Here is a 57,671-nt window from a genome sequence, read left to right on the forward strand (position 1 = left end):
TTTCGGCTTTCCGGGACGGGGCGGTCGGTCAAGGGTGGAGCGAAGCTCCATCGCGAAGCGACGCGACCGAAGGGAGCGCCCTTGACGGACCGACCCGGCGCGGAAGGACGATGGGACTGACGGGAAACCCCCAGACCCTTCCAGGCTGCTGAGTCCTAGAATCCCGCCCCCCGAAGCCGCCGCCGGCATTTGGTCCACTCGCGCCGTCTCCGCCCGGCCGAAGCCCCCGCCCCCGCTGCCCCGCCCCCTGCCCCGCTCCGCCCCCCCGCACCCCCGAACTCCCCCCGCGGGGGCGGTAGTCGGGGGCCGGGGGCAGGACACGCCTCGGAAACAATTCTGCAATCTCTTGCGCAAAGTCTTGCAGGGCTTCTACCTGGCACCTACGGTCGCTCCAATCCCCACCTCTCCCGCCAGGAGGACCCCGCATGCCTGCCAGAGCTGTCAGAGCTGCAACTCTTTTCAGTACCGCCGCCGCACTCGCCGCCGCCGGGCTCTCCGCCGTCGCCCCGCAGGCGGCCGCCACCCCGCCCGGTGAGAAGGACGTGACGGCCGTCCTCTTCGAGTGGCGCTTCGACTCGGTGGCCAAGGCCTGCACCCAGAGCCTGGGCCCCGCCGGATACGGGTACGTCCAGGTGTCGCCCCCGCAGGAGCACGTGCAGGGCAGCCAGTGGTGGACCTCGTACCAGCCCGTCAGCTACAAGATCGCCGGGCGGCTGGGCGACCGTACGGCCTTCAAGGCCATGGTCGACACCTGCCACGCCGCGGGCGTCAAAGTCGTCGTCGACTCGGTCATCAACCACATGGCGGGCCCGGCGGATCCGGGGGCCACCCTCACCGGGACCGGCGGGAGTTCGTACACGAAGTACAACTACCCCGGCACCTACTCCGGTTCCGACATGGACGACTGCCGGGCGACGATCTCCACCTACCAGGACCGCGCCAACGTCCAGAACTGCGAGCTCGTGCAGCTCGCCGACCTGGACACCGGTGAGGACTACGTGCGGGGCCGGATCGCCGGCTACCTCAACGACCTGCTGTCGCTGGGCGTCGACGGCTTCCGCATCGACGCCGCCAAGCACATGCCCGCCGCCGACCTCGCCAACATCAAGTCCCGGCTGACCAACCCCGGCGTCTACTGGAAGCACGAGGCGATCTACGGGGCGGGTGAGGCCGTCCAGCCGAGCGAGTACCTCGGCAGCGGCGACGTGCAGGAGTTCCGGTACGCGCGGGACCTCAAGCGCGTCTTCCAGAGCGAGAACCTGGCCTACCTGAAGAACTTCGGTGAGGCGTGGGGCTACATGCCCTCCGCCCAGAGCGGCGTGTTCGTCGACAACCACGACACCGAGCGCGTCGGGGACACGCTGACGTACAAGGACGGCTCCGCCTACACCCTCGCCAGCGTGTTCGCTCTGGCGTGGCCGTACGGGTCGCCCGACGTGCATTCCGGCTACGAGTGGAGCGACAAGGACGCCGGCCCGCCGAACGGCGGCACCGTCAACGCCTGCTACACGGACGGCTGGAAGTGCCAGCACGCCTGGCGGGAGATCTCCTCGATGGTCGGCTTCCGCAACGCGGCCCGCGGCCAGGGCGTCGTGAACTGGTGGGACAACGGCGGCGACCGGATCGCCTTCGGCCGCGGCTCCAAGGCCTACGTCGCGATCAACCACGAGACCTCGGCCCTCACCCGGACGTTCCAGACCTCGCTCCCGGCCGGCGACTACTGCGACGTGCAGAGCGGGCGCACCGTGACCGTCGGCTCCGGCGGCCAGTTCACCGCCACGCTCGGCGCCGGGACCGCCCTCGCCCTGCACGCGAACGCCCGTACCTGCTCGGGCACCCCGGCGGGCCCCGGCGGCGCCGCCTTCGCCGTCAACGCGACCACCGTGACCGGCCAGAACATCTACGTCACCGGTGACCGCGCCGAGCTCGGCGGGTGGAACACCGGGGCCGCGCTCAAGCTGGACCCGGCCGCCTACCCGGTGTGGAAGCTCGACGTCACGCTTCCGGCCGGCACGTCCTTCGCGTACAAGTACGTCCGCAAGGACGCCTCCGGGAACATCACCTGGGAGAGCGGCGCCAACCGCACGGCCACCGTCCCCGCCAACGGCAAGGTCACGCTGAGCGACACCTGGCGCAACTGAGCCGCCCGCCCCACCGACCAGGGCCGCCCGGCACCCCCTGCCCCGCCCCGCCGGGCGGCCCTCATCCATGCGACACGTACACAAGGAGACCCGCCTTGATACGCCCTGCCGCAGGAGTGCTCGCCGCCGCGCTGGCCGTGACGCTCCTGCCCGCCCTCCCCGCCGCGGCCGCCGAGGCCAAGGCGCCCGCCCCGCCCTCGGACGCGAAACTGGCCGCCGAACCGGCCCGCAACGACCTGACCCGCGAGCAGTTCTACTTCGTGCTCCCGGACCGGTTCGCGAACGGTGATCCGCGCAACGACCGCGGGGGGCTGACCGGTTCCCGTCTGGAGACCGGCCTGGACCCCACCGACAAGGGCTTCTACCAGGGCGGCGACCTCAAGGGGCTCACCGACCGGCTGGACTACATCAAGGGCCTCGGCACCACGGCCATCTGGATGGCGCCGATCTTCAAGAACCAGCCGGTGCAGGGCAAGGGCAACGACGTCTCCGCCGGCTACCACGGCTACTGGATCACCGACTTCACCCAGGTGGACCCGCACTTCGGCACCAACGCCGACCTGGAGCGGCTGATCGACAAGGCGCACGCGAAGGGGATGAAGGTCTTCTTCGACGTCATCACCAACCACACCGCCGACGTCGTGGACTACCGCGAGGCCTCCTACTCGTACCTGTCGAAGGGCGCGTTCCCCTACCTGACGAAGGACGGCGTGCCCTTCGACGACAAGGACTATGCCGACGGGAAGGGGAAGTTCCCCAAGGTCGACGGCGAGTCCTTCCCGCGGACCCCGTTCGTGCCGGACGCCAAGAAGAACGTGAAGGTGCCGGCCTGGCTCAACGACCCTACGATGTACCACAACCGGGGTGACTCCACCTTCGCCGGGGAGTCCTCCGAGCAGGGCGACTTCTTCGGCCTCGATGACCTGTGGACCGAGCGTCCCGAGGTCGTCAGCGGGATGGAGAAGATCTACCAGAAGTGGGTCAAGGACTTCCAGATCGACGGCTTCCGCATCGACACGGTCAAGCACGTCAACACGGAGTTCTGGACGCAGTGGGCGACCGCCCTCGACGAGTACGCGGCGAAGCGCGGACGCGACGACTTCTTCATGTTCGGTGAGGTCTACTCCGCCGACACCGCCGTCACCTCCCCGTACGTGACCCGCGGCCGCCTGGACGCCACCTTGGACTTCCCGCTCCAGGACGCGATCCGTGCGTACGCCTCCCAGGGCGCGCCGGCCCCGCGGCTGGGCGCGGTCCTCGCCGACGACTACCGCTACACCTCGGGCAGGGCCAACGCCTACGAGCAGGTGACCTTCCTCGGCAACCACGACATGGGCCGTTTCGGCTCCTTCCTGAAGCAGGACCGGCCGGATGCCGCCGAGGCGGAGCTGCTGGGCCGCTACCGGCTCGCCAACGAGCTGATGTTCTTCTCCCGCGGCAACCCGGTGGTCTACTCCGGTGACGAGCAGGGCTACACCGGCGCGGGCGGCGACAAGGACGCCCGCCAGCCGCTGTTCGCCTCCCGGGTCGCCGACTACCTGGACGACGACCAGCTGGGAACGGCGCGCACGCACGCGAGCGACGCCTACGACACCGAGCACCCCCTCTACAAGGAGATCAGTGCTCTCTCGAAGCTGACCAAGGCCCACCCGGCCCTGCGCGACGGCATCCAGAGCGAGCGCCTCGCCGACGGCAGCGTCTACGCCTTCGCCCGCACCGACGCCCGCACCCGCACCGAGTACCTGGTCGCCGCCAACAACGCCGCCGAGTCCCGCACCGTGGAGATCGACGCCCCGGCCGGCACCCAGTACCGCACCCTGTACGGCGGCACCGCGCTGATCCGCGCCTCGGCCGCGGGCAGGCTCACCGTCGTCGTGCCCGCCCTCGGGTCGGTGGTCCTCCAGGCCGTGACCCCCCTCGCCGCACCGAACGCCAAGCCCGCCCTGACCCTCAAGGCCCCGGCCCCCGGCGCCGCCGGCACCGTCGAACTGTCGGCCGACGTGAGCGGCGGCGGCCTGAACCGGGTCGTCTTCGCCGCGCAGACCGGCAACGAGAAGTGGCAGGTCCTCGGCTCCGCCGACCACGCCCCCTACAAGGTCACCCAGCACGTCACCGCCCCCGCCGGGACCCCGCTGCGCTACAAGGCCGTCGTCGTCGACTCCGCCAGCCGCACCGCGAGCGCCCTCGCCGCGTCCGTCGCCGGCCAGGCACCGCCCGTCGAGGCGCCCACCGCCACCCAGCGCGACTACGCGGTCGTCCACTACAACCGGCCCGACGGCGACTACACCGACTGGCGGCTGTACGCCTGGGGCGACATCGCCGACGGGGAGGCCACGCCGTGGCCCGCCGGCCACGCCTTCACCGGCCGCGACGCCTACGGCGCCTTCGCCCACGTCAAGCTCAAGCCCGGCGCCTCCTCGGTCGGCTACCTCGTCATCGACAAGGACGGCAACAAGGACGTCGCCGCCGACCGCACCATCGACGTGACCAAGACCGGCGAGATCTGGCTGGAGCAGGGCAAGGAGCCCGCCCGCACCGACCGCCCGCCCTACCCGCCGCAGGACCAGGGCAAGGCCGTCCTGCACTACCAGCGCCCCGACGGCGCCTACGACGGCTGGGGCCTGCACGTCTGGACCGGGGCCGCGACCCCGACCGACTGGTCCAAGCCGCTGCTCCCGGCCCGTACCGACTCCTACGGCGCGGTCTACGAGGTCCCCCTCGCCGCCGGCGCCACCAGCCTCAGCTACATCCTGCACAAGGGCGACGAGAAGGACCTGCCCACCGACCAGTCCCTGGACCTGAAGGCCACCGGCCACGAGGTGTGGATGCTGGGCGGCCAGGAGAAGTACCTCCTGCCCCAGCCCGCCGGCTCCGCCGCCGCCCTCGACCTCACCAAGTCCCAGGCGGTCTGGATCGACCGGGACACCGTCGCCTGGAACGCCCCCGCGGCCGCCGCGTCCGTCCAGCTCCTCGCCTCCCGCGACGGCGCTGTCAAGGCCGAGAACGGCGCCCTGACCGGCCCGGCCCAGTGGCTCCGGCTCGGCCGCACCGAGCTGACCGCCGCGCAGAAGCAGAAGTTCCCGCACCTCGCCGCGTACACGGCCTTCACGGTGGACCCGCGCGACCGCGACCGGGTACGCGACGCCCTGCGCGGGCAGCTCGTCGCCTCCGCCCGCGCCGCGAACGGCGCCGTCCTCGCCGCCACCGGTGTCCAGCTCGCCGGCGTCCTCGACGACCTGTACGCGACGAACGCCGCCCTGGGCCCCGTCTTCAAGGACGGCCGTCCCACCCTGTCCGTGTGGGCTCCCACCGCCCAGCAGGTGTCCCTCGAACTCGACGGCCGCACCGTCGCCATGCGCCGCGACGACGCCACCGGCGTCTGGTCGGTGCGCGGCGAGCGCTCCTGGACCGGGAAGCCCTACCGCTACGCCGTGACCGTATGGGCGCCGAGCACCCGCCAGGTGGTCCGCAACCTCGTCACCGACCCCTACTCCACCGCCCTGACCGCCGACTCCACCCACAGCCTGGCCGTGGACCTCGCCGACCCGAAGCTCGCCCCGCCCGGCTGGAAGCAGCTGCGCAAGCCGGCGGCCGCGCCCTTCACCTCCGCGCAGATCCAGGAGCTGCACATCCGGGACTTCTCCGTCGCGGACCGCACCAGCGGACACCCCGGCCAGTACCTGGCCTTCACCGACACCGGTTCGGCGGGCATGCGCCACCTGCGCGACCTGGCCGCCGCCGGCACCTCCTACGTCCACCTCCTGCCCGCCTTCGACATCGGCACCATCCCGGAGAAGGCCGCGGACCGCACCGAGCCCGCCTGCGACCTCACGGTGTACGCGCCGGACTCGCAGGAGCAGCAGGCGTGCGTGGCGGCCGCCGCCGCGAAGGACTCCTACAACTGGGGTTACGACCCGCTGCACTACACCGTTCCCGAGGGCAGCTACGCCAGCGACCCGAACGGCACGGCCCGTACCGTCGAGTTCCGCAGGATGGTCCAGTCCCTCAACGGGGCCGGACTGCGCACCGTGATGGACGTCGTCTACAACCACACCGTGGCCGCCGGACAGTCGGACAAGTCGGTCCTCGACCGCATCGTCCCCGGCTACTACCAGCGGCTGCTGGCCGACGGCAGCGTCGCCACCTCCACCTGCTGCGCCAACACCGCCCCCGAGAACGCGATGATGGGCCGCCTGGTCGTCGACTCGATCGTGACCTGGGCGAAGGAGTACAAGGTCGACGGCTTCCGCTTCGACCTGATGGGCCACCACCCGAAGGCCAACATCCTGGCGGTGCGCGCCGCCCTGGACGCGCTGACGCCCGCCAAGGACGGCGTCGACGGGAAGAAGATCATCCTCTACGGGGAGGGCTGGAACTTCGGCGAGATCGCCGACGACGCCCGCTTCGTGCAGGCCACGCAGAAGAACATGGCCGGGACCGGCATCGCCACCTTCTCCGACAGGGCGCGCGACGCGGTGCGTGGCGGGGGCCCCTTCGACGAGGACCCGCGCGTCCAGGGCTTCGCCTCGGGCCTGTTCACCACGCCGAACGGCTCGCCCGCCAACGGCACCACCGAGCAGCAGCGGGCGCGCCTGCTGCACGCCCAGGACCTGATCAAGGTGGGCCTCTCCGGCAACCTCGCCTCCTACGCCTTCACCGACACCTCCGGGCGCCGCGTCAAGGGCTCCGAGGTCGACTACAACGGTGCGCCGGCAGGCTATGCGGCCGCGCCCGGCGACGCCCTCGCCTACGCCGACGCCCACGACAACGAGACCCTCGCGGACGCCCTGACCTACAAGCTCCCGCCCACCACCGGCACCGCCGACAAGGCCCGCATGCAGGTCCTGGCCATGGCGACGGCGACCCTCTCGCAGGGTCCGGCGCTCTCCCAGGCCGGCACGGACCTGCTGCGCTCGAAGTCCCTGGACCGCAACTCCTACGACAGCGGCGACTGGTTCAACGCCATCCACTGGGACTGCCGGGCCGGCAACGGCTTCGGCCGCGGCCTGCCCCCGGCCGCCGACAACGCCCCGAAGTGGCCCTTCGCGAAGCCCCTCCTGACGGGGCCGGCACCCACCTGCGCCGACATCGGCGCCACCGCGGCGGCCCACCGCGACCTGCTGAGGATCCGCACCACCGAGCCGGACTTCGCGCTCACCACGGCGGAGGCCGTCCAGTCCCGCCTGGCCTTCCCGCTCTCGGGCCGGGAGGAGACCCCGGGCGTGATCACGATGACCCTGGGCGGTCTGGTGGTGGTCTTCAACGCCACCCCGACCGCCCAGCAGCAGCGCGTCCCCGCCCTCGCGGGCACCGCCCACCGCCTGCACCCGGTGCAGGCGGCCGGCGCCGACGCCACCGTCAAGCAGTCCGCCTACGACGTACGGACGGGGGAGTTCACCGTGCCGGCGCGCACCGTGGCCGTCTTCACACGACGGTGAGCCGGTCGAGCCGCTTCTCCAGCAGGATCACCCCGTAGGTCCTGCCGTCCTCGCCCCGCTTGTCGGGGAGCTCCCCGACCACCCGGTAGCCCGCGTCCCGGTAGTACGCGAGCAACCGGGGGTTGGTGGAGACGCAGTCCAGCCGCGCCCGCTCCCGCCCGGTCCTGGCCGTCCGCCGCTCGGCATGTTCGAGCAGTCGGCGGCCCGCCCCGGCGGGAGCGGTCTCGCGCGACACCATCAGCCGGTGCACGTAGCCCGCCACGGGCGGCTGGATGCCCCAGGCCTCCTCGTCGGACCACCACAACTCGTAGGCGCCGCAGATCCGCCCGTCGGCGTCACCGGCGAGCCACACCTCTCCGTCGAGCATCTTCGACCGGAAGTGCGCGGCGTCCTTGCCGCCGGGCTTCCACTGCTCGATCCCGTGCTTCACCATCCAGCGGGCGGCCTCGTCGTACAGCCGCACCAGGGTGCCGGCGTCCTTCTCGACGGCCGGCCGGAACAAGATCCCGTCGTCAATGATCACGCGGGCATTATCGGTGATCACCACCGGTCGTGATCAAGCGAGTGCGCAGGATGCGCGCCCTGTCACACCGCGGGAGCCGCGCCGCTCGGGACGAGTGCGACCAGACGGCCGACCAGTACTCCGAACGGCCCGTCGGCCGGCTCGTCCGCGAGGATCCGTACGAGGAACCCCGCCATCTCCGCGTCGTACGCGGCGCTCACGGCGGCCAGCGCCGCGAAGTCGTGCACGAGCTGCAGCTCCAGCTCGCCCCGCGGGATCCGGCGGCCGTCCAGCCAGATCAGCGCCGTGGACTCGGCGAGCGACACCCAGGAGCGCACCACGAGCTCCAGTCGGGGCGGCACTTCGTCGACTGCGATCTCCAAGTGGGTGAGGATCTGCTCGTACGCCGCCTGCCGCACCTCGTCGATCATCGCGCTGGCGCGGCTGCTGCCGGCCGCGGGGCCGCCCCGCATCAGCGCCGAGAAGCCCGGCCCGTGGTCCTCGACGAACGCGAAGAACCGTCCCATCACCCGCAGCAGGCGCGCCCCGACCGGACCTTCCCGGGGCTCCACGAACCGCTGCGCCAGGTCGTCCGCGGCCCGCCGGAGCGCCGCCTCGTACAGGCTGAGCTTGCCGGGGAAGTAGTGGTAGACCAGCGGCCGCGATATGCCCGCGGCCGCCGCGATCTCGTCGATCGACACATCGTCGGGCGACCGGTGGCTGAACAGCTCCAGGGCAACCCCGATCAGCTGCTGCCGCCGCTCCTCGACACCCATCCTGCGCCGTACTCCGGTGGTCATGCGGACACCCTACTGGGGAGCCCTCACAGGTCCAGGGCGAGGCGGTCCCCCTTCGCGCGCGAGACGCACAGCAGCATCGACTCCCCGCGCTCCTGGTCGGTGAGCAGGTCGTCGCGGTGGTCCACCTCGCCCGCGAGGACCCGGTGTTGGCAGGTTCCGCAGAATCCCTGTCCGCACGAGTACGGGGTGTCCGGCAGCTCCCTGCGCACCGCGGCGAGCGTGCTCTCCTGCGCGCCCACCGCCACGACCCTTCCGGAGCGGCGCAGTTCGACCGTGAAGGCCCGCGCCGGGCCGGGCGCGGCCGAGGGCGCGAAGCGCTCCAGGTGGACGGCCGCCGGGTCCCGGACCGCCGCGGTGACGGCCTGCATCAGGGGTTCCGGGCCGCAGCAGTAGACGAGGGTGCCGGGTGCGACGGCGGAGAGCGGGGTCAGGTCCGGCAGGCCCACTTCGTCCTCGGGGTGGACCGTGACGCGTTCGCCGTAGGGCGCGAGGTCGTCCAGGAAGGGCATCGAGTCGAGGGAGCGGCCCCCGTACAGGAGGGTCCAGTCGGCGCCCGCCGCGGTGGCCGTGCGGAGCATCGGCAGGATCGGGGTGATGCCGATGCCGCCCGCGACGAACGCGTACGACGGCGCCGGGAGCAGTTCGAAGCGGTTGCGCGGCGGACGCAGCTCCAGCTCGACGCCCTCGACGAGCCGGGTGTGCGCCTCCCGGGAGCCGCCGCGGCCGTCCTCGACCAGCCGGATCGCGATCCGGTAGCGGCCCGCGTCGGCCGGGTCGCCGCACAGCGAGTACTGGCGGACCCGTCCCGAGGGCAGGGTGACGTCCACGTGCGCGCCCGGTGTCCACGCGGGCAGTTCCGGGGATTCCAGGGTCAGTTCCAGCACGTGCTGCGCCGGTTGCGTACGGGAGACGACCAGAGCGCGCAGCGCGCGGCGCGGGGAGTGGCCCGAGACCGGTACGTCCAGGGCCGGCAACGGCCACAGCGGGGAGTTGGCGATGCGTCGGTTCAGGGCGCGCCGCGCGGCCCAGGCCGCACCTGCGACCGCCGTGGCCGTCGTGACCGCGAGGGCGCGCCTCATGCCCGCACCCCGCCGTTCGCGCCGGGGGAGGAGGCCAGGTAGGCCACGGCCTGTGCGGTGGAGCACTCCTGCGAGGGGTGGTAGGTCCGGGAGAGGTACTTGGGGACGGACTTCAGCATGGCGCCCGTCGAGGGGAGCACGCCCTGCTGCCCGGCCAGGAAGAACTGCCCGAAGGAGGCTTTCGCGCCCGAGAGGTGGGGGTCGTTGTCCATGAAGAAGCGGACCCCGCGCTGCCAGAGGAAGACCAGGGCGGAGAAGGCGGTCGCCCAGGTGCGGACCCGGCGGCGGTAGCCGCCGTCGACGTGCATGAAGAGGTCGAAGGCCACCGAGCGGTGCTCGACCTCCTCCGCGCCGTGCCAGCGCAGCAGGTCCAGCATGGTGGGGTCGGCGCCCCGTCGGTCGAGTTCGTCGGCGCCCAGTACCCAGTCGCCGAGGAACGCCGTGTAGTGCTCTATGGCCGCGATCATCGCGACCCGTTCCATCAGCCACCAGTGCCGGGCCCGGCCCGGCGGGAGGGTCCGGTCGCCGAGCAGCTTCTCGAACAGCCAGTCCACCTGCGCGGTGTAGGGCGTCGGGTCCAGGCCCAGCCGCTTCAGGTGGGGGAGGACGTCGTCGTGGGCGGCGGCGTGCATGGCCTCCTGGCCGATGAAGCCGACGACGTCCTCCCGCAGCCGCTCGTCCTCGATGTACGGGAGCACCTGCTTGTAGACGTGCACGAACCACCGCTCGCCGGCGGGCAGCAGCAGGTGCAGCACGTTGATCATGTGCCCGGCGAAGGGTTCGCCGGGCAGCCAGTGCAGCGGGGTGTCCTCCCAGCCGAAGGACACGTTCCGCGGCCCGAGGTCGACGTGTTCCGACGCCACGGGGGCGGGCGCGAGCGGCGTATTAGACATGGCGTCAATGTACTGACGGGTACAGGGGGTGAGAAGACCCCTGCGCCGACTTCTCGCGCCCGCCGTTGTCCGATGGCCGGACCGGTCCGGCTAGCGGCCGGTGCTGCCGCTCGCGAGGGCCCACTCGCGGTTCAGGGTGCCCAGCGGGATCCTGCGCTCGAAGAGCGGCGTGCCGAACAGGGACAGCTGGAGCTGGAGGTGTCCGCTCAGGTCGAACCCGCCGTACAGCGCCCAGGCCCCACTGGCGGAGGCCTTGCCGTCGGTGGACGCGCTCGCCTTCACGTCGGCCTCGCCGCGCAGGTAGGGGGCGAAGTCGCCGGTGACGCCCACGGCGCCGTAGAGGCCGACGGACGCCTCGGCGCCGAGTGCGCCCTTGACCTGCCCGGCGGCGGTGACGGTCGCCCGGACCGGCGTGCTCTGCACGTTCGAGGAGCTGACCGGGGTCCAGCCCTTGCCGAGGGCGTAACTGCCGCCGACCTTGAAGTCGCCCTTGACGTCCTGCTGGACGTCGACGGTGACCTTGCCGTCCGCCTCCACCTGGATGTAGCAGGTCAGGCCGAGGTTGACGACGACCGGCACCGGGCCGACCTGGATGACGGGGGAGGTGTGCAGCTTGGCGAACGGGATCCGCTTGGGCGCTCCGGTACTGGCGGCGGCGCGGCCCTGGAGCTTCCACTGCGAGGACCAGTCGCCGCTCATCCCGAGGAAGGCGCCGCGCGGCCCGGAGCCGCCGCGCCCGGTGCCGTCGTACTGGAACTCGACCTGCGGGGCGAGCTGGACGAAGCCGGAGACGGACGCGCCGGCGGAGGCGGGGGCGTCCGGGGCGGTGTCGACGGCGGCGTTCACATCGAGGCGCAGGTTGCCGAGGGGCAGCTTCCCGCCCTCGGGGCCGAACTTCAGGCCGTCGCCCTTGGCCCAGGAGAAGGTGACGCCCTTCATCAGGGGCTCGACGACGACCGTCGAGGGGTCGACCGGCACCTTGCCGTCTGCCTTGTCGTCGTCGAGGACTGCGGCCAGGGTGGTCGACGCGGTCTTGACCTCGGTGCCGCGGTCGGTCGTGCCGACGACCTCGGTGACCTTGGCGAGCAGGCCGTTCGGGGCGCCGGGTGCCGGGGCGCTGGCGATGACGTCGCCGGCCGCGACGGGCTTGTCGGCCTCGGGCGACGCGCCCTTCGAGGGTGCTGCGGAGGGCCCCTTCGCAGGGGCCTTGGCTATGACGGCCCGCCCGCTGGCGGCGTCGTAGGAGGCCACCTTCAGCGCGGACTTCTCCGTCTTCCCCTGCGCGCCGCCGCGGGCGACGGCCGCGGGCGTGGGCCCGCCCTGGGGTGCGGCGGCCACGTCCAGCTGCTGGGACGTGCCGGCGGCGGACGGGGTGAGGGGGGCGGGGGCGGCCGGTTCGGCGGCGCCGGTGTGGGAGGTGGAGGCGCAGCCGGTGGCGGTGAGCGCGAGGGCGGTCAGACCGGGCAGGAGGAGGCTGCGGGCAAGCGTGCGCACGTGGTGGACCTTCAAAAGGGGCAGGGGTGTGGGGGATTACCGAGCGGTAACCGGAACCCGATCATGCCATGTGTGCGCAGTGACCGTCATGCCCGAATCCCGCCAACTCCCTTCGGCCGCCTGGTCGTTGAATCTTCACCCGACTCTGCGGCGGCCACCCTGCCCCACCCCTGCCGTCAGCGCAGCACGCCCGCCTTCGTCCCGTCCGTCAGCTTCCCGGACAGGTCGACCTGCGCACCCGCCGGCGCCTTGACCGCCAGCCGGTTGCCGTTCGCCGAACCGCTCACGCCGCCGCCGGACACCGACAGCGACGCGAACTGCGCACTGCCCGCCGCCACCACGTACCACTGGCCCGCACGCGACTTCCACAGCACGCCCGCCAGCACCCGCGGCTCCCGGGGCCCGCACGCCGCCGCCCCTTCCGCGGTCGCCGCCTGAGCCGCCGTACCGGAGCCCGGCGCCAGGAACTGCGCCTGCACCCGGTCCGCCGCACCCTGCCAGGTCTCGGCCCGGGTGCAGAGCCAGGTCGCCGTCCCGTCGCCCTCCGGCAGCGGCTGCTTCGCGTACGTCCAGGCGTTCACCGTGCGCACCCCGTGCGAGCGGACCGACGGCAGCAGGCAGGCGATCCTCGACCAGTCGGCGAGTTCCGCGGCCTCCGTCACGTTCCGTTCGGCCCCCGGCGCTCCCGACGTGAGCCGGACCGGGGTCAGCTCGCCCAGGTCGGTGATCAGTCGGGTGGCTCCGTCCCCGGTCAGGGCCAGGGCGTTCCAGCTCGTGCAGTCACCCGTCGGAGCCGGTCCCGCCACCGGCGGGGTCACCCCCTCCGGGGTCCGCTTCAGCACCGTCGCCGGATCACCGGGCCTGAGCAGGTCCCGCTGGGCAGCCCCGGTCACCCAGGGCGCGGTCAGGTAGCGGACGTTGCCGTCGACCCGGCTCACGACCAACGCGGTCGCGGTGTCCGCCGAGGCGCCGTCGGTCCGGGCGAAGTCCAGGGCCGCGCCCGTGGACCCGGAGCGCGGTTCGGCGTACCGGACCACGCGCAGCCCGTCGTACAGCAGGACCACCACGGCCTGGTCGACGGCGCCCGCGAAGAGCAGCTGCGCCGGCCCCATCGGCGGTCCCGTCGGGGTGCCGGGGGTGGCCGAGACGACCACCGACGCACTGGGCCGCGCCCAGACGGCCAGCGCCCGGCGCAGCAGCGCGGCGTCGTCCGTGCGGTCGCCGCGGGCCGGCCAGGTGGAGAAGTCCGTACGGGAGGACGTGTGCCACAGCGAGGGCGCGGCCCGCACCAGATTCGCCGGATCCAGGGCCAGTTCGGCCGCGGCGTTGCGCGCGTACGGCGGGGCGGCCGCCCCGTCCGCGCCCCAGCCGCCGCCGGGCAGCGCGAGCAGCGCCCCGCACACGGCGAGGGCGGCCCCGGCGGCGAGCGCCGCCCGCGTCAGACGGCGGCGCCGCAGCAGGTCGGTGGGCCGGGCCTGGAGCACGCACGGATCGAACTCGGGGGAGGCGAACAGGGCGTCGTTCGCCGGATCCCCGGACTCGGCGACCGCGGCGGCCGGGTCCGGGACGCCGGCCTCGTCGAGCACCCGGAGCACCTCCGGCTCGGGCAGCCGCTCCAGCGCCCGCAGGACGCAGGCGGCCCGTCCGGGGCCGTCGAGGGTGGCCAGCCACTGGTCGAGGGCGAGCTCCTCGGCCCCGCCCGCACGGGGGAACAGTCGCAGGCCCCACACCTGCGGCAGCGCCGGCGGGAGCTGCGCGCGCCGGGGCAGTGCCCGGAACGTCAGCGGGAGCCCCGCCTCCAGGGCCGCGCGGAGCACCCGCAGCCGGACGTAGCCGTACCCGGAGTCCTCCGGGCCGCCCCGCTGCCCGGGAACCCCGCCCTGCACCGCGGCGACGCCGGCGGCCGCGTTCCGGCGCCCGCGCGGAAGTGCCCGCTGGACCAGCGAGTGCGCGGTGAGGACCCGCCGGTTGCGGCCCAGGGTGGGAGGCAGCACCAGATAGGCCAGTCGCACCAGCCGCGGGTAGTGCTCGACGATGGCGGCCTCGGCCTGCTCGACGTCCGGCGGCACGGGAGCCACGGGGGGCAGGGGGCGGGTGGCGGTATCCGGCGCAGTCACGGTCAGCAGAACGAGCGAATCGTCGGATGGTCACCCGTCCGCTCGCCCGCGTCGTGGTCAGGACACCAGGCGGGACCGGAGCGCCTCGACGGTCTCGTCCGGGACGCCGAGTCCCTCGCGCACGTACTTCTCCATGGAGCCGTAGCGCGTCTCGACCTCGTCGAGGGCGGCCTCCAGGTAGGAGGGGAAGACCCCGATCAGCGCGAGTGCGATGTCCGGGTTGCCGCCGGCCGCCGTGAAGCCCTCGACCATCGGGGCGAAGGCATGCTTGACCGCCGGGTTCACGGAGAGGTATTCGGCCATCAGGGTGTCGTCGTCCGCACCGAGCAGCGCCAGGACGACGGTGGCGCCCCAGCCGGTGCGGTCCTTGCCGGCGGTGCAGTGGAAGAGGAGCGGGCCCGCCTGCGGGTCGGCGGCCTCGGTGAGCAGCACGCGGTAGGCGGCCTGGGCGGAGCCGGAGTGCACGAAGGACCGGTAGGTGTCGGCGAAGAGTGCCTGCGCCTTGCCGCCGCCCAGGTGCTCCTCGGCCACCACCGGGTCGGAGAGCAGGTCCTTGAGCTGCGCGGCCGCCGGCTTCCTGCCCGCCTCCCGCAACTTGTCGGCGAGTACGTCCGCAACCAGCAGCCGGGCCCCGGTCGGTATGCGGTCGGGGTGGTCGGCGCGCTCCGCCGCGGTGCGGAAGTCGATGACGGTGCGCACGCCCAGCGCCGCCACCACCGGGTCGGCGTCGAGGTCGAGCCGGTCGAGCTGGCCGGAGCGCAGGAGCAGGCCGGGGCGGACGGTGCGGCCGCCGGGGAGCGCAGTGCCGCCGAGGTCGCGGAGGTTGGCGACGGTGGTGGAGGGGGTGGCGGTCATCGTGGCTGCTCCAGCGGTGTTCGAGTTGCTCGTGTCATGCGGTGGTGCGGTGGGGCGGTGCTGCGTTCGTAGGTGCATGCGGTGATGCGGTCGGGCGGTCCTGCGAGGGCACTGCGGTGGGGCGATTCAGGCCATTTTCTGCCGCTTTGCAAAGGAAAGACAATCGACGGCCAGGGAGACCCCTATGCCGATGCCGAGCGCCGCGAGGTGCCCCGCGTCCGTGAAGGTCCGGCTCCGCTTGAGGACCGGCGCGGCGGCGAGCGCCAGCAGGCCGGCCCGGGCCGCTGTCCGGACGGCCCCGCGGGGCAGGGCCGAGGTGAGCGTGCCGAGGACGGCGTTGAACCCGTAGCTCGTGCCCACGTCCAGGGCGCTCCGGGTCGCGCAGTCGGTCGTCCTGCGCAGGGCGCCGTACACCAGGAGGGTCGCCGAAGCGTGCCCGAACAGGAACACCGCGGCCGTCCACCAGGCCCCGTACGCGTACTCGGCGTAGCCGAGCACCGCGACCAGCAGCAGCGCGTACGGCAGGGGCATCGGCTCCTCGACCACGAGGGCGCTGCTGAGCAGCGTCTCCCAGCGGCCGGCGGCGAGGTTGTCGACGTTCGTCGAGCAGTCCCGCAGCAGCCGCTCCCGGGCGGCCGGCCCGGTGCGCTCCAGCGCGTACGCCCCGAGCTGGACCCCGCCGGCGTACACCGCGCCCCATGGAATCGGATTCACATGCTCATGATCGGATAAGCCTCTGGCGGAAGCCAAGGGGCCTCGTGCGACCATGTCCCGGCCATGTTCGAATCCTTCGCGCCACTGCGCGCCACCCGGGCCGCGATGTTCGCGGCGATGTGCGTCGCCCTCGGCGCCGTGGGGCATTCGTCCATGTCCGGTACCGACATCCCCTTCTTCGGCCTTCTGGGTGCTTTCGCGGTGACCTTCGGCCTCGCCTGGCTGCTCGCCGGCCGGCGGCGGGGGCCCGTCGGGATCGCCGCGGCGGTACTCGCCGTACAGGGAACCCTGCACCTGGTCTTCTCCGGCAGCCAGGCGGCGCGCAGCGCCACCGGGCCCGCACCGGTGCAGGCGCACCACCACCACATGTCCGCGGCCGAGGCGGGCCGCACCGCCGGCGAGGCATCCGCCGCGGCCGACGCGGCCGGGACCGCCGACCTGGCGGGGGCGGCCGACCTGGCCGCGACGGCCACCCACGGCGGCGCCGGGATGATCGCCGCGCACGTCCTCGCCGGACTGCTGTGCGCCGCCTGGCTCGCCCGGGGCGAGGCAGCCGTCTTCCGCCTGGCCCGTGCGCTGGGCGCCGCCGCCGTGCACGCCGCCCGGCCGCTCGCCCGCGCTCTCCGCCTGGTGGCGGCCCGGCCGACGGCCGCATCCGAACCGCCCGCCTTCCCCGCCCCGTACCCGGACCGGCGCCCGCGCCGGCTGCGCGGAGCGGTGCACGCCCACGCCGTGGTGCGCCGCGGGCCGCCCCGGAGCGGCCGCACCCTCCGCTTCACGGCCCCCGGCCGTCCTGCCCGCGCCTGATCCGGCGCACCTCCACGGCGCACCGTCCGTGCGGGGGAGGCGAGGCCCGGGGCCGCAGTCCCCATGCCCTTCGCCAACCCCGAGGACCACCATGTCCCTTGACGAGGTCCAGGACGTCCGCACCCCGGACTCCGACCCGCCCGCCCCCGCCCCGACCCGCGCCGGCACCTGGGCGGCACTCCGCCCGCTGCTGCTGCGCATGCACTTCTACGCGGGCCTGCTCATCGCCCCGCTGCTGTTCCTCGCCGCCGCCACCGGGCTGCTCTACGCCGCCTCCTGGCAGGCGGAGAAGATCCTCTACGCCGATGAGCTGACCGTCGCCCGCGTCGGCGACGGCGCCCTCCCGCTCAGCGCCCAGGTCGAGGCGGCCAAGGGCGCCGCACCGCAGGGCGAGGTCGTGTCCGTGTGGCCCGGCCCCGACGCCGAGGCGACCACCCGGGTGGTCATGGAGAGCTCGGGCCTCGCGGAGGGCGAGACCCTCACCGTGTTCGTCGACCCGTACACCGCCGAGGTGCGCGGGCAGTTGACCACCGTCGGTGACGCGCTGCCGCTGCGGGCGTGGCTGAGCACGTTCCACTCCAACCTCCAGTTGGGGGAGTTCGGCCGCAACTACAGCGAGATGGCCGCCAGCTGGATGTGGGTGGTCGCGCTCGGCGGCCTCGCCCTGTGGGCGGGCCGCCGCCGCAGGCGCAGGGCGCAGCTCGTCCTGCCGGAGCGCGGTGCCACCGGGCGGCGCCGGACCCTGTCCTGGCACGGGGTCGTCGGCCTCTGGTCCGTCGTCGGACTCGTGGTGCTCTCCGCCACCGGCCTGACCTGGTCGAAGTACGCCGGTGAGAACATAGGCCGGCTCCAGGACAGCCTCGGCGGTGCCACCCCCGCCGTCTCCGCGAAGCTGAACCCGGGTGCGGAGGCCGGCGGCGCCGACGAGCACGCGGGCCACCACATGCCCGAGGGCACCGAGATGCCGCCGCCCGCGCCCACCGCCGACGTCGGCCTCGACCGGGCCGTGGCCGCGGCCCGCGACGCCGGCGTCAGCGAGGCGATCCGCGTGACCCTGCCCGCCGAGGGCAAGGGGTACGTGATCAAGGAGCAGGACAAGCAGGTCCCGGTGCACTTCGACGCGGTCGCCGTCGATCCCGCCGACGCACGGATCGTGGACGAACTGCGCTTCGCCGACTACCCGCTCCTCGCCAAGGCGACCCGTTTCGGCATCGACCTCCACATGGGCCAGACCTTCGGGCTCGCCAACCAGATCGTGCTGGCCGCGCTGGCGGTCGCCCTGATGCTCCTCATCTTCTGGGGCTACCGCATGTGGTGGCTGCGCCGCCCGACGAAGGACCGCGCGCTGTCGGTGGGCCGCGCGCAGCCGCGCGGCGCCTGGCGGAAGCTGCCGGTGGCGGTGCTGCTGCCGCTGGCGGCGGCCACCGCGCTGGTGGGCTGGTTCATCCCGCTGCTCGGGATCAGCCTGGTCGCCTTCCTGGCGGTGGACCTGCTGCTGGGCCTGATGGCGCGCCGCCGGGCGGCGGCGGCCCAGTAGCACGGGCCGGGTGACACACGGTGGGCCCGTACTCCCCCCGGGGGAGTGCGGGCCCACTGCCGTGCTTCGGGCCGGTCAGGGGGCGTACTTGTAGCCCACCCGGCGCACCGTCTGGATCACACCGCGGTGGGACCCGCCGAGCTTGCGCCGCAGCCGGGCGATGTGGACGTCCACGGTCCGGCCGTCGCCGACGTGGCCGTAGCCCCAGACGGTAGTGACCAGCTGGTCCCGGCTGTGCACGCGGTGCGGGTGCTGCACGAGGTGGGCCAGCAGCTCGAACTCCAGGTAGGTGAGGTCCAGTTCGCGGCCGTCGACCGCGGCCGTGCGCTGCGCGGGGTCGATCCGGATCAGGTCGTCGCCCCGGCCGGGAGCCTCGGCCGGGGCGGGGGGCTGCACCGGGGAGGCGACGGCCTGCGGTGCGAAGGCGATCGGGGGCTGCTGGTCCGCCGGTACGAGGACCAGGTAGCCGACCATGGGCGGCCGGCCCGGCAGCGCCGGAAGGGTGTGCTGCGGCGCGGGCAGCCAGGTGGCACCCGGCGGGAGGAGGTCCACGACCCGGGCCGCCTCGTCCTGGTCCACGGCGCGCAGCCGATGCCGGGGACTGGGCGGATGGGCCGGGGAGGCGGCGCTCGCGGCGGAGGTCAGGGAGCGGGTGTTCGCCATGAGTGGTCAGCTCTTTCACGCGGAGGGGACGGCAGGAGACGTGCGTGCGTCATCGATGTCGTACCGCGCAGACCGAAGGCCTCGGGGAAAACCGGAGGAGAGGTCCCGGAGGCTTTAGAGGGCCGGCGCGTTCTTCGCGCGGCGACACTCACGATCGAAGTCGTGGTCCTGACGGGACGGCCAGAACGGCTCCAGGTCGCTGCGACCTGACGAGGTGTGCGAGTGGCTGGCCATGGCCCCATTCAAGCAGAAGGCCCGCCCTCGGAGCAGGCTGTGTCCCGCATGCTGGATCGATGTCTCACCATCCGGTCCGAACGGCCGGCATAACGGGACAATCCGTCAACCGGTCAGCCGCTTGCGCCAGTCCAGTCCCGTCACGCGTATCGCCTCCCGGGGCGAGCCGCCCCACGCGCACACCAACCCCTCGGCCTCCAGTGCCGCGACCACCTCCCGGCCCACCGAGACCGTCAGGCTCTCGTCGGCCTCGAACCCGCCGTACATCAGGTACAGGTCGCCGCCGGCCGCCACGCCCTCGGTGGCCTGCGCGTGGAAGAACACGAACCCGCGCGCGTCCTCGGCGCCCTCGGCCCCGATCTCGCCGAGACCGCAGCCGCGGCAGCACGTGAAGTTCTCCCGCGCCGTGATGCCCGACGCCTCCAGCACGGCGAAGGCGCGGGTGACGCGCTCCGGGTCGGTCGTGCCCGTCCAGCCGGCCTGCTCGGCCACCCGCTCCCGCCACAGCCGGTCCACGAGCCGCGCGGCCCGGCGACGCGAGACCGGGCGGACGCCGCCGTCGACGAGGTAGTCCTCCGCCGCCTCGGCCAGCTCGTCCCGCCCGTCGTAGCCGCACCGCAGCCGCCCCCGGACGACGTCCGCCAACTCCCGCTCCACCGAGGGGTCGAGCGCCGGGACACCGGCTGCGGCCGGCGCCGGCGGAAAGTCGAGGCGCTCCCAGGCCGGCCCGGCGTCCCAGCCCTCCTCCCGGCGGGCCCACCGCACCATGACGGCCACCACCTCGGCCGCCGAGGAGAGGAACACCTGGAAGTGCCGGTCGGGGGAGCCGTCCCGGTACTCCACCTGGTAGTCGGCGCCCCGGTCGTGCCACACCTGCATGAAGTGGCCGTCCGGATCCGCCGTGAGCGGTTCGGCGATGACGAAGTGGTCCCCGTCCGCGCCGATGCGCCCCACGAGTTCGGACAGGGTGGCGAGCGCGGGCCGGTCGTAGGCCTCGCCGCGCTCCGTGTGGATTCTGATCGCCGGCATGGGGACACCGTCCCACCCCGCACCGACAACGCCCGCCGGGCCTCGGAAGGCGCGGCGGGCGGCGGTGTCCGGGGAGGGCGGGCGTCAGGCCAGGCCGTCCTTCTCCAGGCCGGTGCAGCAGGTGTCCGTGATGAGGCGCGTCACCACGTAGGGGTCCACGTTCGCGTTCGGGCGGCGGTCCTCGATGTAGCCCTTGCCGTCCTTCTCCACCTGCCACGGGATGCGGACCGAGGCACCGCGGTCCGAGACGCCGTAGCTGAACTCGTTCCAGGGGGCGGTCTCGTGCAGACCCGTCAGGCGCTCGTCGATGCCGGCGCCGTAGTTCTTCACGTGGTCGAGCGGCTTGCTGCCCTCGCCCAGCGCCTCGCACGCCGAGATGATCGCCCGGTAGTCCTCGCGCATCGACTTCGTCGAGAAGTTGGTGTGCGCGCCCGCGCCGTTCCAGTCGCCCTTGACCGGCTTCGGGTTCAGCGTCGCCGAGACGTTGAAGTCCTCGGCGGTGCGGTAGAGCAGCCAGCGCGCGATCCACAGCTGGTCGGAGACCTCCAGCGGGCCCACGGGGCCGACCTGGAACTCCCACTGTCCGGGCATGACCTCGGCGTTGATGCCGGAGATGCTCAGGCCCGCGGCGAGGCAGTGGTCGAGGTGCTTCTCGACGATCTCGCGGCCGAAGATCTCGTCCGAGCCGACACCGCAGTAGTAGCCGCCCTGCGCGGCCGGGAAGCCGCCGACCGGGAAGCCGAGCGGACGGGCGCCGTCGAAGAAGGTGTACTCCTGCTCGATGCCGAAGACGGGCTCCTGGCCGGCGAACTTCTCCGCGACCGGACGCAGCAGCGCGCGGGTGTTCGACTCGTGCGGGGTCATGTCGATGTTCAGGACCTCGCACAGCACCAGCACGTCGTCCCCGCCGCGGATCGGGTCCGGGCAGGAGAAAACCGGCTGCAGGACCCGGTCGGACGCGTGGCCCTCCGCCTGGTTGGTGCTCGATCCGTCGAAGCCCCAGATCGGCAGCTCGGCGCCGTCGGCCAGGATCTTCGTCTTGGAGCGAAGCTTTGCCGTCGGCTCGGTGCCGTCGATCCAGATGTACTCAGCCTTGTAGCTCACGGGCCCCATCCTCAGACTCTGCGGGTGCTGCTGGACGCTGCTTCATCGCTGCGGTGTCGACCGCAGCGTGCCCGCCCGCGATTTCTCTTCCGTTGCCCGTGTGTGAACCGCGTGTTACCGAGGTTTACGCCGCTGGTCGGGCGCCGTGTGCGGGTTGCCGGTCGAGCACCCGTCCGGGTGGGGCAGACTGGCCGCGTGAGCATTTCGTCTGATGTGAGCCCCGCCGGAGACCGCGCCGGCGATCCCGCCGGAGCCGCCGCCGGGTCGGCGGCCGGGTCCGCCGCCGACACCACCACCGCGACCGCGCCGACCACCGGTCGGGCGCCCGCAGGCCCCCGTCCCCGGGTCGGGCTGCTGGGCACGGGCCCCTGGGCGCACCGCACCCATGCCCCCGCCCTCGCCGCCCACACCGGTTCGGAGTTCGCCGGTGTGTGGGGCCGCCGGCCGGAAGCCGCGGCGGAACTGGCCCGTGCCTACGGCGTGAAGGTGTACGAAGACCCCGACGCGCTGTTCGCCGACTGTGACGTCGTCGCCTTCGCCCTGCCGCCGGACGTCCAGGCGCCGCTCGCGGTGCGCGCGGCCGCCGCCGGATGCCATCTGCTCCTCGACAAGCCCGTCGCGACGACACCGCAGGACGCCCGCGCCGTCGCCGACGCCGCCGCCCGCCACCAGGTCGCCTCCGTCGTCTTCCTCACCCTGCGCTTCGCCGAGCCCACCGCGGGCTGGGTCGCCGAGCAGGCCGCACGCACCGGCTGGTTCACGGCCGCCGCGCACTGGCTCGGCGCCGTCTTCCCGCCCGACGGCACGCCCAGCGCCTACGCCGACTCGCCCTGGCGCAAGGCCAAGGGCGGGCTGTGGGACGTGGGCCCGCACGCCCTGTCCGTCCTGATCCCCGTCCTCGGGGACGTCACCGGGGTCAGCGCCACCCGCGGCCCCTCCGACGTCGTCCAGCTCGCGCTGCGGCACGCCTCCGGGGCGGCCAGCACCGCGGTGCTCAGCCTGGGCGCGCCGCAGGCGGCCGCCGGGGTGGGCCTGGAACTGCGCGGCACCGAGGGCGTGCACGAACTGCCCGGCTGGAGCGACGTACCGGGCGCCTACGGCCGGGCCCTGGACGCGCTGCTCACCGCCGCCCGGACGGGCGTGCCCGATCCGCGCGGGGCGGAGTTCGGGGCGCGGCTGACGGAGATCCTGGCGCAGGCCGAGGCGCAGCTGCCTACTTGATGAGGGCGTTGGCGACGATGATGGCGAGGCCGATGGCGGCATCGGCCACGCCGATCAGAAGCGCCGAACCGGGCCGGTGGCCCACGCGGAGCGCCACGACCGAGCCCCAGGCGAACAGCAGCGCGGTGTTCAGGCCGAGCCCGACGGCCGTCACGGCGTACGGGTCCCAGCCGAAGACACCCGAGGCGACCAGCAGGAGGACCGTGGGCAGGGCCGCCACGATCAGCGGCCACTCGTTCCACAGGGCCGCGGCCAGCAGCCGCCACCGGTGTCCGGCCGGGCCCTGCTCGTGGGACGCCATGTGGTGCGCGTAGCCGTGCGCGAGGCCTGCGGTGGCCGCCGTCACCAGCACCCAGCTGGCGTCGTAGTAAGGGGTGAAGTTCCCGCCCTTCTGGTGGAGCGCGGCCAGCAGGCCGCTGGCGAGGACCGTCCCGTACACCCCGCCGAACATCCAGTCGACCCCCCGCCGGGACGGGGGGAACGGGCGTGCGGTGAGGGCGGCTTCCTGCGGCTGCTGCTCGGTCACGACGAGTCCTTTGGTGCGGTACGTCCCACTTTGGTGCTCCGGTCACCCTACGAGGTGCGGGGTGGGGACGAGATGAAGGAGACCGGTCGGCGTCCCGGGCGAGGCCGTCCGGCTACCGGCCCGCCGCCGCCCGGCGGGCCACCTCCGCCAGGGCGTCCAGCGCGCGGTCGAAGGCCGAGTCCGGGGGTGCTGCGTAGCCGACGACCAGGCCCTCGCGGGGCGGGGTCCGGTCGGCGGGGTGCTGGTAGGAGGAGAGCCCGTCCAGGGCCAGCCCCGCCGCTCCGGCCGCCGCGAGCGCCCGGGCCTCGCGGCCCGGCGGGAGCTCCACCACGGCGTGCAGCCCGGCCGAGACGCCCGTGACCCGGACCTGCGGGGCGCGTGCGGCCAGTACGCGGACCAGCCCGTCGCGGCGGCTGCGGTAGCGAAGGCGCATCCGCCGCACGTGCCGGTCGTACGCCCCGCACTCGATGAAGTCGGCGAGCGCCAGCTGGTCCAGCGCGCTCGCCCAGGACTCCCGCAGCCCCTTCGCCGCCAGGACCCGCTCGACCAGGTGGTCCGGGAGGACCAGCCAGCCCAGGCGGAGCGCGGGGGAGAGGCTCTTGCTCACCGATCCCGCATACACCACGTGCTCGGGGGCCAGACCCTGCACCGCGCCGACCGGCCTGCGGTCGTAGCGGAACTCCCCGTCGTAGTCGTCCTCCACGATCACGCCGCCGGTGGCCCGTGCCCACTCCACCGCGGCGGCACGCCGCGCGGGCAGCAGGGCGCCGCCGGTCGGGAACTGGTGCGCCGGGGTGAGGAGCACCGTACGCGCGCGGGAGGGGAGCTCCCCGGTCCGGGCCCCGCCGTCGTCGACCGCCACCGGGTGCGGGCGGACCCCGGCGGCGTCGAGCACGCCGTGGTGGAAGGGGAGCCCGTACGACTCCACGGCCCAGTCACGGGGCCGCAGCGACGCCAGCAGCCGCAGTCCGTTGGCGAAGCCGGAGCAGACCACGACGTTCTCGGGGCCGGTGCGCACGCCCCGCGTCCGGGACAGGTAGCCGGCCAGGGCCCGCCGCAGCTCGGGGCGGCCCCGCGGATCGCCGGGCCCGAAGGCCTCGGTGGGTGCGGCGGTCAGGGCCCTCCGGGCACTTGCGCCCCAGGCTCCGCGGGGAAACAACGCCGGGTCGGGCGTGCCCTGGAGCAGGTCGTAACGCGCGGTTCGGGCGGCGGCGGCCCGGCCCCGGCGGTCGGCGCGGGCGCGCCCGCCACGGCCTCCGCGACCCGGGTGCCGGAGCCCTGCCGGGCCGTGAGCCAGCCCTCGGCGACCAGCTCGGCGTAGGCGTCGGCGGCGACGTTGCGGGCCAGCCCCAGGTCGGCGGCCAGACTCCGGTAGGACGGCAGCCGCGTCCCGCCGGCCAGCCGGCCGCTGCGCACGGCGCTGCGCAGAGCCTGGGCCAGGGCGGTGCGCCGGGCGCCGCCGGCGGGCAGGTCCAGGTGCAGGTCGGCCCCCGAGCCGGGTCCGGTCATGGGTTCGGTCCCGGGCGGGGCTCCGCCGCGAAGACGGCATGGGTGGCCGTCAGAAAGCGCTGCACGACGTCCCGTTCCGCCGGATCGAAGGATTCCAGCACGCGCAGCACCCCGTCGATGAGCGGTCCGAAGAACTCGCGGCCCAGGCGGACCGCCGCCGGCTCCACCCGCAGCAGGATGCGGCGCCGGTCCTGTGCGTCACGCACGCGGGCCACGTGGCCGAGCCGCTCCAGCCGGTCGATCACCGCGGTGGTCCCCGCCGAGTTGAGGCCGAGCCGGGCGCCGAGCAGGCCGGCGGTGGCCGGCTCGGCCGCCCGGGCGGCGTCCAGCAGGCAGATCAGGGCCCGTACGTCGGTGGGGTGCATGCCGTTGCGGGCGGCGAAGTCCGCCTGGCGCAGGCCGAAGTCCACGGACACGGCCCGCAGGAGGTGCACCAGCCGCAGGTTGTCCGGCTCGCCGCCGCCCGGCTCGCCGTCGTGCGGAGCGAGGGCAGCGGCCGCTTCGTGGTTGTCGGGCACATCGTCTCCTGCCTACTATCTCGTTCAGCGAGATTATCGCCCGGCGAGACATTGGAGAAGCCCGTGTCCTCACCCTCCACCCCCACCCCCTCCTTCCGTGCCGCCTACGACGCGGTGCTCGCCGGATGGCCGGGCTCCGTCGACACCGTCGATCTGCCCACCCCCTACGGGCTCACCCGCGTCAACAGTTGCGGCCCGGCCGACGCTCCGCCGCTGGTCCTGCTGCCCGGCGGGGGATCGACCGCCGCCGTGTGGGGCGCCTGCGCCGCCGCCGGGGCGGCCCGCACCCACCGTCTGCACGCCGTGGACCCGGTGGGCGAACCGGGTCTCAGCGTCCCGGCGCCCGGGCGGACACCGCGGACCGTCGCGGACCTGACCGACTGGCTCGACGCGGTCCTCGACGGGCTCGACCCGCGCGGACCGCTGACCCTCGGCGGGCACTCGTACGGCGCGTGGATCGCCGCCCACCACGCCGTCCGGCGCCCCGCCCGGCTCGGGCGACTCCTCCTGCTCGATCCGACCCAGGTCTTCGCGGGACTGCGCCCCGGATACGTCCTGCGCGCCCTGCCCATGCTGGTGCGGCCCACTCCCCAGCGGATCCGCTCCTTCCTGGCCTGGGAGACCCGCGGCGCCGACCTGGACCCGGCCTGGCTCCGGCTGCAGGAGGAGACCGCGCGCTTCCCCGCCGCCCGCCCCGTCACCGGCCCGCGCCCGGACCTCTCCCGGCTCGCGCAGCCGCCCGGTGGGCTGCCGCCGATCCGGACGGACGTCCTGTTCGCCGGGCGGGCCCGCTGCCACGATGCCGCCCGGGCGGCCCGCGCCGCGCGCGAGGCGCTGCCGGACGCGCGGATCGACGTGCTGCCCGCGCGCCCGCACCAGGCGCTCCCCCTGACCGCCGCCCCCGACATCGCCCGCCTGCTCGCCGACTGAGCCCCCGCGCCGGCGCCGCATCGACCGCGACCTCGGCCGCCGCCTGTACGGCCCGCGGCCCGCGACGCACCACCGCGCCCGCACGGCGGCCACCGTCCGTCGCGGCTACGGCGTACGGGAGAGGGCGTCGCGGACGGCCTCCTCGGAGCGGGCCACCACGGCCGTGCCGTCCTCGGCGGTGATGATCGGGCGCTGGATGAGCTTCGGGTGCGCGGCCAGGTGGGCGATCCACCGGGCCCGCGCCGCGTCGGTCTCCTCGCGCGGCAGGTCCCGTACGCCGGTCTCCTTCGCCAGCGGGTCCGAGGTCCGCGTGATGTCCCACGGCTCCAGCCCCAGACGGCCCAGCACTGCGCGGATCTCGTCCTCGGACGGCACGTCCTCCAGATAGCGCCGCACGGTGTAGTCGGCGCCCTCCGCGTCCAGGAGGGTGAGCGCGCTGCGGCACTTGGAACAGGCGGGATTGATCCAGATCTCCATGCCCCCAACCCTATCCAGGGCCCGTCTGGCCAGGGACTTCTGTCAGTGGTCCCCGATAAAATCGAGGGAGAACGACAGGAAGCCAACTACCGTTTGGGAGGCTGTAGATGGCCACTGCCAGTACCGTCCGGCCCGTCCAGAAGAAGCCGCTGCCGGCGGGCCTGCCCCGCGAGTGGTACGAGAGCCACAACCGCCGCCTGAAGGCGATGCGGCTGGCGATATCCCTGCTCGACTCGGGGACGTATGACGCCAGGCGCGCCACCAACCGGAAGATCCGGACGATGGCCGTCCGGACGGGTATCCACCGGCCGTCCAACACCACCTGCAAGATGGTGCGCGCGTTCATCAAGGAGTCGTGACGGTTCACCGGTTCGCCGGTTCACCACTGCCCGCGCCGGACCCGCCCCCCACGTGACGGGCGGGGCCGGTCCGGCAGCCGGGCCGGTCGTCAGGGGCGGCCGTCCGGGGAGAGCAGCAGCAGGGCCACGTCGTCGCCCGGACCGCCGTGGGTGAAGGCGGTCAGGTCCCGCCACACCGCCCCGACCAGACCCGCCGGGTCCCGTGCGAGGACGGGCACCCGGGCCGCCAGGGGGTAGAAGTGCCCCGTGGCGTCCCGGGCCTCGGTCGCGCCGTCGGTGTGCAGGAGGAACTGATCCCCCGGCAGCACCGGCAGCTCCACCACCTCCGGAGGATCCGGCCCCGCGAGCCCCAGGCCCAGCGGAGGCCCCGGCTCCACCGCCACCTCGTCCACCACCGCCCCGCGCAGCCTCAGCGCCGGCGGATGACCGCACGACACGATCCGTACGAGGTCCAGCCCGGGCGGGAACTCCACCAGCATCGCCGTCGCGAACAGCTCCGGATGGTCCTCGTGGGCGTCCGCCGCGTCCGCCAGCAGCCGACGGTCCAGCCGCACCGCCACCGACGCCAGTTCCTTGTCATCGAGCACGGCCTCGCGGAAGGCCCCGAGCAGTGCCGCGACCGTGGCCACCGCCGCCAGGCCGTGCCCCTGCACGTCCGCGACCAGCGCCCGTACCCCGAACGGCCCCACCCGTACGTCGTACAGGTCGCCCCCGACCAGCGTCCCGCGCTGCGCCGCCCGGTACAGGCCCGAGCAGCGCACCGCGCCCACCCGGTCGGGCACCGGCGGCAGCACCGCCAGCTGGGCCGCCTCCGCGACGGTCCGTACGCTGACCAGCTGTTTGTCCCGGCGCTGGCGCACCCAGGCGATGACCACGCCCAGCAGCCCTACGACGGCCACCGTCGCCAGGTCCGAGCCGCGCGCCTGGGCGACCCCGATGTCGTGCACCCCGAGCAGCAGCAGGACGATGCCCGCGAAGACCGCGGTCCCGGCCGCCCCGTAGGCGAACGCCGCCACCGGAGGCAGTCCCGCCAGGAAGAACCCCAGCTCGACGTCGGGGGTGAGCGCCTGCGCCAGGACGAGCGCCACCAGGGCCGCCACGGGCGCGATCCGCGCCCAGCGCGGCGGTGGCTCGCCGCGCAGCCCGCCCGGGTCCTCGCGTCCGCGTCTCACCCCTCCACCCTGGTACGCGGGCCGGGCCCGCGCACCCCGGACGGCCCGCCGGGTGGCTCCGGACGGCCGGGGCCGCGACAGTGGTGGCGTGACGGGAGACGAAGGCCCGGGGCGGGCGCCGAGCCCTGCCCACGTCGAGGCGCACGGCACGGACGGCGGTACGGCCGGCGCGGGCATCAGTACGCGGCTCAACTGGCTGCGCGCGGGTGTGCTCGGGGCCAACGACGGGATCATCTCCACCGCGGGTCTCGTGGTGGGTGTGGCCGGGTCCACCACCTCCCGCGCGACGATCCTGGCGGCGGGCGTCGCCGGGCTGCTGGCGGGCTCGCTGTCCATGGCGGCGGGGGAGTACGTCTCGGTCAGCTCCCAGCGGGACTCCGAACGGGCCGCGCTCGACACGGAGCGGCGGGAGCTGGCGCTGGAACCGGAGGCGGAGCTGGACGAGCTCACCGACCTGCTGGCGGAGCGGGGCCTGAGCCGGGACGTCGCCCGGGAGGCCGCCGAGCAGCTCACGCAACGGGACGCGCTGCGGGCGCACGCCCGGGTGGAGCTCGGGATCGATCCGGACGAGCTGGTGAACCCCTGGCACGCGGCCTTCGCCAGCCTCCTCGCCTTCACGGTGGGAGCACTGCTCCCGCTGCTTGCGATCCTCCTGCCGGGGCCGACGGCGCGGGTGCCGGTGACGGTGGCGGCGGTGCTGGTGGCGCTGACGCTGTGCGGGGTGCTCAGCGCACGGCTGGGCGGGGCTCCGCTTCCGCGGGCCGTCGCCCGCAACGTGCTGGGCGGTGCCCTCGCCATGGCCGTCACCTACTCGGTGGGCACCTGGCTCGGCACCGCCACGCCCTGACCGCCGCCTCCCGTGGCCGGGCCGGGGTGGCGGGGTCGCGCGGCATGCAACAGCCCCGCCGGCGTTCGAGGCGCGGGCGCGGAGCGCCCGGTGGTGACGGTCGCGGGGCAGGCGCGTCCGGCGACGGGCGGCGACGCGCACCCCCGATCCGCCCGAGCGAGCGCAGCGACCGGCAGGATGGGGGGCATGCGCATCGCAGTCACCGGGTCGACCGGGCTCATCGGCAGTGCACTCGTACGGTCCCTGCGGGCCGACGGCCACGAGGTGGTCCGGTTCGTGCGGCGGGAGCCGGCCGGGGCGGACGAGGCGCGGTGGGATCCGGAGCGCGGCCACGTCGACCGGGCCGCGCTGGCCGGCTGCGGCGCCGTCGTGCACCTCGCCGGGGCCGGGATCGGCGACCGCCGGTGGACCGCCGCGTACAAGCGGAAGATCCGCGACAGCCGGGTGCTCGGAACGGCCGCGCTCACGCACGCGCTCGCCGGCCTCGACGAGCCGCCCGGCGTCCTCGTCAGCGGCTCCGCCGTCGGCTACTACGGGGACACCGGCGACCGGGTCGTGGACGAGGACTCGCCCGCCGGCCACGGCTTCCTGCCCTCCGTCTGCCTGGAGTGGGAGGCCGCCGCGGCCCCCGCCCAGGAGGCCGGGATCCGCACCGCGTTCGCCCGTACCGGGCTGGTCGTGGCCAAGGACGGCGGGGCCTGGGGCCGGATGTTCCCGCTCTTCCGCGCGGGCGTCGGCGGCCGGCTCGGCGACGGCCGCCAGTACTGGCCGTTCATCTCCCTGCGGGACGAGGTCGCGGCCCTGCGCCACATCATCGACACCCCGGCCCTGAGCGGCCCGGTCAACCTCACCGCCCCCGAGCCGCTGACCAACCGCCAGGTCACCGCCGCCATGGCCCGGGTGCTGCGCCGGCCGGCGGTGCTGCCCGTACCGGCGGTGGCGCTGCGCGTCGTGCTCGGGGAGTTCTCCGAGGACGTGCTGGGCGGTCAGCGGGCCCGTCCCACGCGCCTCCTGGAGTCCGGTTTCGTCTTCCAGGACCCCGGCATCGAGCAGGCCGTCCGCGCCGCGCTCCAATGACCCATGTGCGACCGTGTGCGACCGTTCGTGACCCGGATGCGACCGTCGTGCGACCGGAGTTGACCGGAATACCCGGCCGAACTCGGGTTCCCCCAGAGCTGGTTGAGGGAAGGAGGATCCCCACACAGCCGCGCCGACCTCGGGGAGGGGCACGTGCTCAGCAGCGCACCCAATGCCGCACACCATGCGGACGTCGTCATCGTAGGAGCCGGAGTCTCAGGACTCGCGGCCGCGCACCACCTGATCGCAGCCGGGGTCACGGTCACCGTCCTGGAGGCCGCGGACGACCCCGGCGGGCGGATGGCCACCGAAACGGCCGACGGATTCCGGCTCGACCGGACGGCCCCGTTGCTCAACACCGCGTACACCGAACTCGAACACACCCGCGCCCTGCGCGCGTTGGTCCTGCGCCCCTTCACGCCCGGGGTGCTGGTCCACACCGACGGCAAGCAGGTCAGGGCCGCGTCCCGCACCCCGGCCCGCGCCCTGGCCAGCGGCTCCCTCGACCAGGCCCGGCTCAGCGCCGCCCTGGCCCGGCTCGCCGCGCTGCCCGAGGACAAACTGCTCGCGCGGCCCGAGCGCACCGCCTCCGCCGCCCTGCGCACCCGCGGGCTGCCGCCGCGCACCCTCAACGGCGTGCTCAGGCCGCTGCTCGCCGCCCTGCTCCGGGACCCCGAACTCACCACCTCCAGCCGGGTCGCCGACCTCGCCCTGCGCACCTTCGCCCGCGGCCGGCTCGCCGTCCCCGAAGGCGGCGCGGCGGCCCTGCCCGACCTGCTCGCCTCCGGTCTGCCGCCCGGCACCGTACGGACCGGCATCCGGGTCCGGTCCGTGGCCACCAACCTGGTCACCACCGCCGAGCACGGCGACTTCCGCTGCCGCTCGGTCCTGCTCGCCACCGGTGCCCGCGCCGCCGCCGAGCTGCTGCCCGGCCTGCGCGTCCCCGCGTTCCACGAGGTCACCGTCCTGCACCACGCCACCGCCACCCCGCTGCCGCGGGACGGTTCGCTGATCCTCGACGGGGATCCCGGCTGGCCGGTCTCCCACACCGCCGTCATGAGCGCGGTCGACCCGACGCGGGCGCCGGCCGGCCGCAGCCTGGTCACCACGACCGTGCTCGGTCCGCCACCGCCCGTGCGCACCGTCGCCTCGCGCCTCGCCCGCCTCTACGACACCCCGACCCGCGAGTGGGAGCTGCTGGCCGTCCACCACACCCCGGAGGCCGTCCCCGCCATGCCGGCGCCCCACGACCGGCGCCGTCCGGTCCGCGTCCTCGCCGGGCTCTACGTCTGCGGCGACCACCGCGACACCAACACCGTCCAGGGCGCGCTGCACTCGGCCCGCCGCGCCTGCGGCGCCGTCCTGCGCGACTTCGGCATCCCGCTCCCGGTGGCCCCGGAGCCCGCACTCCCGGTGGCGGCCTGAGAACCACAAAGACTCAGGGGCCCGGTCCACCGCCTCGGGACCGGGCCCCTGGCATTCCCCGCTCAGGACAGCGCCGCCACCCGGTCCCGGTAGGTCCGCACGGCCGCCGCGTCCCGGTAGGGCTCCAGCCGCCGCTCGAAGTCCCGTACGTACTCCACCGCCCGCACCGACCGCATCTCCATCGCCTGCTGCGCCGCCTCCGCGCCCAGCGCGCACGCCTGGTCCAGCTCGCCCAGCCCCAGCCGGGCCGTGGCCAGCACCACCCGGCAGAACAGCCGCGACCGGGCGAAGCCCGGCGTCCTCAGCTGCAGCGACCGCTCCGCGTGCTGCGCCGAGGCCCGGTACTGCTGCAGGTCCCGGTGGCAGTGCCCGAACTCGTCCGCCAGCTGCGCCTCGTCGTACTGCCGCGCCCAGTGCGGTACGTCGTCCCCCGGCCGGGCGGCCCCCAGCGCGCGCTCCGCCCGCACCAGGGAGGCGGTGGCCGCCCGGACCTCGCCCAGGACCGCATGGCCCCGCGCCTCGGCCGCGTGCAGCATCGCCTGCACCACCGGCGGCGGGCCGGATCCCACGCCCTGCTGCGCCACGCGGGCCAGCTGCACCGCCTCCCGGCCGTGCCCGAGGTAGACCGCCTGCCGGCTCATCGTGACCAGCACGTACGAGCCGTAGGGGCGGTCACCCGCCGCCTGCGCGAGCCGCAGGGCCTGCACGAAGTAGCGCTGGGCGAGCCCGTGCGCGGCGATGTCGTACGAGGTCCAGCCCGCGAGCCGGGTCAGGTCGGCGGCGGCCGCGAACAGCCGCCGCCCCGTCGTCTCGCCGTAGGTGCCCCGCAGCATCGGCTCGGCCTCGTGCTCCAGGTAGCGCACGAGCGCCTGGCGGGCGTGCCCGCCGCCGTAGGCGTGGTCCAGGGTCCGGAAGAGCTCGCCCACCGATCTCAGCGCGGCGATGTCGCCGGTCGTGACGCGCTGCCCGGGCCCCCGGTCGATCTGCCGCTGCCGCGGCACCGAGGTCCGGCCCTGGAGCGGCACCCGGGCGGCCGCCGGTTCCGCGCCACGGGCCACCCGCTCGTCGGGACGCCCGATCAGCCAGTCGCGGCTGGGTACGACCAGCCCGGCCGGGGTGAAAGCGATCTTCCGGAGTTCGGCGTGGGAGCCGGAGTCCTTGCGCCACAGGCCGCTCGCGATGTCCACGGCCTCCTCGGGGGTGGCCGCGAACTCCAGTCCGGCGTAGACCGGGGCGCAGGCGTCGAGGCCGAGGTCCTGCGCGGAGAGCCGGCGGCCCAGGCGCCGGGTGAAGACCTCGGCGATCAGCGCCGGGGTGGTCCCGCGGGGCTGCTGGCCGCGCAGCCACCGGGTCACGGACGTCTTGTCGTACCGCAGGTCGAGACCGTGTTCCAGACCGAGCTGGTCGACGCGGCGGGCGAGTCCGGCGTTGGAGAACCCGGCTTCCGCGATCAGCGCCGCGAGCTGCCGGTTGGGGACACGCTGGGCAGGTCGTTCCGTCATCGGCTCCACGGTTTCCTGACGTGACGGACCGGAGTCCCGGCCCTTGAACGGCGTGAATGTAGCGGCGAACTTCGCTCATGCCGCCCTCTCTGCCCTACATTCATCCGATCGTGTGCAGAATCGGTAGGGCGCTTTACGGACTCGCCCCCTCCGTCCGCGTACGCTGCGGCCCATGAACCGCCGGCACCACCGGCCGCACCTCCCCGAGGAGCGGCCCGAATCTCCCGCTCCGCTGCCTCCGCCCGAGCTGACCGAGGCCGAGTGCCGGCGCTGCGGCACCTACATCGCGGGACTCGACGGGCGCTACGCGTGTGGCGTGTGCGGCTGGGTGAACGACCACTCGGAGGGCCACCGGCGGCTGCCGCGCGCGGACGAGGACCCGGACCGCCCGCCGAGGGGACGCCGCCGGCCGAAGCAGCTGCCGGGGCCGGACGCGGGGTCCTGAGGAGGCCCGTACGGGCGGCCGTACCCTTGCTCAGTGGAGTACGTGCACACAGCAGGTTCGACGAGGAGGCGCTGCGGTGGCTGAGCTTGGGTTTGTCCGTATGGGCTTCGGAGCGGAATCCGTCGAGTACACCCGGGCGTGGGAAGAGCAGCGCAGGGTGCACGCGGCCCGCTTCGCGGACGAGATCGAGGACACCTGCCTGCTGCTGGAGCACCCGCCGGTCTACACGGCGGGCCGGCGCACCGACCCCAGCGAGCGCCCGCTGGACGGCACCCCCGTGGTGGACGTCGACCGCGGCGGCAAGATCACCTGGCACGGACCGGGCCAGCTGGTCGGCTACCCGATCATGAAGCTCCCCCGCCCGGTGGACGTCGTGGCCCACGTCCGACGTCTGGAGGAGGCGCTCATCCGCACCGCCGCCGACTTCGGCCTGGAGACCACCCGCATCGAGGGCCGCTCCGGTGTCTGGGTGCTCGGCGACGCGGTGGAGGACCGCCCGAGGATCGGCGGGCTCTCCCTGGAGCTGGACCCGCGGCTGCACGACGACGAGTTCGACCCCCGCCTCAACGGCCCCGACTACGCCCCGTCCAACGCGGGCCAGCGCCGCGAGGACCGCAAGCTCGCCGCCATCGGCATCCGGGTCGCCAAGGGCGTCACGATGCACGGCTTCGCCCTCAACGTGAACCCGGACCGCACCTGGTTCGACCGGATCATCCCTTGTGGGATCCGGGACGCCGGTGTGACCTCGCTCTCGTACGAACTGGGTCGAGAGGTCACCATCGCCGAAGTGCTCCCGGTCGTCGAGGGCCACCTGAAGGACGTGCTGGAGCACGCCGAGTTGCGGCCCCGGGAGATCGAGACCGCCTAGCCGTCCGGGAAGCCCCGCGAGGCCCCGGGAATGAGTGCGGCCGCTCGCAGGTTGGCCGACGTAAGAGCGTACGAAATTACGGGCGTACCCTGGTGGGCGCCCGAACAATCGAAGTCACAGGGAGCCGGTCGTGTCCGCAGTCGCACCCGACGGACGCAAGATGCTGCGCCTGGAGGTCCGGAATGCCCAGACCCCCATCGAGCGCAAGCCCGAGTGGATCAAGACGCGGGCGAAGATGGGTCCCGAGTACACCAAGATGCAGGCCCTGGTGAAGGGCGAAGGACTGCACACGGTGTGCCAGGAGGCCGGCTGTCCCAACATCTACGAATGCTGGGAGGACCGGGAGGCCACCTTCCTCATCGGCGGTGACCAGTGCACCCGGCGCTGTGACTTCTGCCAGATCGACACGGGCAAGCCCGAGGCGCTGGACCGCGACGAACCGCGCCGCGTCGGCGAGTCCGTCGTCACGATGGATTTGAACTACGCCACCATCACCGGCGTCGCCCGCGACGACCTCCCGGACGGCGGCGCCTGGCTGTACGCGGAGACCGTCCGCCAGATCCACCAGCAGACGGCGGGCCGCGAAGCCGGCCACACCAAGGTGGAGCTGCTGGCCCCCGACTTCAACGCGGTGCCGGAGCTGCTGGAGGAGGTCTTCGCCTCCCGCCCCGAGGTCTTCGCGCACAACGTCGAGACGGTCCCGCGGATCTTCAAGCGCATCCGCCCGGGCTTCCGCTACGAGCGCTCCCTGGAAGTGATCACCAAGGCGCGCGCGTACGGCCTGGTCACCAAGTCGAACCTGATCCTCGGCATGGGCGAGGAGCGCGAGGAGGTCTCGCAGGCCCTGAAGGACCTGCACGAGGCCGGCTGCGAGCTCATCACCATCACCCAGTACCTGCGCCCCTCGCCGCGGCACCACCCCGTCGAGCGCTGGGTGAAACCGGCCGAGTTCGTGGAGCTGGCGAAGGAGGCCGAGGAGATCGGCTACTCCGGCGTGATGTCCGGTCCCCTCGTCCGTTCGTCCTACCGGGCGGGCCGCCTCTACCAGCAGGCCATGGAGAAGCGCGCCACCGTCTGACCGGGGGCGCGACCCTGCGTGTGAAGTCGCGCACAAAGTGCTACCAACGGGTAATTCCGCACCGACGCGGCCCCTAGGCTCTTTCCTGAGGAAAGATTCCGGCGGGCCGCGTCGGCGTGTGCAACGTGTCCATCACATTTGACCGAGCGGTCACGCCCTGGTAACACCAGTCAGTGACGCTTGGTCCACGCACCGTACACACCGCCCACCTCGTCCAGACGTGAGCATCGTGAAAGGGATCGACATCATGCAGGCCGCGCCCGTACGCGCCATCGCCATCCCGACGCTCTCCGACGCCTTCCGCGGCATCGAGTCCCTCCTCATGAGCGGGGCCCGCCGCAACGCGTGGACGGCCGTCCTGGAGGACCGCAAGCGGGCCAAGGACCGGGTCGAGACCGAACACGTACTTGAGGCCGCGGCGACCCGGACCCCGCAGGCCACGTAAACTTCGCTGTATGGCGAGGAAGTCAAACGCAGAGACTGCTGCGAACCCCGGGCGACTGAAGCAGATCGCCCTGACGTACAAGATGACGCGGAAGGCCGACCCGAAGGTCGGTCTGATCGTCGCGGGCGTGGGAATCGTCACCTTCGGTGTCTTCCTTGCGATCGGCTTCCTGATCGACCACCCGGTCTACCTGGGCATCCTGGGCTTCCTGGTGGCTTTCCTCGCGATGGCGATCGTCTTCGGGCGACGGGCCGAGCGGGCTGCCTTCGGGCAGATGGAGGGACAGCCGGGAGCGGCCGCGGCCGTGCTGGACAACGTGGGACGGGGCTGGACGACCACTCCGGCCGTCGCGATGACCCGGCAGCAGGACATCGTCCACCGCGCCGTGGGCAAGGCCGGCGTCGTGCTGATCGCCGAGGGCAACCCGAACCGCGTGAAGCCGCTGCTCGCGAACGAGAAGAAGAAGATGGCCCGGATCATGCCGGACGTGCCGGTGCACGACTTCATCGTGGGCACGGGCGAGGGCGAGGTGCCGCTCAAGAAGGTCCGCACCACCCTGCTGAAGCTGCCGCGTGTCCTGACCGGCCCGCAGATCACCCAGGTCAACGACAAGTTGCGGGCCATGGGCGACCTCATGAGCAACATGCCGCTGCCGAAGGGCCCCATGCCCAAGGGCATGAAGATGCCGCGCGGCGGAAAGATGCGCTGACGCGCGCAGGCCGGATCCCGTATACGACACAGGGGTGCCCCCGAGCCGACCGGCTCGGGGGCACCCCTGTGTCCGCCCGTCTGTGTCCGCCTGTCCGGATCGTCGCGCGTCAGATGCGGACCTGGACGGCGCGTGCGAGACGGTCGTGCAGACCGCGGCCGTCGCGGTCCCAGATCAGTGCGGGGATGAAGAGCGCCAGCAGCAGCGTGCGCACGACCACCCGGCCGATGCCGAGGCGGCCGCCGTCCTCCGAGACCACCCGCAGGCCCAGGGCGCGCTTGCCGGGCGTGAAGCCCACGGTGCCCACCGTCAGGACGGTCAGGGCCAGGAAGAGCGCGAGGGTCCAGTTGCCGGCGGCGCCGACGTTCCCACCGGTGATCAGCCCGTACGCGATGAGCTGGCAGCCGATCCAGTCGATGGCCACGGCTCCGATCCGCCGCCCGAACCGTGCCACCGAGCCGGGCCCGTGCTGGGGCAGGCCGAGCCGCTGGCCCGGATAGCCGAAGTCGACGCCCATCTCCTCGGCGGCCGCCTTGGGGCCGGAGAGCCAGGATCCGATTGCCTGTCTGTTGTCCACCCGACCACGGTACCGGTGGCGCTCCCGGGCGCTCCGGCCGGACCCTGGTTAACTTGTGCGAAACAAATGGGTCATGCTTGGGAAATCCCGTCTGCTTATGGTCGGGTCAGCGTGCGGCACCGCACTGACGCGCCACGAGCTATAAAGCCCGTCCCTCCCCCGGGGTCGGGAGTAGGAGGAGTTGGATGTTCCAGAACGCCGACGAAGTCAAGCAGTACATCGAGGAGAACGACGTCAAGTTCGTCGACGTCCGCTTCTGCGACCTGCCTGGTGTGATGCAGCACTTCACGATCCCGGCGCGGGCATTCGACCCGGCGGAGGAGCTCGCCTTCGACGGATCCTCGATCCGCGGTTTCCAGGCGATCCACGAGTCCGACATGGCCCTGCGTGCCGACATCACCACCGCGCGCCTGGACCCCTTCCGTCGCGACAAGACGCTGAACATCAACTTCTTCATCCACGACCCGATCACGGGTGAGGCCTACAGCCGCGACCCGCGCAACATCGCGAAGAAGGCCGAGGCCTACCTCGCCTCCACCGGCATCGCCGACACCGCGTTCTTCGGCCCCGAGGCCGAGTTCTACATCTTCGACAGCGTGCGCTTCGCGACGACTGCGAACGAGGGCTTCTACCACATCGACTCCGAGGCCGGCGCCTGGAACACCGGTTCCGAGGAGAACAACCGCGGCTACAAGGTCCGCTACAAGGGCGGCTACTTCCCGGTCGCCCCGGTCGACCACTTCGCGGACCTGCGCGCCGAGATCTCCCTGGAGCTCGACGCCCAGGGCCTCCAGGTCGAGCGCCAGCACCACGAGGTCGGCACCGGCGGCCAGGCCGAGATCAACTACAAGTTCAACACGCTGCTGGCCGCGGCCGACGACCTGATGCTCTTCAAGTACATCGTGAAGAACGTCGCCTGGAAGAACGGCAAGACCGCGACCTTCATGCCGAAGCCGATCTTCGGTGACAACGGCTCGGGCATGCACGTCCACCAGTCGCTGTGGGCCGGCGGCGAGCCGCTGTTCTACGACGAGGCCGGCTACGCGGGCCTGTCGGACACCGCCCGCTACTACATCGGCGGCATCCTCAAGCACGCCCCGTCGCTGCTCGCGTTCACCAACCCGACGGTGAACTCGTACCACCGCCTGGTACCGGGCTTCGAGGCGCCGGTCAACATGGTGTACTCGCAGCGCAACCGCTCCGCCGCCATGCGCATCCCGATCACGGGCTCGAACCCGAAGGCCAAGCGCGTCGAGTTCCGCGCGCCGGACCCGTCCTCGAACCCGTACCTGGCCTTCTCGGCCCTGCTCCTCGCGGGCCTCGACGGCATCAAGAACAAGATCGAGCCGATGGAGCCGATCGACAAGGACCTCTACGAGCTCTCCCCGGACGAGCACGCGAACGTCCCGCAGGTCCCGACCAGCCTGGAGGACGTCCTCAAGGCCCTGGAGGAGGACCACGAGTACCTCCTGGCCGGCGGTGTCTTCACCCCCGACCTGATCGAGACCTGGATCGACTACAAGCGCACGCACGAGATCGCCCCGATCGCGCAGCGGCCGCACCCGCACGAGTTCGAGCTGTACTTCGACCTCTAAAACGCCTGATGAGAGGCCCCTCGCCACGCTCCACGGAGTGCGGCGGGGGGCCTTTCCGCTTTGACAGGCCGCCCGGGTGGAGTGAGGGTGGAAATGACCTAAAGGCCTGATAAGCGAGACATGTTCGGAGGTGCATGAGGATGCGCCGTAGGATCGTTGCAGCAGCCATGACCGGAGCCGCGGGCATAGCCATCGGTCTGCTGCCCGTCGCCGCCTCGGCCGCGGCCGTCACCGGTAGCGGTGGCGGTGGCGGTGGGAACGGCGGCTACGACTGCTACCGGTACCCCTCGAACCGCTCCGACGCCCGGTGGGACCACTGCTGCAACCGCGACTGGCGCGACCGGCCGAACTGGTGCTGGGACAACGCCGGCGTCGGCGGTGACCGCGGGTACTGGCGCGACAGCAACTGGAACCACTGGCACGACGACGCCAACTGGAACCGCGGCGGCAACGGGCACCACAACGACTGGGGCAACGGCCGCGGCGGCGACGGGGGCAACTGGAACAACGACTGGGGCAACGGCCGCGGCGGCGACGGGGGTAACTGGAACAACGACTGGGGCAACGGTCGCGGCGGCGACGGCGGCGGTGACTGGGGCGGCGGCGGTGGCGGCGGCAACGGTGACTGGGGCAACGGCCGCGGCGGCAACGGCGGCGGTGACTGGGGCGGCGGCGGTGGCGGCGGCAACGGTGATTGGGGCGGCGGCAACGGAGGCAACGGCGGCGGTTGGGGTGGTGGCGGCCGCTGACGCCTCAGCCTGACGCCGATCAGACCACGGTAGGGCCGTGGGACCGGGGCGATGCCCCTGCAGCGCCGGTTCGGCGCAGCAGGGGCATCGCTCCTGTCAGGTCCCGCAGGCACAGCACCGCCAGCTCGACGGGGGAGCCGGGCCCCGAGACCGGGGCGTCCGTCGCCGCCCACAGCTCCAGCGCCACCCGGATCGCGTCCGTGGCCGCGGCGGCCAGCAGCCGCACCTCCCGAGGCTCGGCGTCCGGGCCGGCGAGCCTCCCGACCACCGGCACCAGGTCCTCCTCGGACTCCTGGTTCACGCGGTACCAAACGGCCCGCAGCGCCGCGTCGCCCGCTGCCGCCCGCAGGAGGCCGCGGGTCACCTCCAGGCCCTCCTCGACCGCCTGCGGGCCGCTCAGCGACCGGGTGACGGCACGTTCCAGCGCCTCGGCGAGCGGGGTCCCCGGGGCCTCCTCCGCGAGCAGCGCACGCCAGGCGTCGCCGCCGCCGGCCAGCAGCGGGGCCACGGCCTCCTGCTTGTTGCGGAAGTAGCGGTAGAAGGTGCGCAGCGCCACGCCCGCGCGGTGGGCGATGTCCTCGGCGGTGGTGCCGTCGGGGCCGTGCTCCGCGAACAGCTCGCAGGCGGCGCGGGCGATGTCGAGCTGCGTGGCCGCCTTGCGGCGCTCCGTCAGCGTCTGGGGTCCGGAGCCGGCCGGCAGGGCGTAGGGGCGAGGGGACTTCACGGGGGAAGCCTACCGCCCGCCCTCCTGACGGCAGTCAATTCTTGTCAGAATGACAAAACGTGCCACCGCTTCGGTACGCTCACGCCATGAACCGATACGAAGGACGACGCGTCCTCATCACCGGCGGCGGCTCCGGCATCGGCCGCGCCACCGTCCACCGCATCCTCGCCGAGGGCGGGCGGGTCCACGCGGTGGACATCAGCGACGCCGGGCTCGCGGCCACCGCCGAGCACGCCGCCGCGTCGGGCGGGGCCGGCCGGCTCAGCACCGCGGTCCTCGACATATCCGACGAGGACGCCGTCCGGGAGGGAGTCGCCGCAGCGGCCCGCGCCCTCGGCGGGATCGACGTACTCGTCAACGCCGCCGGCATCCTGCGCTCCGCGCACACCCACCGGACCACGCTCGATCTGTGGAACCAGGTCATCGCGGTCAACCTGACCGGCACCTTCCTGGTGATCCGAGAGTCCCTCCCGGCGCTGCTCGAAGGCGACCGGCCGGTCGTGGTGAACTTCAGCTCCACCTCGGCGTCCTTCGCCCACCCCTACATGTCCGCCTACGCGGCCAGCAAGGGCGGCATCCAGTCCATGACCCACGCGCTGGCCGCCGAATACAGCAAGCAGGGCCTGCGCTTCGTCAGCGTTGCGCCCGGCTCCATCGAGAGCGGCATGACCACCGGAAACGGCCCCGGCCTGCCCGAGGACACCGACTGGTCCCTCTTCGCCAAGCTCGCCCCCGCCATCGGCCAGGGCTTCGCGGGCCCCGAGACCGTCGCCGGCGTCGTCGCCATGCTCGGCTCCGACGACGGCGCCTTCATCACGGGCACCGAGATCCGCATCGACGGCGGCACCCACTACTGACCGGGCGGCCGGGCGCGCCCCTCAGGCGCGGAACCGGTCCCACAGCCGGGGGAAGCGCTCCGCGAGCACGGCTTCGTCCTCGAAGTCGAGCGGGGCGCCCTCCGGCTCCGCCGCCTGCAGCGGAATGCCCAGGTCCGGCGCGACCGACCCGGTCAGCTGCTCGTACGCCTCGTCCGCCGCGTACCCGAGCTCCTCGCCGTCCCCGTCGATCTCCTCGTCGAAGTCGCCCAGCAGCTCCGCGAGATGGTCCGGATCGTGCACCGCGCCCTCGAAGACCTCCCGCCCCTGCCCGATGAGCCAGCAGCGGAAGTAGTCGAAGGCGTCGTCGCTCGCCCCGTCCAGCAGTACCCAGGCCGCGCCCCACAGGTCCCAGGTGTACGCCCGGTTGTACCGGGACTCGAAGTGCCGGGCGAAGTCCAGGACGGAGTCCGGATCGAGCTGGAGCAACCGCTCCACGAGCAGCTCGGCATGCTCCTCGGCGTCCCCGTCGGCGGCCTCGCGCGTACGGTCGACGATCTCCCAGAACTCCGTCTCGTCCATCACGGGATCCAGCATCACGGCTGCGTCCCCGCGCCGCCACCGCTCATACGGCCAAAGCCCGAGGCCGTGCCCCGCACTGCGGCGCATACTCGCCTCCGGGACGCCCCCACACGGGGCGTACAACGCCGTGAGGCGGCCCGTCCCCTCCTGGGCGGGCCGCCTCACGGGCGGGGGGCACGGCACTAGAGGCCGTAGCGCTCCCGGGCCTCCTTCACCGCGGAGGCCGGCACCTCGCCGCGGCGGGCGAGCTGGGCCAGCGCGGCCACCACGATCGACGGGGCGTCGACACCGAAGTGGCGGCGGGCGCCCTCACGGGTGTCGGACAGACCGAAGCCGTCCGTGCCCAGCGAGGTGTAGTCCTGCTCCACCCACTGGCTGATCTGGTCCGGGACCTGGCGCATCCAGTCGGACACGGCGAGGACCGGGCCCTGGGCGCCCTCCAGCGCGCGGGTGACGTACGGGGTGCGGACCTCGCCGCGCAGCAGCGCCTCGTCGCACTCCAGCGCGTCGCGGCGCAACTCGCCCCACGAGGTGGCGGACCAGACGTCCGCCGCCACGTTCCAGTCGGCCGCGAGCAGGTGCTGCGCCTCCAGGATCCAGTGGATCGCGGTGCCGGAAGCCATCAGCTGGAGCTTCGGGGCGTCCGCGGCCGGGGCGTTCTCCAGGTCGGAGGCCCGGTTGAAGCGGTAGAGGCCCTTGAGGATGCCCTCCTCCACGCCCTCCGGCATGGCAGGCTGCACCTTCGGCTCGTTGTAGACCGTGAGGTAGTAGAAGACGTCCTCCGGCTGCTCGCCGTACATCCGCCGCAGACCGTCCTTGACGATCACCGCGATCTCGTACGCGAAGGCCGGGTCGTAGTTGAGCGACGCCGGGTTCGTGGACGCGATCAGGTGCGAGTGGCCGTCCGCGTGCTGCAGGCCCTCGCCGGTCAGCGTGGTGCGGCCGGCAGTGGCGCCGACGATGAAGCCCTTGCCGAGCTGGTCGGCGAGCTGCCACATCTGGTCGGCCGTGCGCTGCCAGCCGAACATCGAGTAGAAGATGTAGAACGGGATCATCGGCTCGCCGTGCGTCGCGTACGACGTGCAGGCGGCGATGAAGTCGGCCATGGCGCCGGCCTCGGTGATCCCCTCGTTGAGGATCTGGCCGTCCTTGGCCTCCTTGTAGTACATCAGCTGGTCGCGGTCGACCGGCTCGTACGTCTGGCCCAGCGGCGAGTAGATGCCGGCCGACGGGAAGAGGGACTCCATACCGAAGGTACGGGCCTCGTCGGGGACGATCGGCACCCAGCGCCTGCCGGTCTCCTTGTCCCGCATCAGGTCCTTGACCAGGCGGACGAAGGCCATGGTGGTGGCCATCTCCTGCTTGCCGGAGCCCTTGATCAGCGGGGCGAAGGAGCGGTCGGCGGGGGCGGGCAGGGCCACGTGGTGGACCTTGCGGGCCGGGGCCGGGCCGCCGAGGGCCGCGCGGCGCTCGTTCAGGTACCGCACCTCGGGGCTGTTCGCGCCCGGGTGGCCGTAGGGGACCTGGCCGCCCTCGAAGGCGCTGTCCGGGATCGGGAGTCCGAGCTTGTCGCGCATGCTCTTGAACTCGTCGATCGTCAGCTTCTTCATCTGGTGGTTCGCGTTCTTCGACTCGAACCCGGCACCCAGCGTGTAGCCCTTGACGGTCTGCGCGAGGATGACCGTCGGCGCGCCCTTGTGCTCCAGGGCGGCCTTGTACGCGGCGTAGACCTTGCGGGGCTCGTGGCCGCCGCGCGAGGTGTGGAAGCACTCGGCGATCTTCGCGTCGGAGAGCACACCGGCCAGCTGCACCAGCTCGGCGTTGACGCCGAAGAAGTGCCGGCGGATGTAGGCCACGTCGCGGGTCGCGTAGGTCTGGAACTGCGCGTCCGGTACCTCGCGCAGGCGGCGCACCAGGGCGCCCGTGGTGTCGAGCTGGAACAGCTCGTCCCAGGCCGAGCCCCACAGGGTCTTGACGACGTTCCAGCCGGCGCCGCGGAACTGGGCCTCCAGCTCCTGGACCACGCGGAAGTTGGCGCGGACCGGACCGTCGAGGCGCTGCAGGTTGCAGTTGATGACGAAGGTCAGGTTGTCGAGCTGCTCGCGGGAGGCGAGGGCCAGGGCGGCGGTCGACTCGGGCTCGTCCATCTCGCCGTCGCCGAGGAAGGCCCAGACGTGCGAGTTGGCGGTGTCCTTGATGTTCCGGTTCTGCAGGTAGCGGTTGAAGCGCGCCTGGTAGATCGCGGAGAGCGGGCCGAGGCCCATGGAGACCGTGGGGAACTCCCACAGCCACGGCAGGCGCCGCGGGTGCGGGTAGGACGGCAGGCCGTTGCCGCCGGACTCCTGGCGGAAGTTGTCGAGCTGCTGCTCGGAGATGCGCCCGTCGAGGAAGGCGCGGGCGTAGATGCCGGGGGAGGCGTGGCCCTGGATGTAGAGCTGGTCGCCCGACCCGTCGGCCTCCTTCCCGCGGAAGAAGTGCTGGAAGCCGGTCTCGTAGAGCCAGGCGGCGGAGGCGAAGGTGGCGATGTGGCCGCCGACGCCGTACTTCGAGCCGCGGCTCACCATGGCCGCCGCGTTCCAGCGGTTCCAGGCGGTGATCCGGGCCTCCATCGCCTCGTCGCCCGGGAACTCGGGCTCGGCGGCGGTGGGGATGGTGTTGACGTAGTCCGTCTCCAGCAGCTTCGGCAGGGCGAGGCCGGCGGCCTCGGCGTGCTGCAGCGTGCGGCGGAGCAGGTATTCGGCGCGGCGCGTACCGGCGGCCTGTGCGACGGCGTCGAGGGAGGCCGCCCATTCGGCGGTCTCTTCGGTGTCGCGGTCCGGGAGCTGGTCGAGCTCGCTCGGAAGCTTTCCTACGGGGTCGGACATCGCTGTGCGCCGCCTTCCGGACAAAGGAGAGGTGGTGAAGAAATCCCTGACGGGCAGGACAGGGTCGGCGGACCTGGTTGAGGTCCGCGACGACTGTAAATCCCTGATCGATGATCGATCAAATAAAAGTGACAAAGAAACGTCGATCTGCCAAAAGTCGGCACCGCGTGCCAGCAAAACGGGCACGCGGTGCCGGTCAAAACGGGCGGAAACGCCCGTCAGGCGCGGGGTGCGCACCCCAGGACGTGCCGCTTCACCAGCACGCCGATGTCCGGATCCCGCGTGCGGAAGGCCTCCACGAGCGCCTCGTGCTCCTCCGCGTAGGACTTCTGGACGGTTCCCAGCCAACGGATGGACAGGGCCGTGAACACCTCGATGCCCAGGCTCTCCCAGGTGTGCAGCAGCACGCTGTTGCCCGCGGCCCGCACCATCTCCCGGTGGAAACCCACCGTGTGCCGCACCTGGGCCGTGCCGTCCGAGCTGCGGTCGGCCTCCCACAGGGCCGCCACATGCGGCTCCAGCGCCGAGCAGTCGGCCGCCAGCCGCGGCGCCGCGAGCTCGGCGGCGATCTGCTCCAGACCGGCCCGGACCGGGTAGATCTCCTCCAGGTCGGCGGCGGAGAGGTTCCGTACGCGCACGCCCTTGTTCGGCGCGGACTCGATCAGCCGCAGCGTCTCCAGCTCGCGCAGCGCCTCCCGTACGGGGGTCTGGCTGACCTCCAGCTCGACGGCGATGCGCCGCTCCACGATCCGCTCGCCGGGCTTCCAGCGCCCGCTGACGATCCCCTCCACGATGTGCTCGCGGATCTGCTCGCGCAGCGAGTGCACGACGGGTGGGGTGATCATCGGGGCTTCAACTCCTGGTGGGTGTGCAGGGTCACGGCAGGGCCTGATGCCTAGACAATACGGCGGCGCCCCCGCCCGGGAGTATCCCGGACGGGGGCGCCGACCGTGAGGCTGGTTACAAGCCGTTCGGCTCAGAGGCCGAGCTCGACCTCGAACTCGCCGGCCTCCAGGATCGCCTTGACCGCGGTGAGGTACCGGGCCGCGTCCGCGCCGTCCACCAGGCGGTGGTCGTAGGACAGGGTCAGGTACGTCATGTCGCGGATGCCGATGTTGGTGCCCTCGGCGGTCTCGATGACCACCGGGCGCTTCACCGTGGCGCCGATGCCCAGGATGGCGACCTGGTTCGGCGGCACGATGACCGTGTCGAACAGCGCACCGCGCGAACCGGTGTTGCTGATGGTGAAGGTCGCGCCCGACAGCTCGTCCGGCGTGATCTTGTTGCCGCGGACCTTGGCGGCCAGGTCGGCGGTCGCCTTGGAGATGCCCGCCAGGTTGAGGTCGCCCGCACCCTTGATGACCGGGGTCATCAGGCCCTTCTCGGAGTCCACGGCGATGCCGATGTTCTCCGAGTCGAAGTAGGTGATGGTGCCCTCGTCCTCGTTGATCCGGGCGTTGACGACCGCGTGGGCCTTCAGCGCCTGGGCCGCGGCCTTGACGAAGAACGGCATCGGGGACAGCTTGACGCCCTCGCGGGCGAGGAAGCCGGCCTTGGCCTTCTCGCGAAGCTTCATGATCTTGGTGATGTCCACCTCGACCACGGAGCTGAGCTGGGCCTGCGAGTGCAGGGCCTTCATCATGTTGTCGCCGATGACCTTGCGCATGCGGGTCATCTTGACGGTCTGACCGCGCAGCTCGGACACCGCGGCGGCCGGAGCCTTGGCGGCGGGAGCGGCGGTGCCCCCGGCAGTCGCAGCCGCCGGAGCGGCCGCAGCGGCCTTGGCGGCCTCGGCGGCTGCCAGGACGTCCTGCTTGCGGATGCGACCACCGACGCCGGTGCCCGAGACCGCGGACAGGTCCACGCCGGACTCCGAGGCCAGCTTGCGCACCAGCGGGGTCACGTACGCGCCCTCGTCGCCGGCGGCGGCCGGAGCCGGGGTCACCGGGGCCGGGGCGGCGGCGGGGGCCGGGGCGGCCGGGGCAGCCTGGGCGGGGGCCGGAGCCGGAGCGGCCTGGGCGGGAGCCGGGGCAGCGGCCGGAGCCGGAGCGGCCTGGGCGGGAGCCGGGGCAGCGGCCGGAGCCGGAGCGGCCTCGGCCGGAGCCGGGGCAGCGGCCGGGGCGGCGGCGGCCGGGGCGGCACCGGCGACGCCGATGACGGCCAGACGGGCGCCGACCTCGGCGGTCTCGTCCTCGCCGACCACGATCTCCAGGAGCGTGCCGGAGACCGGCGCGGGGATCTCGGTGTCGACCTTGTCCGTCGAGACCTCCAGCAGCGGCTCGTCGGCCTCGACCGACTCGCCGACGGCCTTCAGCCAGCGGGTGACGGTGCCCTCGGTGACGGACTCGCCCAGGGCCGGCAGCACGACGTCGGTGCCCTCGGCGGAACCGCCGCCGGCGGCCGCGTCGGCCGTCGGCGCCGGGGTCTCGGCGCCGGCCGGGACCTCGGTGGACGGGGCGGCCTGCGGGGCCTCGGCGGCAGGGGCCTCGGCAGCAGGAGCCTCGGCGGCGGCCGGAGCCGCAGCCTCGGCCGTGGCGCCGGAACCGTCGTCGATGACGGCCAGCTCGGCGCCGACCTCGACGGTCTCGTCCTCGGCGACCTTGATGGAGGCCAGGATGCCGGCGACGGGCGACGGGATCTCGGTGTCGACCTTGTCGGTCGAGACCTCGAGCAGCGGCTCGTCGGCCTCGACGCGCTCGCCCTCGGCCTTCAGCCAGCGGGTGACAGTGCCCTCGGTGACGCTCTCGCCGAGCGCCGGAAGGGTTACGGAAACCGACATGGTTTCTGTTGCTCCTTACGAAAGTGCGGAAGTGGTCGTCGCGCCCGGGACGAACTAGTCGTGGGAGTGAAGCGGCTTGCCGGCCAGGGCCAGGTGGGCCTCGCCGAGCGCCTCGTTCTGGGTCGGGTGCGCGTGGATCAGCTGCGCGACCTCGGCCGGCAGGGCCTCCCAGTTGTAGATCAGCTGAGCCTCGCCCACCTGCTCGCCCATCCGGTCACCGACCATGTGGACGCCGACCACGGCACCGTCCTTGACCTGGACGAGCTTGATCTCGCCCGCGGTCTTCAGGATCTTGCTCTTGCCGTTGCCCGCCAGGTTGTACTTCAGGGCCACGACCTTGTCCGCGCCGTAGATCTCCTTGGCCTTGGCCTCGGTGATGCCGACGGAAGCGACCTCGGGGTGGCAGTAGGTGACGCGCGGGACACCGTCGTAGTCGATCGGGACGGTCTTGAGACCGGCCAGACGCTCCGCGACCAGGATGCCCTCGGCGAAGCCGACGTGCGCGAGCTGGAGGGTCGGGACGAGGTCGCCCACGGCCGAGATCGTCGGCACGTTGGTCTGCATGTACTCGTCGACCAGGACGTAGCCGCGGTCCATCGCGACGCCCTGCTCCTCGTAGCCCAGGCCCTGCGAGACCGGGCCGCGGCCGACGGCGACCAGCAGCACCTCGGCCTCGAAGGTCTTGCCGTCGGCCAGCGTCACGCGGACGCCGTTCTCCGTGTACTCGGCCTTGTCGAAGAAGGTGCCGAGGTTGAACTTGATGCCGCGCTTGCGGAAGGCCCGCTCCAGCAGCTTCGAGCTGTTCTCGTCCTCGACCGGCACGAGGTGCTTGAGGCCCTCGATGACGGTGATGTCGGAGCCGAAGGACTTCCACGCCGAGGCGAACTCGACGCCGATGACGCCGCCGCCCAGCACGATCGCGGACTCGGGCACGCGGTCCAGGACCAGCGCGTGGTCCGAGGAGATGATGCGGTTGCCGTCGATGTTCAGGCCCGGCAGCGACTTCGGCACGGAGCCGGTCGCCAGCAGGATGTGGCGGCCCTGGATGCGCTGCCCGTTCACGTCGACGGAGGTCGGCGAGGAGAGGCGGCCCTCACCCTCGATGTAGGTCACCTTGCGGGAGGCGACCAGGCCCTGCAGGCCCTTGTACAGGCCCGAGATGACCTCGTCCTTGTACTTCTGCACACCCGCGATGTCGATGCCCTCGAAGGTGGCCTTCACACCGAACTGGGCGGCCTCGCGCGCCTGGTCGGCGATCTCACCCGCGTGCAGCAGAGCCTTCGTGGGGATGCAGCCGTTGTGCAGGCAGGTGCCGCCGAGCTTGTTCTTCTCGATCAGGGCAACGTCCAGACCCAGCTGGGATGCGCGCAGCGCCGCGGCGTAACCGCCACTGCCACCGCCGAGGATCACTAGGTCGAAAACGGTGCTGGCGTCGTTCGCCACGTCACGTCCTCCATGCATGTGCGCCGGGCACCGGTCCTCTGTGACCGGGCGGCGGCTGGTAATCGGCCGCTGTTTCTTCGGCCCTGTGGTGGGGGCCCTGTCCTGCCGAGAACCCATCTTCGCATTTGTCGGGGGAACGCGGGACGCCGGGCCCACGTTGTGGGAGGCCGTTCTGTCCGAAGCGAAGGTTACCGCTGCGTAGAAACCTACGGATTTCGTTGTGGGCTGAACGCACCCCGGGGCCCGCGGGGCCCCGGGGTGCGTCGCGCGTCACATCGGGGGCGTCAGCCGAGGTCTCCGGTGGCCGTCCGCTCGGCCAGCCGCACCAGGGTGCGCACCGCGGAGCCGGTGCCGCCCTTGGGGGTGTAGCCATGCGGGGCGCCTTCGTGGAAGGCCGGGCCGGCGATGTCGAGGTGGGCCCAGGTGATGCCCTCGCCGACGAACTCCTGGAGGAAGAGGCCGGCGACCAGGCCGCCGCCCATCCGGACACCCATGTTCGCGATGTCGGCGGTGGGGGAGTCCATGGTCTTGCGCAGTTCCGCCGGGAGCGGCATCGGCCAGGAGGACTCGCCGACCTCCTCCGCGATCTCGTGGATCGAGGTGCGGAAGGCGTCGTCGTTCGCCATGATCCCGAAGGTGCGGTCGCCGAGGGCGAGCACCATGGCGCCGGTCAGGGTGGCGACGTCGACGATCGCGTCCGGGTTGTCCTCGGAGGCCTTGGTCAGCGCGTCACCGAGGACCAGCCGGCCCTCGGCGTCGGTGTTGAGGACCTCGACGGTCTTGCCGCTGTACATGCGCAGGACGTCGCCGGGCTTGGTGGCCGAGCCGGACGGCATGTTCTCGGCGAGCGCGAGCCAGCCGGTGACGTTGACCCGCAGGCCCAGCTTCGCGGCCGCGACGACGGCGGCGAAGACGGCGGCGGCGCCGGCCATGTCGCACTTCATCGTCTCGTTGTGGCCGGCCGGCTTCAGGGAGATGCCGCCCGAGTCGTAGGTGATGCCCTTGCCGACGAAGGCCAGGGTCTTCTCCGCCTTGGGGTGGGTGTAGCTGAGCTTCACCAGGCGCGGCGGGTTCTCGGAGCCCTTGCCGACGCCCATGATGCCGCCGTAGCCGCCCTTGACCAGGGCCTTCTCGTCCAGCACCTGGACCTTGACGCCGTTCTCCTTCGCGGCCGCGGAGGCGACCGCGGCGAAGGCCTCGGGGGTCAGGTCGTTCGGCGGGGTGTTCACGAGGTCACGGGCCACGTTGACCTGGGCCGCGACGACGGCGGCGCGCTCGACGGCCGCCTTGTGCTCCTTGTCGCGCGGCTTGGCGCCGAGCAGGGCCACCTCGGCGAGCGGCTGCTTCGGCCCGGAGTCCTTGCCGTTGCCGGCCTTCTTCTCGCCGCCCTGGTACGCGGTGAAGGCGTACGCGCCCAGCAGCGCGCCCTCGGCGACGGCGGTGACGGCGGAGGCGTCCTCCAGCGGCAGGGCGAAGCCGGCCTTCTTGCTGCCGTGCAGCGCGCGGGCGGCGGCGCCGGCGGCGCGGCGCAGCACCTCCTCGTCGAACGACTCGTCCTTCTCCGGGACGGAGCCGAGCCCCACCGCCAGCACGACCGGGACCTTGAGGCCTGCCGGGGCCGGCAGCTTGGTGACCTCGCCTTCGGCACCCGAGGCGCCGAGTGCGTCGAGGACACCGGCGAGCTTGCCGTCGAACGCCTTGTCCACGGCCTCGGCGCCCGCGGCGACGATCGCGCCCTTGGGGCCCTTGGCGACACCGACGACGAGGGCGTCGGCGCGCAGCGTCGCCGCGCCGGCAGTGCTGAGAGTCAGAGCAGTCACGGTGGTGAAGTCTCGCTTCCGTTTGTGTGTGTGGGCCGAGTGGGTGGACGGCCGTCCGTAGCGATCGTATTCGGGGCCCGACGGCCGCCTGGAAGGAGCCTACGCGCACGGGCTCACCCGTACGCCACTCGAAGGTTTGGCAAGGTGTTCGATCAAGCGGCCACCGGGTTCACCCGTCCGTGGACTCTGCTCCAGGTTTGCCCCGTAGACCTGACGAGGTCCGAAAGACTCGGTCCACTCTCGCAAGGGGACGCGGGGTCCCTTTGCATGATTTCCACAGAGCCTCCCCGGCCCGGCCGACCGCCAAGGGCCGTTCCGAGGGATGCCTGCGGGGGGAAAGGCCGAAATGGTCAACAAGAACCGGATGAACAGGCTGGCCGCCGTCATGGCCGCGGCTGCCCTGGCGTCCGTCGCAGTACCGGCCGCGAGCGCCCAGGCGGCCGTGACACCACCGCGGATCGACCTGAAGGTGCTCGTCGTCGACGACGGCGGCAGCTCGGTCGAGGCGATCACCGCGGAGCTCAAGGACACCGGAGTGCCCTTCACGCGCGTCCAGCTGGGCAGCGCGAGCCGCCCGGTCATCAACGCGGCGTTCCTCAGCGACACGGTCGACGGCCGGCCGCGCGCCAAGTACCAGGGCGTGGTCCTGCCCAACGAGAACCCCTTCGGCGAGGGCTCCGCCGAGATGACCGCGCTGGCCGCCTACGAGACGACGTACGGGATCCGCCAGGTCGACGCCTACACCTGGGCCCACCCGGGCGTCGGGCTGGAGTACACCGACAACGGCGGCTTCGCCGGCCAGCTCGACGGCACCCGGGCCGCCGTCACCGCCGCCGGCAAGGCAGGCCCCTTCGCCTACCTCGGCGGACAGGTCACCTTCGAGGACAATTCCGCGCTGGTGCCCGAGAGCTACGGCTACATGGCCAAACCGCGCCCCGGCTACACCAGCTACGTCGACGCACCCGTCGGGTCCGGCCGCGCCTCCCTCGTCGGCGAGTACACCCACGACGGACGCAGCGAACTGGTCGTCACCTTCGGCTACAACCAGCACCAGCAGCAGTTCCGGCTGCTCGCCCGCGGCATCGTCGACTGGCTGACCCGCGGGGTCCACCTCGGCCAGAGCCGCAACTACTTCGCGGTCCACGTCGACGACGTCTTCGCCCCCGACGCCCGCTGGAACAAGGAGCTGAACTGCACGCCCGGCGACTACGCCTGCCCGGGCGGCGAGGGCAAGGAGAGCACCATCCGGATGAGCGCCGCCGACGCGGTGTACGCGGCGCAGTGGCAGACCACCAAGAACTTCAAGCTCGACATGCTCTTCAACGGCGGCGCCGGCGAGGAGTGGAAGGCCGAGAACGGCGGCGTCGACGCGCTGACGGCCCAACTCGTCGCCGACCGCGCCAAGTACCGGTGGATGAACCACACCTACACCCATCCGTTCCTCGGCTGCGTCCAGGACACGACGACCATTCCGTGGACCTGTACGAAGAACGCCCAGGGCGCGGTCCAGTACATGAGCCGCGCCGAGATCTCCGCCCAGATCCGGGACAACAACAACTGGGCCGCGTCCAAGGGCATCACCCTCGACAGGACCGAACTGGTCACCGGCGAGCACTCCGGCCTCAAGACCGCCCCCCAGCAGCCCGTGGACAACCCCAACCTGGCCGGGGCCCTCGCCGACAACGGGGTCAGGTGGGCCGGCAGCGACAACTCCCGCGAACCGGCGCAGCGGGCCCTCGGCAGCGCCCTCACGGTCCCCCGGCACCCGATGAACGTGTACTACAACACCGGCACCAACGCCGAGATGGCCGACGAGTACAACTGGATCTACACCAGCCGCGCCCACGGCGGCAGCGGCGTCTGCGAGGACAACCCGGCGACCTCCACCTGCCTGCCGGCCCCGCTGGACGTCAACACCGGCTACCTCGACCACATCGTCCCGGCCGAGGCGCGCACCGCCCTGCGCCACGTCCTGGCGAACGACCCCCGGCCGCACTACGTCCACCAGTCCAACCTGGCCGAGGACCGCACCCTCTACCCGGTACTCGACCAGGTCCTCGACACCTACCGGACCCTGTACGCCCCCAGCGCGCCCATCGTCAACCAGTCCATGAAGGACACCGGCGTCGAGCTCCAGCGCCGCGCCGCGTGGGACAAGGCCCTCGCGGACGGCAAGGTCACCGCCTACCGCATCGGCAACGACGTCACCGTCAAGGCGCCCTCCGGAGTGGTCGCCCCGGTGACCGCCCCCAACGGCACCAGGAAGCAGATGCTCCTCGGCACGGCGGACTTCGGCACCGCCTACGCCGGCAGCCGCTCCGCCTGGACCGGCCCCGAGCTGCTGCAGAGCGCCGTCACGCTCAAGCTGCCCAGCTGACCGCCACCGCCCACACCACACCCGTAGCACCCAGTGCCGGCGCTCCGCGAACCCGACGGGCGCCGGCCCCTTTTCCGTCCTGGGGGGACACACCGCATGAGTCATGGGCGTCACGTCACCATGCTCACCGAAGGCACCTATCCACACGTCCACGGAGGCGTCAGCACCTGGTGCGACCAACTGGTCCGCGGCATGCCGGAGGTCGACTTCAACGTCATAGCCCTGACCGGCTCCGGGCGCGAGCCGGTCACCTGGGAACTGCCCCGCAACGTCTACCGGCACACGGCCGTCCCGCTCTGGGGCCCGCCCCCGGCGAAGGGCCGTCGAGCCCGCCGGTCGGCCCTGCGCGGCAAGGCGCACCGCCGCTTCACCGCCGTCTACGAAAGCTTCCTGCTCTCCCTGCTCGACCCGCCGGCCGACCCCGCCGACCGCACCTTCTCCGAAGCCCTGCGCGAACTCGCCGTCCTGGCCCGCGCCGGGAAACTCGCCCCGGCCCTGCGCTCCGAATCGGTTCTGCGCCTCCTGATGAACGTCTGGACCCGACCCGGCCTCTCCACCGCCGAGGCGGCCCCCACCCTCCACGACGCGCTCACCGCCACCGACCTGCTGGAGCACGCCCTGCGCCCGCTCGCCGTGCGCATCCCGCCCGACAGCGTCGCGCACGCCGTCAGCAGCGGCCTGGCCACCCTGCCCGCACTGGCCGCCAAACACCTCGACGGAGTGCCCTTCCTCCTCACCGAGCACGGCATCTACCTGCGCGAGCGCTACCTCGGCTACCGCACCGCCGAGCAGCGCTGGCCCGTCAAGGCGCTCATGCTCGGTTTTTACCGCGAGCTCAACACCGAGGGCTACCGGCAAGCCGACCTGATCACCCCCTGCAACCAGTACAACCGCCGCTGGGAGGAGCGCGGCGGCGCCGACTCCGAACGCATCCGCACCGTCTACAACGGCGTCGACCCGCACGCCTTCCCCGAGGCCGGCCCCGAACCGGACGTGCCCACCCTCAGCTGGTGCGGCCGCATCGACCCGATCAAGGACCTCGAAACCCTCATCCGCGCCTACGCCTTCATGCGCGAGGAACTGCCCGCCCTGCGGCTGCGCCTCTTCGGACCCGTCCCGGCCGGCTGCGAGGACTACAAGCTGCGCCTGGAGAAACTCGCCGCCGAACTCGGCGTGACCGACGGGATCACCTACGAGGGCCGCATCGAGGAAGTCGCCCGGGCCTACGCGGCCGGCAGCGTCGTGATGCTCTCCTCCATCAGCGAGGGCTTCCCCTTCAGCATCATCGAGGCCATGTCCTGCGGCCGCACCACCGTCTCCACCGACGTCGGCGGGGTCCGCGAGGCCGTCGGGGACACCGGCCTGGTCGTCCCGCCCCGCGAGCCGGAGACCATGGCCCGCGCCACCCTCGCCCTGCTCCGCGACGACGCGCGCCGCGCCGAGCTGGGCCGGATGTCCCGCCGTCGGGTCGTGGAGAAGTTCACCCTCCACCGGTCCGTGGACGGCTTCCGGCACATCTACCGGGAACTCGCCGGCCAGCCCGTCCTGCCCGTCCACGCGGGGGACGCCTGGACCCAGCGGCTCGCCGACCCCTGGTACCGCGAACTCGCCGCCGACGGGAGCCTGTGGTGAGCGGATCCCTCTGGCTCAGGCCGCCCGCCCCCGGGCGGGACTCCGGCGCGCTCCCGGGGATCCCCCGGCCGCGCGCCGGCAGCACCGGCCCCGCCGCCGACCCCATGGACGAACTGGCCGAACGCCTCGACGTGTTCATCGCCCGTGCCGTCCACCCCGACGAGATCGCCGCCGTCCTCGAATCCGACGGCATGACGGACGAGTACATCCGGCTCACCTACGGCCGCCACGACTCCTTCGCCCTCGCCGAGGAGCTCTACGCCCGCGTGCCCCGCTCCTACCCGGATCCGGGGCCCGCCCCCGACCCCTGGAAGGCCTCCCTCCCCGCCTGCCTGCTGCGCGGGGTCGTCTTCGCCCTGCCCGGCCTGGCCTACCTCCTGGGCGCGCCCCTCCTCGAAGGCCCCCAGGACCGGCTCGGGCTGCCCGCCGGGACGCTGACCCTGCTCGCCGGGGCGCTCATCGGCTGGGTCTGGGACCAGAGCCTGTCCCACCGCGCCTACTCCTGGCTCGGCCTCGGCGACCGGGCCGCAGCCGGCCGGACCCTGCTCGTCGGCGCCCCCGTCGGAGCCCTGCTGGGCACCGCGGCCGCCCTGGCCGTGCCGGGCGGCCCGCCGTTCTCCTACGCCTTCGCCGCCGGCCAGGCCGTCTACGTCGGGGCCGCCACCGTCCTGCTCGTCCTCGGCCGCGAGCGGGTGCTCCTCGCCGCCCTCGCCCCCATGGCCGCGGGCGCCCTGGTGGTGCTCGTCGTCGATCTGCCCGTGCCGGTACGGGTGGCGCTGCTGGCGGTGTCCCTGCTGGCCGCCTGCACCCTGGCCGTACGGGAACTGCCGGTGGCCGACGCGGTGCGGCGGGCCGCGCACCGGGTCCGGACCCGGGCAGCCCGCCGGCCCGCCCGGGTCGGCCCCGTGCGCTGGCAGATGCTGCGCGGCGCCGAGGAGGAGTACACCCCTCGCGGACCACGGCTGGGGGACTCGGTGCCCTTCGGGGTCTTCGGCCTCGGCACCGGCCTGCTCGTGCTCTACGCCGCCCTGGGCGAGGTACTCGCCGGAGGCCCCGCCGAAGCCGTCGCCGCGCCCTCGGCGGTGGCGCTCACCCTCAGCATGGGCCCCGCCGAGTGGCTGCTCCACCGCTTCCGCAGCGGCACCCTCTCCGGACTCCGGGGAGCCCGCTCGCCCGGGCAGTTCCGGCGCCGGATGCTGACCACCCTGATCCGCTGCCTGGGCGTCTACCTGGCGGTGCTGCTGGCCCTCGGCCTGACCGGCACCCTGCTGTGGCCGGGAGCCCCCGGCCTCACCGGGGTCCGCGTCGCCACCCTCCTGCTGCTCGGGGCGGTGATGTGGAGCGGGCTGCTCCTGCAGTCCTTCGGAGCCGTCCGGCCCGCGGCCGTGGTCTGCGCCTGCGCCGCCGTCGCCCAGAGCGTGGCCCTGCTGACCGGACTGGGCCAGCCCCGGATCGTCCAGTCGGTCGTGGCGGGCACGGCCGCCACGGCCCTGGCGGTCCTGGTCTGCCTGCTCCTCGGCCGCGCGACCGCCCACCGATGACGCCCGAGCCCGAGACGTACGACACGGACGAGAAGAAGGACCCCATGCTGCTGGTGCCCCTCTACGAGCATCCCGCCGACCGGCCCGAGGCCTGGGAACGGCTCATCCGCTCCGCGGACCGGCTGCACTCGGTGGTGCTCAACCCCGACAGCGGGCCCGGCACCGCACGCGACGAACGGTTCGCCCACGTCGCCGAACGGCTCCGGGAGGCCGGCGTACCCGTCCTCGGATACGCCGACACCGACTACGGGCGGCGCCCGCACGCCGCCGTGGTGCAGGACCTGCTGCGCCACCGCGACTGGTACGCCACCGACGGGGCCTTCCTCGACCAGGCCTGCGCCGACCCCGAACTGCTCCCGCACTACGGGCGCCTGGCGGTCGCCGCCCGTGCCGCGGGCGCCCGGACCGTCGTCCTCAACCACGGGGCCCACCCGCACCCCGGATACGCCGAACTCGCCGACCTCCTCGTCACCTTCGAAGGCCCCTGGGACGCCTACCGGGAGGCGGCCGCGCCGCCGGCCTGGACGGCCGACCACCCCGCCCAGCGGTTCTGCCACCTCGTCTACGCCGTCCCGCCCGGCGAACCGGCCGCCCGGCTCGCCGGGGAACTGGCCGCGCAGCGCGGTGCGGGCGTCCACTGCGCCGTCCCCGGCAGCGGACCCCACCCGTGGGGGACCCTCCCGTACGCCCTGGAGACGGCGCGATGAAGGTCCTGCGACCGCTGCGGCTCCTGCTGGTCCTGCCCCTGCTGCTGCTCGCCGCCTGCACGGCCGGACCGGACGACGAGGCCGACGACGAACCGTACCGGTGGCCGGAACTGGCCCCCGGCCAACGCTGGCAGCCCCCGCCCGGCACGCCCTGGCAGTGGCAGCTCACCGGAACGCTCGACACCTCGGTCGAGGCAGCCGTCTACGACGTCGACGGCTTCACCACCACCAAGGAGCAGGTCGCGGTCCTGAAGAAGGCCGGGCGCAAGACCATCTGCTACCTCTCCACGGGTGCCTGGGAGGACTTCCGGCCGGACGCGGAAGCGTTTCCGCGGGAGCTGCTCGGCAAGGGCAACGGCTGGGAGGGGGAGCGCTGGCTCGACATCCGGCGGGTGGCGGAGCTGGAACCGCTGATGGCCAAGCGGTTCGACATGTGCCGGGAGAAGGGCTTCGACGCGGTCGAGCCGGACAACATGGACGGCTACCGGAACACCACCGGCTTCCCGCTCACCGCCGACGACCAGCTGCGCTACAACCGGCTGATCGCGAGGCTCGCCCACGACCGGGGCATGTCCGTCGGCCTGAAGAACGACCTCGACCAGGTCCCGCAACTCGTCGGGGATTTCGACTTCGCGGTCAACGAGCAGTGCGCGCAGTACGACGAGTGCGACCGGCTGACCCCCTTCATCGAAGCGGGCAAGGCCGTCTTCCACGCGGAGTACGAGCTGTCGACGTCCCGCTTCTGCGGCCGGTCGAAGACGCTGGAGCTCAGCTCGATCCAGAAGCGGTACGACCTCGACGCGTGGCGCCGCACCTGTTCCTAGCCGCGCCTTCGCAGCCGCGCTCGGGCCATGTCCAGCCCCGCCGGAAGCGGCCGGCGCAGCCGGAAGGGGGAGGGCGGGGAGAGGACAGTCGGCGGTCAGGACCACGGCAGCACGGCGTGGACGCGGT

The 57,671-nt window shown here is 72.9% G+C and carries 48 protein-coding genes and 1 pseudogene (1 of these 49 running past the window's edge); 23 read left to right on the forward strand and 26 right to left on the reverse strand.

Translation table 11 applies throughout. The features are described from left to right. The first annotated feature begins 425 nt into the window (after positions 1-425). Both IF89_RS0112420 and pulA read left to right on the forward strand, forming a co-directional pair. Positions 426-2,141, forward strand: a complete 1,716-nt coding sequence (locus IF89_RS0112420) for a carbohydrate-binding module family 20 domain-containing protein (RefSeq protein ID WP_030765552.1) — start codon at positions 426-428, stop codon at positions 2,139-2,141. A 95-nt stretch (positions 2,142-2,236) separates the two neighbouring features. Continuing rightward, entirely contained in the window at positions 2,237-7,579 is a 5,343-nt protein-coding gene (gene pulA, locus IF89_RS0112425) for a pullulanase-type alpha-1,6-glucosidase (protein ID WP_107047256.1), read from the forward strand. On the opposite strand, the gene IF89_RS0112430 is transcribed toward pulA, so the two are convergent. The 8 genes from IF89_RS0112430 to IF89_RS0112465 all read right to left on the reverse strand — a co-directional run bounded on the left by IF89_RS0112430 (position 7,566) and on the right by IF89_RS0112465 (position 16,033). Continuing rightward, positions 7,566-8,102, reverse strand: a complete 537-nt coding sequence (locus IF89_RS0112430; RefSeq protein WP_030765557.1) for a GNAT family N-acetyltransferase — start codon at positions 8,100-8,102, stop codon at positions 7,566-7,568. The genes pulA and IF89_RS0112430 overlap by 14 nt on opposite strands. Positions 8,103-8,164: 62 nt before the next feature. Next, positions 8,165-8,881, reverse strand: coding sequence for a TetR/AcrR family transcriptional regulator (locus IF89_RS0112435; protein WP_030765560.1), 717 nt, complete (start codon positions 8,879-8,881; stop codon positions 8,165-8,167). 23 nt (positions 8,882-8,904) lie between these two features. Then, entirely contained in the window at positions 8,905-9,960 is a 1,056-nt protein-coding gene (locus IF89_RS0112440) for a PDR/VanB family oxidoreductase (protein WP_030765563.1), read from the reverse strand. Next, the gene (locus tag IF89_RS0112445; RefSeq protein WP_030765566.1) at positions 9,957-10,853 is read right to left on the reverse strand and encodes a metal-dependent hydrolase; all 897 of its coding nucleotides are present in this window, start codon (positions 10,851-10,853) and stop codon (positions 9,957-9,959) included. The genes IF89_RS0112440 and IF89_RS0112445 overlap by 4 nt, the downstream gene beginning before the upstream one ends. Before the next feature lie 90 nt (positions 10,854-10,943). Then, positions 10,944-12,347 (reverse strand): hypothetical protein, encoded by a 1,404-nt coding sequence (locus IF89_RS0112450; protein WP_030765569.1) that lies wholly within the window; start codon positions 12,345-12,347, stop codon positions 10,944-10,946. A gap of 176 nt (positions 12,348-12,523) precedes the next feature. Beyond that, positions 12,524-14,464, reverse strand: coding sequence for a hypothetical protein (locus IF89_RS0112455; RefSeq protein ID WP_030765572.1), 1,941 nt, complete (start codon positions 14,462-14,464; stop codon positions 12,524-12,526). Positions 14,465-14,521: 57 nt separating this feature from the next. After that, positions 14,522-15,319, reverse strand: coding sequence for a tyrosine-protein phosphatase (locus IF89_RS0112460; RefSeq protein ID WP_030765576.1), 798 nt, complete (start codon positions 15,317-15,319; stop codon positions 14,522-14,524). A gap of 126 nt (positions 15,320-15,445) precedes the next feature. Continuing rightward, entirely contained in the window at positions 15,446-16,033 is a 588-nt protein-coding gene (locus IF89_RS0112465) for a rhomboid-like protein (RefSeq protein ID WP_234327741.1), read from the reverse strand. Positions 16,034-16,096: 63 nt separating this feature from the next. Here IF89_RS0112465 and IF89_RS0112470 point away from each other — a divergent pair, with 63 nt between their 5' ends. Further along, positions 16,097-16,840: a hypothetical protein gene (locus IF89_RS0112470; RefSeq protein ID WP_051807020.1), complete on the forward strand. Its 744-nt coding sequence runs from the start codon at positions 16,097-16,099 to the stop codon at positions 16,838-16,840. 91 nt (positions 16,841-16,931) lie between these two features. After that, positions 16,932-18,377, forward strand: coding sequence for a PepSY-associated TM helix domain-containing protein (locus IF89_RS0112475; protein ID WP_030765584.1), 1,446 nt, complete (start codon positions 16,932-16,934; stop codon positions 18,375-18,377). A gap of 75 nt (positions 18,378-18,452) precedes the next feature. Here IF89_RS0112475 and IF89_RS0112480 read toward each other — a convergent pair whose 3' ends face one another. The 3 genes from IF89_RS0112480 to glnII all read right to left on the reverse strand — a co-directional run bounded on the left by IF89_RS0112480 (position 18,453) and on the right by glnII (position 21,407). Then, positions 18,453-19,040, reverse strand: coding sequence for a winged helix-turn-helix domain-containing protein (locus IF89_RS0112480; protein ID WP_030765587.1), 588 nt, complete (start codon positions 19,038-19,040; stop codon positions 18,453-18,455). A gap of 339 nt (positions 19,041-19,379) precedes the next feature. After that, positions 19,380-20,303 (reverse strand): DUF6891 domain-containing protein, encoded by a 924-nt coding sequence (locus IF89_RS0112485; protein WP_030765590.1) that lies wholly within the window; start codon positions 20,301-20,303, stop codon positions 19,380-19,382. Positions 20,304-20,387: 84 nt separating this feature from the next. Continuing rightward, positions 20,388-21,407 carry a glutamine synthetase gene (gene glnII, locus IF89_RS0112490; protein WP_030765593.1) on the reverse strand — a complete coding sequence of 340 codons (1,020 nt, stop codon included), beginning with the start codon at positions 21,405-21,407 and terminating at the stop codon, positions 20,388-20,390. A 351-nt stretch (positions 21,408-21,758) separates the two neighbouring features. Between glnII and IF89_RS0112495 the strand changes: the two genes are divergently transcribed. Further along, positions 21,759-22,628 carry a Gfo/Idh/MocA family protein gene (locus IF89_RS0112495; protein ID WP_043193824.1) on the forward strand — a complete coding sequence of 290 codons (870 nt, stop codon included), beginning with the start codon at positions 21,759-21,761 and terminating at the stop codon, positions 22,626-22,628. On the opposite strand, the gene IF89_RS0112500 is transcribed toward IF89_RS0112495, so the two are convergent. From IF89_RS0112500 to IF89_RS0112510, 3 genes and pseudogenes are all read right to left on the reverse strand, one after another. Then, a complete protein-coding gene (locus tag IF89_RS0112500) occupies positions 22,621-23,154 on the reverse strand; it encodes a hypothetical protein (protein WP_234327742.1) in 534 nt (177 codons plus the stop codon). The two genes, IF89_RS0112495 and IF89_RS0112500, sit on opposite strands and share 8 nt — an antisense overlap. A gap of 47 nt (positions 23,155-23,201) precedes the next feature. Next, positions 23,202-24,663: pseudogene (locus tag IF89_RS37920) on the reverse strand (PLP-dependent aminotransferase family protein). After that, entirely contained in the window at positions 24,660-25,106 is a 447-nt protein-coding gene (locus IF89_RS0112510; protein WP_051807031.1) for a MarR family winged helix-turn-helix transcriptional regulator, read from the reverse strand. Before IF89_RS0112510 ends, IF89_RS37920 begins: the two are co-directional and overlap by 4 nt. Before the next feature lie 138 nt (positions 25,107-25,244). Here IF89_RS0112510 and IF89_RS0112515 point away from each other — a divergent pair, with 138 nt between their 5' ends. Continuing rightward, a complete protein-coding gene (locus IF89_RS0112515) occupies positions 25,245-26,111 on the forward strand; it encodes an alpha/beta fold hydrolase (protein ID WP_030765608.1) in 867 nt (288 codons plus the stop codon). A 105-nt stretch (positions 26,112-26,216) separates the two neighbouring features. Here IF89_RS0112515 and IF89_RS0112520 read toward each other — a convergent pair whose 3' ends face one another. Continuing rightward, positions 26,217-26,588, reverse strand: a complete 372-nt coding sequence (locus tag IF89_RS0112520) for an ArsC/Spx/MgsR family protein (RefSeq protein ID WP_030765611.1) — start codon at positions 26,586-26,588, stop codon at positions 26,217-26,219. A 107-nt stretch (positions 26,589-26,695) separates the two neighbouring features. Between IF89_RS0112520 and IF89_RS0112525 the strand changes: the two genes are divergently transcribed. Further along, the gene (locus IF89_RS0112525) at positions 26,696-26,947 is read left to right on the forward strand and encodes a hypothetical protein (protein WP_030765614.1); all 252 of its coding nucleotides are present in this window, start codon (positions 26,696-26,698) and stop codon (positions 26,945-26,947) included. Between the two features lie 89 nt (positions 26,948-27,036). On the opposite strand, the gene IF89_RS0112530 is transcribed toward IF89_RS0112525, so the two are convergent. Further along, the gene (locus IF89_RS0112530; protein WP_030765616.1) at positions 27,037-28,119 is read right to left on the reverse strand and encodes a PP2C family protein-serine/threonine phosphatase; all 1,083 of its coding nucleotides are present in this window, start codon (positions 28,117-28,119) and stop codon (positions 27,037-27,039) included. 88 nt (positions 28,120-28,207) lie between these two features. Between IF89_RS0112530 and IF89_RS0112535 the strand changes: the two genes are divergently transcribed. From IF89_RS0112535 to IF89_RS0112545, 3 genes are all read left to right on the forward strand, one after another. Beyond that, positions 28,208-28,966, forward strand: a complete 759-nt coding sequence (locus IF89_RS0112535) for a VIT1/CCC1 transporter family protein (protein ID WP_030765619.1) — start codon at positions 28,208-28,210, stop codon at positions 28,964-28,966. Positions 28,967-29,143: 177 nt separating this feature from the next. Continuing rightward, the gene (locus IF89_RS0112540; RefSeq protein WP_030765622.1) at positions 29,144-30,043 is read left to right on the forward strand and encodes a TIGR01777 family oxidoreductase; all 900 of its coding nucleotides are present in this window, start codon (positions 29,144-29,146) and stop codon (positions 30,041-30,043) included. A gap of 153 nt (positions 30,044-30,196) precedes the next feature. Then, a complete protein-coding gene (locus tag IF89_RS0112545) occupies positions 30,197-31,468 on the forward strand; it encodes an NAD(P)/FAD-dependent oxidoreductase (protein WP_030765625.1) in 1,272 nt (423 codons plus the stop codon). 62 nt (positions 31,469-31,530) lie between these two features. Here IF89_RS0112545 and IF89_RS0112550 read toward each other — a convergent pair whose 3' ends face one another. Then, on the reverse strand, positions 31,531-32,970 hold the full coding sequence (locus IF89_RS0112550) for a hypothetical protein (RefSeq protein WP_030765628.1): 1,440 nt from the start codon (positions 32,968-32,970) through the stop codon (positions 31,531-31,533). 172 nt (positions 32,971-33,142) lie between these two features. Here IF89_RS0112550 and IF89_RS0112555 point away from each other — a divergent pair, with 172 nt between their 5' ends. The 5 genes from IF89_RS0112555 (at position 33,143) to IF89_RS0112575 (ending at position 36,515) form a co-directional block, all read left to right on the forward strand. Next, positions 33,143-33,415, forward strand: a complete 273-nt coding sequence (locus IF89_RS0112555) for a hypothetical protein (protein WP_030765631.1) — start codon at positions 33,143-33,145, stop codon at positions 33,413-33,415. A gap of 76 nt (positions 33,416-33,491) precedes the next feature. Continuing rightward, positions 33,492-34,283: a lipoyl(octanoyl) transferase LipB gene (gene lipB, locus IF89_RS0112560; RefSeq protein ID WP_030765635.1), complete on the forward strand. Its 792-nt coding sequence runs from the start codon at positions 33,492-33,494 to the stop codon at positions 34,281-34,283. Positions 34,284-34,413: 130 nt separating this feature from the next. Beyond that, entirely contained in the window at positions 34,414-35,361 is a 948-nt protein-coding gene (gene lipA / locus IF89_RS0112565; RefSeq protein WP_030765639.1) for a lipoyl synthase, read from the forward strand. 247 nt (positions 35,362-35,608) lie between these two features. Beyond that, the gene (locus IF89_RS0112570) at positions 35,609-35,806 is read left to right on the forward strand and encodes a hypothetical protein (protein ID WP_030010916.1); all 198 of its coding nucleotides are present in this window, start codon (positions 35,609-35,611) and stop codon (positions 35,804-35,806) included. A 10-nt stretch (positions 35,807-35,816) separates the two neighbouring features. Then, positions 35,817-36,515 carry a DUF4191 domain-containing protein gene (locus IF89_RS0112575; protein ID WP_030765642.1) on the forward strand — a complete coding sequence of 233 codons (699 nt, stop codon included), beginning with the start codon at positions 35,817-35,819 and terminating at the stop codon, positions 36,513-36,515. A 109-nt stretch (positions 36,516-36,624) separates the two neighbouring features. Here IF89_RS0112575 and IF89_RS0112580 read toward each other — a convergent pair whose 3' ends face one another. Then, the gene (locus IF89_RS0112580) at positions 36,625-37,092 is read right to left on the reverse strand and encodes an RDD family protein (RefSeq protein ID WP_030765644.1); all 468 of its coding nucleotides are present in this window, start codon (positions 37,090-37,092) and stop codon (positions 36,625-36,627) included. 185 nt (positions 37,093-37,277) lie between these two features. Here IF89_RS0112580 and glnA point away from each other — a divergent pair, with 185 nt between their 5' ends. Both glnA and IF89_RS40765 read left to right on the forward strand, forming a co-directional pair. Next, a complete protein-coding gene (gene glnA / locus IF89_RS0112585; protein WP_030030925.1) occupies positions 37,278-38,687 on the forward strand; it encodes a type I glutamate--ammonia ligase in 1,410 nt (469 codons plus the stop codon). Between the two features lie 140 nt (positions 38,688-38,827). After that, the gene (locus tag IF89_RS40765) at positions 38,828-39,436 is read left to right on the forward strand and encodes a hypothetical protein (protein WP_158717860.1); all 609 of its coding nucleotides are present in this window, start codon (positions 38,828-38,830) and stop codon (positions 39,434-39,436) included. A gap of 19 nt (positions 39,437-39,455) precedes the next feature. Here the strand turns inward: IF89_RS40765 and IF89_RS0112595 are convergent, their stop codons facing one another. Continuing rightward, positions 39,456-40,160 (reverse strand): TetR family transcriptional regulator, encoded by a 705-nt coding sequence (locus IF89_RS0112595; protein ID WP_051807022.1) that lies wholly within the window; start codon positions 40,158-40,160, stop codon positions 39,456-39,458. An 86-nt stretch (positions 40,161-40,246) separates the two neighbouring features. On the opposite strand from IF89_RS0112595, the gene IF89_RS0112600 reads away from it, so the two are divergent. Further along, on the forward strand, positions 40,247-41,017 hold the full coding sequence (locus tag IF89_RS0112600; RefSeq protein ID WP_030765653.1) for an SDR family NAD(P)-dependent oxidoreductase: 771 nt from the start codon (positions 40,247-40,249) through the stop codon (positions 41,015-41,017). Between the two features lie 21 nt (positions 41,018-41,038). Here IF89_RS0112600 and IF89_RS0112605 read toward each other — a convergent pair whose 3' ends face one another. The 6 genes from IF89_RS0112605 to IF89_RS0112630 form a co-directional block, all read right to left on the reverse strand. Then, the gene (locus IF89_RS0112605; protein WP_030765655.1) at positions 41,039-41,560 is read right to left on the reverse strand and encodes a DUF4240 domain-containing protein; all 522 of its coding nucleotides are present in this window, start codon (positions 41,558-41,560) and stop codon (positions 41,039-41,041) included. Between the two features lie 179 nt (positions 41,561-41,739). Next, positions 41,740-44,421: a pyruvate dehydrogenase (acetyl-transferring), homodimeric type gene (gene aceE / locus IF89_RS0112610; RefSeq protein ID WP_030765658.1), complete on the reverse strand. Its 2,682-nt coding sequence runs from the start codon at positions 44,419-44,421 to the stop codon at positions 41,740-41,742. Positions 44,422-44,639: 218 nt separating this feature from the next. After that, entirely contained in the window at positions 44,640-45,263 is a 624-nt protein-coding gene (locus IF89_RS0112615; protein WP_030765661.1) for a GntR family transcriptional regulator, read from the reverse strand. Positions 45,264-45,397: 134 nt separating this feature from the next. Further along, positions 45,398-47,200 (reverse strand): 2-oxoglutarate dehydrogenase, E2 component, dihydrolipoamide succinyltransferase, encoded by a 1,803-nt coding sequence (gene sucB, locus IF89_RS0112620; protein ID WP_030765664.1) that lies wholly within the window; start codon positions 47,198-47,200, stop codon positions 45,398-45,400. A gap of 54 nt (positions 47,201-47,254) precedes the next feature. Further along, the gene (gene lpdA / locus IF89_RS0112625; RefSeq protein WP_030765666.1) at positions 47,255-48,643 is read right to left on the reverse strand and encodes a dihydrolipoyl dehydrogenase; all 1,389 of its coding nucleotides are present in this window, start codon (positions 48,641-48,643) and stop codon (positions 47,255-47,257) included. A 284-nt stretch (positions 48,644-48,927) separates the two neighbouring features. After that, entirely contained in the window at positions 48,928-50,463 is a 1,536-nt protein-coding gene (locus IF89_RS0112630; RefSeq protein WP_030765669.1) for a leucyl aminopeptidase, read from the reverse strand. A 346-nt stretch (positions 50,464-50,809) separates the two neighbouring features. Between IF89_RS0112630 and IF89_RS0112635 the strand changes: the two genes are divergently transcribed. The 5 genes from IF89_RS0112635 to IF89_RS0112655 all read left to right on the forward strand — a co-directional run bounded on the left by IF89_RS0112635 (position 50,810) and on the right by IF89_RS0112655 (position 57,544). Continuing rightward, positions 50,810-52,840, forward strand: a complete 2,031-nt coding sequence (locus IF89_RS0112635; protein ID WP_051807023.1) for a hypothetical protein — start codon at positions 50,810-50,812, stop codon at positions 52,838-52,840. A gap of 96 nt (positions 52,841-52,936) precedes the next feature. After that, positions 52,937-54,472 carry a GT4 family glycosyltransferase PelF gene (gene pelF, locus IF89_RS0112640; protein WP_030765677.1) on the forward strand — a complete coding sequence of 512 codons (1,536 nt, stop codon included), beginning with the start codon at positions 52,937-52,939 and terminating at the stop codon, positions 54,470-54,472. Beyond that, positions 54,469-56,013 carry a hypothetical protein gene (locus tag IF89_RS0112645; protein ID WP_030765679.1) on the forward strand — a complete coding sequence of 515 codons (1,545 nt, stop codon included), beginning with the start codon at positions 54,469-54,471 and terminating at the stop codon, positions 56,011-56,013. Before pelF ends, IF89_RS0112645 begins: the two co-directional genes overlap by 4 nt. Next, positions 56,010-56,720 carry a spherulation-specific family 4 protein gene (locus IF89_RS0112650; protein WP_234327743.1) on the forward strand — a complete coding sequence of 237 codons (711 nt, stop codon included), beginning with the start codon at positions 56,010-56,012 and terminating at the stop codon, positions 56,718-56,720. The genes IF89_RS0112645 and IF89_RS0112650 overlap by 4 nt, the downstream gene beginning before the upstream one ends. Further along, complete coding sequence (locus IF89_RS0112655; RefSeq protein ID WP_030765685.1) at positions 56,717-57,544, forward strand: endo alpha-1,4 polygalactosaminidase; 828 nt, start codon at positions 56,717-56,719, stop codon at positions 57,542-57,544. Before IF89_RS0112650 ends, IF89_RS0112655 begins: the two co-directional genes overlap by 4 nt. A 95-nt stretch (positions 57,545-57,639) precedes the next feature. Here the strand turns inward: IF89_RS0112655 and IF89_RS0112660 are convergent, their stop codons facing one another. After that, positions 57,640-57,671 carry the final stretch of a sensor histidine kinase gene (locus IF89_RS0112660; protein ID WP_030765688.1) on the reverse strand. Its footprint extends 1,135 nt past the window's final position, so only the last 32 of its 1,167 coding nucleotides appear in the window; its start codon lies beyond the right edge, outside the window — the gene reads right to left on this strand; it ends in the stop codon at positions 57,640-57,642.

Origin of the sequence: Streptomyces sp. NRRL F-2664, from assembly GCF_000719345.1 — a bacterium.
Lineage (GTDB): Bacteria > Actinomycetota > Actinomycetes > Streptomycetales > Streptomycetaceae > Streptomyces.

Coding starts and splice junctions, on each gene's coding strand:
- pelF (WP_030765677.1), top strand. CDS start 52,937: ATGAGTCATGGGCGTCACGTCACCATGCTCACCGAAGGCACCTATCCA.
- IF89_RS0112600 (WP_030765653.1), top strand. CDS start 40,247: ATGAACCGATACGAAGGACGACGCGTCCTCATCACCGGCGGCGGCTCC.
- IF89_RS40765 (WP_158717860.1), top strand. CDS start 38,828: ATGCGCCGTAGGATCGTTGCAGCAGCCATGACCGGAGCCGCGGGCATA.
- IF89_RS0112655 (WP_030765685.1), top strand. CDS start 56,717: ATGAAGGTCCTGCGACCGCTGCGGCTCCTGCTGGTCCTGCCCCTGCTG.
- IF89_RS0112480 (WP_030765587.1), bottom strand. CDS start 19,040: ATGGCGAACACCCGCTCCCTGACCTCCGCCGCGAGCGCCGCCTCCCCG.
- IF89_RS0112445 (WP_030765566.1), bottom strand. CDS start 10,853: ATGTCTAATACGCCGCTCGCGCCCGCCCCCGTGGCGTCGGAACACGTC.
- IF89_RS0112485 (WP_030765590.1), bottom strand. CDS start 20,303: ATGCCGGCGATCAGAATCCACACGGAGCGCGGCGAGGCCTACGACCGG.
- sucB (WP_030765664.1), bottom strand. CDS start 47,200: ATGTCGGTTTCCGTAACCCTTCCGGCGCTCGGCGAGAGCGTCACCGAG.
- IF89_RS0112460 (WP_030765576.1), bottom strand. CDS start 15,319: ATGACCGCCACCCCCTCCACCACCGTCGCCAACCTCCGCGACCTCGGC.
- aceE (WP_030765658.1), bottom strand. CDS start 44,421: ATGTCCGACCCCGTAGGAAAGCTTCCGAGCGAGCTCGACCAGCTCCCG.
- IF89_RS0112475 (WP_030765584.1), top strand. CDS start 16,932: ATGTCCCTTGACGAGGTCCAGGACGTCCGCACCCCGGACTCCGACCCG.
- IF89_RS0112575 (WP_030765642.1), top strand. CDS start 35,817: ATGGCGAGGAAGTCAAACGCAGAGACTGCTGCGAACCCCGGGCGACTG.
- IF89_RS0112570 (WP_030010916.1), top strand. CDS start 35,609: ATGCAGGCCGCGCCCGTACGCGCCATCGCCATCCCGACGCTCTCCGAC.
- IF89_RS0112555 (WP_030765631.1), top strand. CDS start 33,143: ATGAACCGCCGGCACCACCGGCCGCACCTCCCCGAGGAGCGGCCCGAA.
- IF89_RS0112440 (WP_030765563.1), bottom strand. CDS start 9,960: ATGAGGCGCGCCCTCGCGGTCACGACGGCCACGGCGGTCGCAGGTGCG.
- IF89_RS0112550 (WP_030765628.1), bottom strand. CDS start 32,970: ATGACGGAACGACCTGCCCAGCGTGTCCCCAACCGGCAGCTCGCGGCG.
- IF89_RS0112470 (WP_051807020.1), top strand. CDS start 16,097: ATGTTCGAATCCTTCGCGCCACTGCGCGCCACCCGGGCCGCGATGTTC.
- IF89_RS0112540 (WP_030765622.1), top strand. CDS start 29,144: ATGGGGGGCATGCGCATCGCAGTCACCGGGTCGACCGGGCTCATCGGC.
- IF89_RS0112420 (WP_030765552.1), top strand. CDS start 426: ATGCCTGCCAGAGCTGTCAGAGCTGCAACTCTTTTCAGTACCGCCGCC.
- IF89_RS0112525 (WP_030765614.1), top strand. CDS start 26,696: ATGGCCACTGCCAGTACCGTCCGGCCCGTCCAGAAGAAGCCGCTGCCG.
- IF89_RS0112520 (WP_030765611.1), bottom strand. CDS start 26,588: ATGGAGATCTGGATCAATCCCGCCTGTTCCAAGTGCCGCAGCGCGCTC.
- glnA (WP_030030925.1), top strand. CDS start 37,278: ATGTTCCAGAACGCCGACGAAGTCAAGCAGTACATCGAGGAGAACGAC.
- IF89_RS0112635 (WP_051807023.1), top strand. CDS start 50,810: ATGGTCAACAAGAACCGGATGAACAGGCTGGCCGCCGTCATGGCCGCG.
- IF89_RS0112650 (WP_234327743.1), top strand. CDS start 56,010: ATGACGCCCGAGCCCGAGACGTACGACACGGACGAGAAGAAGGACCCC.
- IF89_RS0112435 (WP_030765560.1), bottom strand. CDS start 8,881: ATGACCACCGGAGTACGGCGCAGGATGGGTGTCGAGGAGCGGCGGCAG.